At 64.2% G+C, this 57,671-nt stretch carries 47 protein-coding genes (1 of these 47 running past the window's edge); 27 read left to right on the top strand and 20 right to left on the bottom strand.

The features are described 5' to 3' along the window. Positions 1 to 71: 71 nt before the first annotated feature. The 4 genes from AC1DX6_RS30065 to aztA all read right to left on the bottom strand — a co-directional run bounded on the left by AC1DX6_RS30065 (position 72) and on the right by aztA (position 3,219). A complete protein-coding gene (locus AC1DX6_RS30065; protein ID WP_477320140.1) occupies positions 72 to 410 on the bottom strand; it encodes a protein tyrosine phosphatase family protein in 339 nt (112 codons plus the stop codon). A 146-nt stretch (positions 411 to 556) separates the two neighbouring features. Then, on the bottom strand, positions 557 to 1,492 hold the full coding sequence (gene aztC / locus AC1DX6_RS30070; protein WP_477320142.1) for a zinc ABC transporter substrate-binding protein AztC: 936 nt from the start codon (positions 1,490 to 1,492) through the stop codon (positions 557 to 559). Between the two features lie 27 nt (positions 1,493 to 1,519). Continuing rightward, entirely contained in the window at positions 1,520 to 2,395 is an 876-nt protein-coding gene (gene aztB, locus AC1DX6_RS30075; protein ID WP_477320144.1) for a zinc ABC transporter permease AztB, read from the bottom strand. Beyond that, a complete protein-coding gene (gene aztA, locus AC1DX6_RS30080; protein WP_477320146.1) occupies positions 2,395 to 3,219 on the bottom strand; it encodes a zinc ABC transporter ATP-binding protein AztA in 825 nt (274 codons plus the stop codon). The genes aztB and aztA overlap by 1 nt, the downstream gene beginning before the upstream one ends. 222 nt (positions 3,220 to 3,441) lie before the next feature. Between aztA and AC1DX6_RS30085 the strand changes: the two genes are divergently transcribed. Next, a complete protein-coding gene (locus tag AC1DX6_RS30085) occupies positions 3,442 to 3,786 on the top strand; it encodes a RidA family protein (RefSeq protein WP_112392605.1) in 345 nt (114 codons plus the stop codon). A gap of 140 nt (positions 3,787 to 3,926) precedes the next feature. Here AC1DX6_RS30085 and hutC read toward each other — a convergent pair whose 3' ends face one another. Together hutC and AC1DX6_RS30095 are read right to left on the bottom strand one after the other, a co-directional pair. Then, positions 3,927 to 4,667 (bottom strand): histidine utilization repressor, encoded by a 741-nt coding sequence (gene hutC / locus AC1DX6_RS30090; protein ID WP_477320149.1) that lies wholly within the window; start codon positions 4,665 to 4,667, stop codon positions 3,927 to 3,929. Next, positions 4,664 to 6,016 carry a formimidoylglutamate deiminase gene (locus tag AC1DX6_RS30095; RefSeq protein ID WP_477320151.1) on the bottom strand — a complete coding sequence of 451 codons (1,353 nt, stop codon included), beginning with the start codon at positions 6,014 to 6,016 and terminating at the stop codon, positions 4,664 to 4,666. The genes hutC and AC1DX6_RS30095 overlap by 4 nt, the downstream gene beginning before the upstream one ends. 98 nt (positions 6,017 to 6,114) lie before the next feature. Between AC1DX6_RS30095 and hutI the strand changes: the two genes are divergently transcribed. The 8 genes from hutI to AC1DX6_RS30135 all read left to right on the top strand — a co-directional run bounded on the left by hutI (position 6,115) and on the right by AC1DX6_RS30135 (position 24,002). After that, positions 6,115 to 7,350, top strand: a complete 1,236-nt coding sequence (gene hutI, locus AC1DX6_RS30100) for an imidazolonepropionase (protein WP_477320153.1) — start codon at positions 6,115 to 6,117, stop codon at positions 7,348 to 7,350. Further along, complete coding sequence (hutH, locus tag AC1DX6_RS30105; protein WP_477320155.1) at positions 7,347 to 8,882, top strand: histidine ammonia-lyase; 1,536 nt, start codon at positions 7,347 to 7,349, stop codon at positions 8,880 to 8,882. The genes hutI and hutH overlap by 4 nt, the downstream gene beginning before the upstream one ends. Before the next feature lie 67 nt (positions 8,883 to 8,949). Continuing rightward, positions 8,950 to 9,765: an N-formylglutamate deformylase gene (gene hutG, locus AC1DX6_RS30110; RefSeq protein WP_477320157.1), complete on the top strand. Its 816-nt coding sequence runs from the start codon at positions 8,950 to 8,952 to the stop codon at positions 9,763 to 9,765. Positions 9,766 to 9,799: 34 nt separating this feature from the next. Then, positions 9,800 to 11,470: a urocanate hydratase gene (hutU, locus tag AC1DX6_RS30115; protein ID WP_477320159.1), complete on the top strand. Its 1,671-nt coding sequence runs from the start codon at positions 9,800 to 9,802 to the stop codon at positions 11,468 to 11,470. Between the two features lie 12 nt (positions 11,471 to 11,482). Continuing rightward, complete coding sequence (locus AC1DX6_RS30120; RefSeq protein ID WP_477320161.1) at positions 11,483 to 12,070, top strand: HutD/Ves family protein; 588 nt, start codon at positions 11,483 to 11,485, stop codon at positions 12,068 to 12,070. A 268-nt stretch (positions 12,071 to 12,338) separates the two neighbouring features. Further along, complete coding sequence (locus AC1DX6_RS30125; protein ID WP_477320163.1) at positions 12,339 to 20,915, top strand: glycoside hydrolase family 94 protein; 8,577 nt, start codon at positions 12,339 to 12,341, stop codon at positions 20,913 to 20,915. Between the two features lie 458 nt (positions 20,916 to 21,373). Continuing rightward, positions 21,374 to 23,155 (top strand): glucan ABC transporter ATP-binding protein/ permease, encoded by a 1,782-nt coding sequence (locus AC1DX6_RS30130; protein ID WP_477320165.1) that lies wholly within the window; start codon positions 21,374 to 21,376, stop codon positions 23,153 to 23,155. A 94-nt stretch (positions 23,156 to 23,249) separates the two neighbouring features. Next, entirely contained in the window at positions 23,250 to 24,002 is a 753-nt protein-coding gene (locus AC1DX6_RS30135) for a heme ABC transporter permease (protein ID WP_477320167.1), read from the top strand. Positions 24,003 to 24,232: 230 nt separating this feature from the next. Here the strand turns inward: AC1DX6_RS30135 and AC1DX6_RS30140 are convergent, their stop codons facing one another. After that, a complete protein-coding gene (locus tag AC1DX6_RS30140; RefSeq protein WP_477320169.1) occupies positions 24,233 to 25,291 on the bottom strand; it encodes a D-TA family PLP-dependent enzyme in 1,059 nt (352 codons plus the stop codon). A gap of 139 nt (positions 25,292 to 25,430) precedes the next feature. Between AC1DX6_RS30140 and AC1DX6_RS30145 the strand changes: the two genes are divergently transcribed. Beyond that, on the top strand, positions 25,431 to 26,117 hold the full coding sequence (locus tag AC1DX6_RS30145) for a D-lyxose/D-mannose family sugar isomerase (protein ID WP_477320237.1): 687 nt from the start codon (positions 25,431 to 25,433) through the stop codon (positions 26,115 to 26,117). 19 nt (positions 26,118 to 26,136) lie between these two features. On the opposite strand, the gene AC1DX6_RS30150 is transcribed toward AC1DX6_RS30145, so the two are convergent. The 6 genes from AC1DX6_RS30150 to AC1DX6_RS30175 are packed head-to-tail and all read right to left on the bottom strand — an operon-like array spanning position 26,137 to position 32,090. Next, the gene (locus AC1DX6_RS30150) at positions 26,137 to 27,003 is read right to left on the bottom strand and encodes an RDD family protein (RefSeq protein WP_477320171.1); all 867 of its coding nucleotides are present in this window, start codon (positions 27,001 to 27,003) and stop codon (positions 26,137 to 26,139) included. After that, a complete protein-coding gene (locus AC1DX6_RS30155) occupies positions 26,990 to 28,009 on the bottom strand; it encodes a stage II sporulation protein M (RefSeq protein ID WP_477320173.1) in 1,020 nt (339 codons plus the stop codon). The genes AC1DX6_RS30150 and AC1DX6_RS30155 overlap by 14 nt, the downstream gene beginning before the upstream one ends. Continuing rightward, the gene (locus tag AC1DX6_RS30160) at positions 28,006 to 29,316 is read right to left on the bottom strand and encodes a DUF58 domain-containing protein (protein WP_477320175.1); all 1,311 of its coding nucleotides are present in this window, start codon (positions 29,314 to 29,316) and stop codon (positions 28,006 to 28,008) included. The genes AC1DX6_RS30155 and AC1DX6_RS30160 overlap by 4 nt, the downstream gene beginning before the upstream one ends. Next, positions 29,313 to 30,269 carry an AAA family ATPase gene (locus AC1DX6_RS30165; protein ID WP_477320177.1) on the bottom strand — a complete coding sequence of 319 codons (957 nt, stop codon included), beginning with the start codon at positions 30,267 to 30,269 and terminating at the stop codon, positions 29,313 to 29,315. The genes AC1DX6_RS30160 and AC1DX6_RS30165 overlap by 4 nt, the downstream gene beginning before the upstream one ends. Further along, a complete protein-coding gene (locus AC1DX6_RS30170) occupies positions 30,256 to 31,461 on the bottom strand; it encodes a DUF4350 domain-containing protein (protein WP_477320179.1) in 1,206 nt (401 codons plus the stop codon). The genes AC1DX6_RS30165 and AC1DX6_RS30170 overlap by 14 nt, the downstream gene beginning before the upstream one ends. Continuing rightward, complete coding sequence (locus AC1DX6_RS30175; RefSeq protein ID WP_477320181.1) at positions 31,458 to 32,090, bottom strand: DUF4129 domain-containing protein; 633 nt, start codon at positions 32,088 to 32,090, stop codon at positions 31,458 to 31,460. The genes AC1DX6_RS30170 and AC1DX6_RS30175 overlap by 4 nt, the downstream gene beginning before the upstream one ends. Before the next feature lie 128 nt (positions 32,091 to 32,218). On the opposite strand from AC1DX6_RS30175, the gene AC1DX6_RS30180 reads away from it, so the two are divergent. Continuing rightward, entirely contained in the window at positions 32,219 to 33,076 is an 858-nt protein-coding gene (locus tag AC1DX6_RS30180; protein ID WP_477320183.1) for a hypothetical protein, read from the top strand. Between the two features lie 106 nt (positions 33,077 to 33,182). Here AC1DX6_RS30180 and AC1DX6_RS30185 read toward each other — a convergent pair whose 3' ends face one another. The 6 genes from AC1DX6_RS30185 to AC1DX6_RS30210 form a co-directional block, all read right to left on the bottom strand. Beyond that, a complete protein-coding gene (locus tag AC1DX6_RS30185) occupies positions 33,183 to 34,868 on the bottom strand; it encodes a hypothetical protein (RefSeq protein ID WP_477320185.1) in 1,686 nt (561 codons plus the stop codon). 128 nt (positions 34,869 to 34,996) lie between these two features. Further along, on the bottom strand, positions 34,997 to 36,637 hold the full coding sequence (locus tag AC1DX6_RS30190; RefSeq protein ID WP_477320187.1) for an ABC transporter substrate-binding protein: 1,641 nt from the start codon (positions 36,635 to 36,637) through the stop codon (positions 34,997 to 34,999). A gap of 359 nt (positions 36,638 to 36,996) precedes the next feature. Beyond that, on the bottom strand, positions 36,997 to 37,950 hold the full coding sequence (locus AC1DX6_RS30195; RefSeq protein WP_477320189.1) for an alpha/beta hydrolase: 954 nt from the start codon (positions 37,948 to 37,950) through the stop codon (positions 36,997 to 36,999). 36 nt (positions 37,951 to 37,986) lie between these two features. After that, positions 37,987 to 38,664 carry an isochorismatase family protein gene (locus AC1DX6_RS30200; RefSeq protein WP_477320191.1) on the bottom strand — a complete coding sequence of 226 codons (678 nt, stop codon included), beginning with the start codon at positions 38,662 to 38,664 and terminating at the stop codon, positions 37,987 to 37,989. Positions 38,665 to 38,923: 259 nt separating this feature from the next. Then, positions 38,924 to 40,228 carry a M24 family metallopeptidase gene (locus tag AC1DX6_RS30205; protein WP_477320193.1) on the bottom strand — a complete coding sequence of 435 codons (1,305 nt, stop codon included), beginning with the start codon at positions 40,226 to 40,228 and terminating at the stop codon, positions 38,924 to 38,926. 319 nt (positions 40,229 to 40,547) lie between these two features. Next, entirely contained in the window at positions 40,548 to 41,444 is an 897-nt protein-coding gene (locus AC1DX6_RS30210) for a GlxA family transcriptional regulator (RefSeq protein ID WP_477320239.1), read from the bottom strand. A 292-nt stretch (positions 41,445 to 41,736) separates the two neighbouring features. Between AC1DX6_RS30210 and AC1DX6_RS30215 the strand changes: the two genes are divergently transcribed. Both AC1DX6_RS30215 and AC1DX6_RS30220 read left to right on the top strand, forming a co-directional pair. Beyond that, positions 41,737 to 42,345 carry a hypothetical protein gene (locus AC1DX6_RS30215; protein ID WP_477320194.1) on the top strand — a complete coding sequence of 203 codons (609 nt, stop codon included), beginning with the start codon at positions 41,737 to 41,739 and terminating at the stop codon, positions 42,343 to 42,345. A 148-nt stretch (positions 42,346 to 42,493) separates the two neighbouring features. Next, positions 42,494 to 42,991, top strand: a complete 498-nt coding sequence (locus tag AC1DX6_RS30220; protein ID WP_477320196.1) for a GAF domain-containing protein — start codon at positions 42,494 to 42,496, stop codon at positions 42,989 to 42,991. Positions 42,992 to 42,997: 6 nt separating this feature from the next. Here AC1DX6_RS30220 and AC1DX6_RS30225 read toward each other — a convergent pair whose 3' ends face one another. Then, positions 42,998 to 44,062 (bottom strand): YeiH family protein, encoded by a 1,065-nt coding sequence (locus tag AC1DX6_RS30225; RefSeq protein WP_477320198.1) that lies wholly within the window; start codon positions 44,060 to 44,062, stop codon positions 42,998 to 43,000. A gap of 75 nt (positions 44,063 to 44,137) precedes the next feature. Between AC1DX6_RS30225 and AC1DX6_RS30230 the strand changes: the two genes are divergently transcribed. From AC1DX6_RS30230 to AC1DX6_RS30295, 14 genes are all read left to right on the top strand, one after another. Beyond that, positions 44,138 to 44,275: a hypothetical protein gene (locus tag AC1DX6_RS30230; protein ID WP_477320200.1), complete on the top strand. Its 138-nt coding sequence runs from the start codon at positions 44,138 to 44,140 to the stop codon at positions 44,273 to 44,275. A gap of 24 nt (positions 44,276 to 44,299) precedes the next feature. Further along, on the top strand, positions 44,300 to 44,683 hold the full coding sequence (locus tag AC1DX6_RS30235) for an ACT domain-containing protein (RefSeq protein WP_477320202.1): 384 nt from the start codon (positions 44,300 to 44,302) through the stop codon (positions 44,681 to 44,683). A gap of 124 nt (positions 44,684 to 44,807) precedes the next feature. Beyond that, the gene (locus tag AC1DX6_RS30240; RefSeq protein ID WP_477320204.1) at positions 44,808 to 46,241 is read left to right on the top strand and encodes an aldehyde dehydrogenase family protein; all 1,434 of its coding nucleotides are present in this window, start codon (positions 44,808 to 44,810) and stop codon (positions 46,239 to 46,241) included. 150 nt (positions 46,242 to 46,391) lie between these two features. Next, positions 46,392 to 46,727, top strand: a complete 336-nt coding sequence (locus AC1DX6_RS30245; RefSeq protein WP_477320206.1) for a hypothetical protein — start codon at positions 46,392 to 46,394, stop codon at positions 46,725 to 46,727. 109 nt (positions 46,728 to 46,836) lie between these two features. After that, positions 46,837 to 47,439 (top strand): ANTAR domain-containing response regulator, encoded by a 603-nt coding sequence (locus AC1DX6_RS30250; RefSeq protein ID WP_477320208.1) that lies wholly within the window; start codon positions 46,837 to 46,839, stop codon positions 47,437 to 47,439. Next, complete coding sequence (locus tag AC1DX6_RS30255) at positions 47,436 to 48,674, top strand: CmpA/NrtA family ABC transporter substrate-binding protein (protein ID WP_477320210.1); 1,239 nt, start codon at positions 47,436 to 47,438, stop codon at positions 48,672 to 48,674. Before AC1DX6_RS30250 ends, AC1DX6_RS30255 begins: the two co-directional genes overlap by 4 nt. A 357-nt stretch (positions 48,675 to 49,031) precedes the next feature. Then, complete coding sequence (locus tag AC1DX6_RS30260; RefSeq protein WP_477320212.1) at positions 49,032 to 50,348, top strand: CmpA/NrtA family ABC transporter substrate-binding protein; 1,317 nt, start codon at positions 49,032 to 49,034, stop codon at positions 50,346 to 50,348. A gap of 98 nt (positions 50,349 to 50,446) precedes the next feature. Beyond that, complete coding sequence (ntrB, locus tag AC1DX6_RS30265) at positions 50,447 to 51,343, top strand: nitrate ABC transporter permease (protein WP_477320214.1); 897 nt, start codon at positions 50,447 to 50,449, stop codon at positions 51,341 to 51,343. A gap of 11 nt (positions 51,344 to 51,354) precedes the next feature. After that, positions 51,355 to 52,152: an ABC transporter ATP-binding protein gene (locus tag AC1DX6_RS30270; protein ID WP_352732537.1), complete on the top strand. Its 798-nt coding sequence runs from the start codon at positions 51,355 to 51,357 to the stop codon at positions 52,150 to 52,152. Between the two features lie 398 nt (positions 52,153 to 52,550). Further along, positions 52,551 to 52,742 (top strand): hypothetical protein, encoded by a 192-nt coding sequence (locus AC1DX6_RS30275; protein ID WP_477320217.1) that lies wholly within the window; start codon positions 52,551 to 52,553, stop codon positions 52,740 to 52,742. A 116-nt stretch (positions 52,743 to 52,858) separates the two neighbouring features. Then, positions 52,859 to 54,100 carry an MFS transporter gene (locus AC1DX6_RS30280; RefSeq protein WP_477320219.1) on the top strand — a complete coding sequence of 414 codons (1,242 nt, stop codon included), beginning with the start codon at positions 52,859 to 52,861 and terminating at the stop codon, positions 54,098 to 54,100. A gap of 19 nt (positions 54,101 to 54,119) precedes the next feature. Beyond that, positions 54,120 to 56,570, top strand: a complete 2,451-nt coding sequence (gene nirB, locus AC1DX6_RS30285) for a nitrite reductase large subunit NirB (RefSeq protein WP_477320221.1) — start codon at positions 54,120 to 54,122, stop codon at positions 56,568 to 56,570. A gap of 211 nt (positions 56,571 to 56,781) precedes the next feature. Continuing rightward, a complete protein-coding gene (gene nirD, locus AC1DX6_RS30290) occupies positions 56,782 to 57,111 on the top strand; it encodes a nitrite reductase small subunit NirD (protein ID WP_477320223.1) in 330 nt (109 codons plus the stop codon). Positions 57,112 to 57,115: 4 nt separating this feature from the next. Further along, a protein-coding gene (locus AC1DX6_RS30295) for a nitrate reductase (RefSeq protein ID WP_477320225.1) crosses the window boundary here: on the top strand, positions 57,116 to 57,671 show its start. It continues 2,114 nt past the right edge of the window; 556 of the gene's 2,670 nt are visible here — the first part of the coding sequence; its start codon is at positions 57,116 to 57,118; the stop codon falls past the right edge of the window.

A 57,671-nucleotide genomic window follows, 5' to 3' on the forward strand; every position in this document is an offset into this window, starting at 1 on the left:
CCGGCAGGACAGAGGGGGGCGCGACGGAACGCCAACTTATGGAATTGGCTCTCGCCAATCGAACTAAGCCTTCACCCCTTCGACTGCTGGATCAGCCCATAGAGATTGGTGCAGCGCGCTCCGGAGCGGCAATAGGCGAACACCGGGCCGTCGAGTTCGTCGAGCGCCTCGGCCTGGTCCTCGACATTCTCGGCGGTGATCTGGCCGCTGATGACAGGGATGTAGCGGAAGGCGAGGCCTGCGGCTTCGACCGCTGCCTTGAGCGTGTCGGCCGAGGGCTGGCCAGGCTGCTCGTTGTCGGGCCGGTTGCAGATGACGCTCTTGAAGCCGGCTTCCTTGATGGCGGCGACGTCTTCGGGCTGGATCTGGCCCGAGACAGAATAGTCCTCGCTGATCTCACGATATTCCATGGCGGCATCCTCGCAATCTGGTTTGGCGGGAGTCTTGCCACTCCCTGACGGGATCGGCAACCGCGCAGAAAGAAATCCCACCTTGCAGATAGACATTTCCGCCGGAAAATCCAGCCGGGCTGGCCCGGCTGGATGGCGAGTATTAATCAGCTGCCGAGGATGGCGCCTTTGATCTGGGCGATGTTGTTGTGCATCATGTCGATATAGGTCGCGGCCGGGCCGTCGGGCTGCGACAGCGCATCCGAATACAGCGTGCCGCCGACCTTGATGCCGGTCTCGCTGGCGATCTGCTCGATCAGCCGCGGGTTGGTGATGTTCTCGACGAAGATCGCCGCGGCCTTGTCCTGTTTGACCTGGTTGACCAGCTTGGCGACGTCGGCGGCCGAGGGCTCGGAGTCGGTCGACACGCCTTGCGGGGCAAGGAAGGTCAGGCCGTATGCGTGCTCGAAATAGCCAAAAGCGTCATGCGAGGTGATGACGACGCGCTTTTCCTCAGGGATCGAGGCGATCGCCGCTTTCACTTCGCCTTCGACCGCATCGAGCTTCTTGGTGTAGGCGGCGGCATTGGTCTGGTAGCTGACGCAGCCTGCGGAATCGGCGGCGCAAAAGGCCTCGGCGATGTTCTTCACATAGATCTTCGCATTGGCGATCGACTGGAAGGCATGCGGATCGGTGACCGTCTTGCCACCGCCGGTACCTTCGGCCGCGTCCGCGTCAGCGAATTCCGGCTTGAAGTCGATCGGCGTCACGCCCTTGGTCAAGGTGACGATCGAGGCCTTGGTGGCGCTGGCATCGACCAGGCGCTGCAGGAAGCCTTCGAAATGCAGGCCGTTGACCAGCACCAGATCGGCTCCGGCCATGGCCACCGCGTCGGCCGGGCTCGGTTCGTAGACATGGGCGTCGCCATCCGGCCCGACGATGGTGGTGATGTTGACCCGGTCGCCGCCGACATTTTTGGCGAAATCGGCAATGACGGTGAAGCTGGCGACCACCTTCAAGGGTGCCGCGAAGGCCGACGAGGCGCCAAAGGCAGTTAATGTTATAACGCTCATCGCCAAAGCAGCGCGGATCGATTTCAGCATGGACAATTCTCCTAAGGGGCGGGGGGATCAGGCCGTTCTGTGACGGTGGTGGACGATGCGGGCGCGCAAAATGCCGCGCGTGCCGAACAGGATCGAGGCGAGATAGACGACACCGGCGGACAGGATGATGGCCGGGCCGGATGGCAGCGAGGCGTGATACGACAACAGCAACCCGGCGATGCAGGAGGCAAAGCCGATCAGCACCGCCAGCACGCACATCGGCTCGACGCGCGTCGTCCAGAAGCGGGCGGCGGCGGCGGGCAGCATCATCAACCCGACCGAGAGAAGCGTACCGAGCGCCTGAAAGCCGCCGACGAGATTGAGCACGACGAGGCCGAGGAAGATGAAATGCACCGGGCTGCCGAGCCGGCTGACTGAGCGAAGGAACAGCGGGTCGAGACATTCGGCGACGAGAGCGCGCCAGAAGATGGCAAGGCTGACCAGCGTGACCAGCACAATGCCGCCGATCAGCGTCAGCGCTTCATTGTTGAGCGCCAGAACGGTGCCGAACAGCACATGCATGAGATCGACGCTGGAGCCGCGGATCGACACCATCAGCACGCCGATGGCGAGCGAAATCAGGTAGAAGGCCGCCATCGAGGCGTCTTCGCGCTGGATGGTGAAACGCGAGACGGCGCCGGCGCCGAGCGCGACGATGATGCCGGCAATCAGGCCGCCAATGGTCATCGGCAGGATTTCGAGGCCATAGAGCAGAAAACCGGCGGCGGCGCCCGGCAGGATGGCGTGGGCCATCGCATCGCCGGACAGGCTCATGCGCCGCAGCATCAGGAACACGCCAACTGGGCAGGCGCCGAGCGACAGCATCAGTGAACCGAACAGCGCCCGCTGCATGAAGCCGAAATCGGCGAAGGGCGCGATGAAAAATCCGTAGAGCATGTCCATCAGGCAGCCCTCGGCCCGGAGCCGTGATGATGGTCATGGTCGTGCCCATGGGCATGATCGTGGCCGCTGTGATCATGCGCGTGGTCATGGCCGTCCGGCTCGCACCACGGCGCGTTTTCCTCCCAGGCTTCATGGAAGCGGCGGGCGCGCAGCAGGTTTTCCGGCCGCAGCGTTTCCCTCGTTTCGCCCCAGGCGATCGGCTGGCGGGCCAAAAGCAGCGTTTCGGGGAAATTCTGCCGCACAAGATCGAGGTCGTGGACGACGACCATGATGGTGCGTTCCTCGCCATGCCAGCGCTTGATCAGCGCGATCAGGTCGCCGACGGTCTTGCTGTCGACGGCGTTGAACGGTTCGTCGAGCAGGATCAAATCGGCATCCTGCAACAGCACGCGGGCAAACAGCGTGCGCTGCAACTGGCCACCCGACAGCGTGTCGATCGGTCGCTTCTCGAATCCACCGAGCCCGACGGCCATCAGCGCCTGGCTGACGGCGTCGCGGTCTTCCCTGGTGTAGCGGCCGAGCAGGCCGCGCTTTGGCCACAGCCCGAGTGATACAAGGTCGACGACCCGGGCGGGGAAGGAGCGGTCGAGCTCCGACTGCTGCGGCAGATAGGCGGCGCGCACGCCGGGCGCGCGGATCACCGAACCGGCCATCGGCTTCAGCACCCCGACAATGCCCTTCATCAGCGTCGACTTGCCCGAGCCGTTGGCGCCGACGACGGCGGTCAGCGAACCCTTACGGATCGTGCCGTCGAGATGGTGGATCGCCGGATGGCTGCCATAGCCGAGCGTCAGGTCGCGGAAGGTCAGGCAGGCATTGGTCATCGGCGGTCCGTGGGGCGGCGGCCCATCATGCGGGCTGCGATGTCGATATGTGATGTTATTACATTAGTCAACAAGCCAATCCGGCGGAATTACGGCGCAACGGTCAACTTGCCGTGTGCCCTTTTTGAAGACGCGTTGGCTCAAAAGGATTCGCGCGGCCGATCTTGCCCCAAGCCGGCGGCGACTCTAAAGAGGCGCAACCACAAAGGAAGGAAACATCCCATGAGCATTCGTCGCATCGATGTTGGCCCGCGCATGAGCCAGATCGTCATCCACGGCAACACCGTCTATCTCGCCGGTCAGGTCGGCACCCCCGGCGCGAGCGTTGGCGAGCAGACCAAGTCGATCCTGGCTTCCATCGACGAATTGCTGGCCAAGGCCGGCACCGACAAGACCAAGATCCTGCAGGCGATCATCTGGCTGGCCGACATGGGCACCTTCGCCGAGATGAACAAGGAATGGGACAAGTGGGTGCCGCAGGGCAACACGCCCGCCCGCGCCACCGGCGAGGCCAAGCTTGCCGGCCCGGAATACACCGTCGAGATTATCGTTACAGCGGCGATCTGAGGCTTTTACCCTCCCCCTTGTGGGGAGGGTCGCTGCGAAGCAGCGGGGTGGGGGTCGGCGCCGCGCCCCCACCCCGTCTCGCAATCTCCGCTTCGCTCCGACTGCGAGCCGACCCTCCCCACAAGGGGGAGGGTAAGAAACTACCCCTGCGAAGGCGTGAACCTTGCCACCAGCGTGTGGCTCTCGGCAGCGTAGGTGAAGCGCACATGGGTCACCGGGTGCTCGGCGCTCCATGTTCTGCGCTCGACCACCAGGCACGGCGCGCCGGCTTCTATATCCAGCGCCGCCGCAATGTGCTTGTCGGCGGCAATGGCGCGGATGCGGTGTTCGGCGGCACTCCACGGCACGCGGCCGATCAGCCACGGGCCGGGTGCGGTGGCCAAAAATTCCTCGTCGGCTGCTTCAGGCACGGCGGTCAGGTTGATCAGCCGCTGTTCATGGGCGAACGGCCGCTTGCCGGCGAAATGCCGGCACTCCAGCGCCAGCACCGGCCCGGCGGCGCCGAGTTCCAGCAAGCTGCGATCATCGGTGCTGCTGCGCCGTTTCAACCGCACAACCCGCTCGTAGCGGTAGGGTAGACCGAGCGCCTCGACCTCGATCCTGATGTCGTGGATCTCCAGCACCGCGGCCTGCGACTGCGGCTGGCGGACAAAACTGCCGGAGCGCCGCCGCCGCTCGATCAGTCCGGCCTTGGCCAGTTGCGACAGCGCTTTGTTCACCGTCATGCGTGAGCAATTGTACTCGGCCGTCAGTTCGTGCTCGAACGGGATGCGGTGGCCGGGCGCCCAGGCGCCGGACAGGATTTTTTCGCTGATGTCGGACAGGATGCGCTGGTGCAGCGAGCCGCCGCCCTCCGCATCCACTGTCGCGATCATGCTCATGCCGCCAGGTCCGCCATCACCTTGCGAAAACGCGTGGCAACGGCATCGCGCCTTGCATGCCTGCCGCCGCTGACCTGCTTTTTCCCATGCACCCAGACGCAATCGACCTTGCTGCCATTGGCAAAAATCCAGGCGTCGAGCACGGCATCACCGGTCTTGCCGGTGAGGGAGGGGTGGTTGCCATCGAGTGACACGAAATCAGCTGGGGCACCGGCAGCGATCTGCGACGGACCGGCGCCAAGCGCTACACTGCCGCCATCGAGTGCCGCATCGAACAGCGCACGCCCGGTCGAGCCGCCGGCCACCGCCAGAACGTTGCGGGCGCGATGCGCGAGACGCTGCGAATATTCGAGCTGCCGCAATTCGTCGGGCAGGCCGATCAGCACGTTGGAATCCGAGCCGATACCGAAGCGGCCGCGATGCTGCGTGAACAAAGGTGCTGCAAAGGTGCCGTCGCCGAGATTGGCCTCGGTGATCGGGCAGAGGCCGGCGATGGCGCCGCTCCTGGCCATGCCAGTCGTTTCCGCGTCGGTCATATGGGTGGCGTGGATGAAGCACCAGCGCTGGTCGATTTTGGCGTTGGCGAGCAACCATTCGACCGGTCGTGCGCCGGACCAGGCCAGGCAATCCTCGACTTCTTTTACCTGCTCGGCGACGTGGATGTGGATCGGCCCATGGGGCGCCATCGCGGTCACGGCAGTGAGTTCCTCGGGCGTCGCGGCGCGCAAACTGTGAGGGGCGACACCGACGACAGCGTGATTCAACGCGCGAACGGATTCGCGGGCTTTCTCAAGCAGTCGTCCGAAGCGATTCACATCGTTGATGAATCGGCGCTGGCCTTCATTTGGGGCAGCACCGCCGAAGGACGAATGCGCGTAGAACACCGGCAGCAGCGTCAGGCCGATGCCGGTTTCGGATGCGGCAGCGGCAATGCGCTCGGCCATCTCGGCGATGTTGGCATAGGGCTTTCCATCGCGGTCGTGGTGGAGATAGTGAAATTCGCCGACGCGCGAAAAGCCGGCCTCCAGCATCTCGACATAGAGTTGGGCGGCGACCGCCTCCACCTGGTCTGGCGTCATTGACAGCGCGAAACGGTACATCACCTCGCGCCAGCTCCAGAAACTGTCGGCCGAGGGGCCGCGCAATTCGGCAAGGCCGGCCATGCCGCGCTGGAAGGCGTGGCTGTGCAGGTTCGGCATGCCGGGGAGGACAATGGCGTGCCGCTCGTCGCCCGCCTGCGGCGAGGAGCCCGGCTTGACCGCGGTGATCCCACCATCAGTGACGACGATCCGTACCTTGTCATGCCAGCCGTCAGGCAGGAGCGCCTGTTCCGCAAAGATCGCCGTCACTTTTCTCTCCGGTTCTCTGTGTCTCATGCGATGATAGCACTTGCAGTGCGTTTCAATATGTATATACATAATCGTCATCCAATCAAACGGAAAAGATGATGGCTGCAGAAATCAAAGGCCGGGCAGGGGCGATTCGCATCTGGCGCAATGCGCGCCTGGTAACCATGGCCGAAAATGCTGCCGGCCTCGGCATCGTCGAAAAGGGCGCGATCGCCGCCCGCGACGGCGTGATCGTCTATGCCGGTTCGGAAGCCGACATGCCGGCAGAACTTGGCAAGGGCGCTGCGACGGTAGATTGCGAAGGCCGCTGGATCACGCCTGGCCTGATCGATTGCCACACTCATCTCGTCCATGCCGGCAACCGCGCCAATGAATTCGAGATGCGGCTGGCCGGCGCCACCTATGAAGAGGTCGCCAGGGCCGGCGGCGGCATCGTCTCCTCGGTCAAGGCGCTGCGCGCCGCCAGCGAGGCCGAACTGGTCGCGCAATCGCTGCCGCGCCTCGATGCACTGATGGCCGAAGGCGTGACTACGGTCGAAATAAAGTCAGGCTACGGGCTCGACCTCGAAAACGAGACAAAATCGCTGCGTGCCGCGCGGCAACTGGGCAAAGCGCGCTCGGTGACGGTGCGCACGACCTTCCTCGGCGCCCATGCGCTGCCGCCGGAAGCCAAAGGCGACAAGGACGCCTTTATCGATCTGGTGGCAAAGGCGATTCTTCCGGCGGTCGCCGCTGAAGGTCTGGCCGACGCGGTCGACGGCTTCTGCGAGGGCATCGCCTTTTCGCCGGAGCAGATGGCGCGGGTCTTCGATGCGGCGAAGGCAGCGGGCCTCCCGGTCAAGCTTCACGCCGACCAACTCTCCAACCTGCACGGCGCCGAACTTGCCGCACGCTATGGCGCGCTGTCGGCCGATCATCTCGAATACACCGACGAGGCGGGTGCTGCGGCGATGGCCAAGGCCGGAACCGTGGCGACGATCCTGCCCGGCGCCTATTACTTCATCCGCGAGACCAAGAAGCCGCCTGTCGGCCTGTTCCGCCAGCACGGCGTCAAAATGGCGGTCGCCACCGACAACAACCCCGGCACCTCGCCGCTGACCTCGCTGCTTTTGACCATGAACATGGCGGCGACCCTGTTTGGCCTGACCGTCGACGAATGCCTCGCCGGCGTCACCCGCGAGGCCGCTCGTGCACTCGGTCTGCTGGGAGAAACCGGCACGCTCGAGGCTGGAAAATCCGCCGACTTGGCGATCTGGAACATCGAGCGCCCGGCCGAACTCGTCTACCGCATGGGCTTCAACCCGCTGCATGCCCGCATCTGGAGAGGACAATGACCGAACTGACGCTCAAGCCCGGCAACGCAACGCTGGCCGAATGGCGCGCCATCTATCGTGGCGCCGTACCGAAGCTGGACGACGCTTGCCGTCCCAAGATCAAGGCCAGTGCGGAGGCGGTGGCCCGCATCGTCGCCAAGGGTGAGCCGGTCTATGGCATCAACACCGGCTTCGGCAAATTGGCCAGCGTCCGCATTCCCGCCGCCGACCTCGAAACCCTGCAGCGCAACATCGTGCTGTCGCATGCCGCCGGTGTCGGCGAGCCGATGCCGGTTGCTGTTACCAGGTTGATGATGGCGCTGAAGCTTGCCAGCCTGGCGCAGGGCGCCTCTGGTGTGCGGCCCGAAACCATCGAACTCCTGGAAGCGATGCTGGCCAACGACGTCATCCCGGTGGTGCCGGCGCAAGGCTCGGTCGGTGCTTCCGGCGACCTCGCGCCGCTGTCGCACATGACGGCAGTGATGATTGGCGTTGGCGAATGCTTTACCCCGCATGGCCGCTTCCCGGCCAAAGTCGCCTTCGTCTCGCACGGGCTGGAGCCGGTGACGCTCGGCGCCAAGGAAGGCCTGGCGCTGCTCAACGGCACGCAGTTTTCGACCGCCTATGCGCTGGCTGCCCTGTTTGAGGCCGAGGTGCTCTACCAGTCAGCATTGGTCGCCGGCGCCCTGTCGACCGATGCCGCGAAAGGCTCGGACGCGCCATTCGACCCGCGCATCCATCTCCTCAGGAAACACCCCGGACAGATCGAGACGGCGGCAGCGCTGCGCAATCTGATGGCGGGCAGCGCCATCCGTGAATCGCACCGAGTCGGTGACGAGCGCGTGCAGGACCCATACTGCCTGCGCTGCCAGCCGCAGGTGATGGGTGCAGCCCTCAGCGTGCTGCGCCAGGCCGCCGACACGCTCGGCACCGAGGCCAATGGCGTCACCGACAATCCGCTGATCTTCGCCGAGGACGACACCGCGCTTTCCGGCGGCAATTTCCACGCCGAGCCGGTGGCCTTTGCCGCCGACATGATCGCGCTCGCCGTCTGTGAGATCGGCTCGTTGTCGGAGCGGCGCATCGCCATGCTGGTCGACCCGGCGCTCTCCGGCATGCCGGCTTTTTTGACCCCGAAGCCGGGTTTGAATTCCGGCTTCATGATCCCGCAAGTGACGGCGGCGGCCCTCGTCTCCGAGAACAAGCAGAAGGCCTATCCGGCTAGCGTCGATTCCATCCCGACCTCGGCCAACCAGGAGGACCATGTCTCGATGGCGGCGCACGGCGCGCGCCGGCTGATTGGCATGGTCGAGAATGCGACGGCCGTCATCGGCATCGAATTGCTGGCCGCGGCGCAAGGCTGCGATTTCCACCTGCCACTGCCGTCGAGCGAGGCGCTCGAGGCCGTGCGCAAGCTGGTTCGGGCCGAGGTGCCGCATCTCGACAATGACCGGCATTTCCATCCTGACATGGAAAAGGCCATCGCGATGGTGCGCAGCGGCGCGGCGGTGAAGGCTGCAAATGCCGTGGCGCTGCCGGGGATTGCGTCGTGATATTGAATGCAGCCATAGGTCGCGATCCTTCGCGCCGCCGTAGAGCGCCGGCGTCGGGGAAACTCTCATGACCGCGCCCTGGCTCACCGTCACCCGCGGCACCGCACCTTTGCTGGTGTCGATCCCGCACACCGGCATCGACCTCGCCGGCATTGAAAACCGGCTGGTCTCGCCCTGGCTCGGCCGTCGCGACTGCGACTGGTGGATCGACAATCTCTATGACTTCGCGGCCGACCTCGGCGCGACTGTCGTGCATACCGCCATCTCGCGCACGGTGATCGACGTCAACCGCGATCCGTCCGGCGTCTCGCTCTATCCCGGCCAGGCCACGACCGGGCTATGCCCGACCGAGACCTTCGACGGCGACCCGCTCTACCGCATGGGTGAGGAACCGACGCCGTCCGAGATCGACCGCCGTCGCGAAACATATTTCGTGCCCTACCATGCCGCCTTGCAGGCCGAGATCGATCGGCTGCGCAGCCTGCACGAAAGGATCGTTCTCTACGACTGCCACTCGATCCGCTCGGTGCTGCCTCGCCTGTTCGAGGGCACGTTGCCGGTCTTCAACCTCGGCACCAATGACGGCAAGAGCGCCGATCCGGCGCTGCAGGAAAAGGTCGCCGGGATCATGGCCGCAACCGGTCAGACATGGGTGGTCAACGGCCGGTTCAAGGGCGGTTGGATTACGCGCCATTTCGGCCAGCCGCAGAACGGCGTCCATGCGCTGCAGATGGAGCTTTCCAACCGCGGCTACATGCGCGAGCCCGACGAGAAGGGCGCGCCGGACAACTGGCCGGTGTCCTACGACGCCAGCTTCGCAGCGCCGATCCGCGCGACGCTGAAGAAAATCCTGGAAAACGCGATTTCATGGGCTGAGCGCTGACTGGCGCCACACATCTCATTCGAAAGGGAACGACATGAACGATCCTCGCCACAACATTCGTGAAGTCCGCAGCCCGCGCGGCGACAAGCTCAACGCCAAATACTGGACGACAGAAGCGCCGCTGCGCATGCTTATGAACAATCTCGACCCAGAGGTCGCCGAAAACCCCAACGAGCTCGTCGTCTATGGCGGCATCGGCCGTGCCGCGCGCACCTGGAACGATTTCGACAGCATCGTCGCCTCGCTGAAGACCCTCAATGAGGACGAGACGCTGCTGGTGCAGTCCGGCAAGCCGGTTGGCGTGTTCCGGACGCACACCGATGCGCCGCGTGTGCTGATCGCCAACTCCAACATCGTACCCCACTGGGCAACCTGGGATAAATTCAACGAGCTCGATAAGAAGGGCCTGATGATGTACGGCCAGATGACGGCCGGCTCCTGGATCTATATCGGTACGCAAGGCATCGTGCAGGGCACCTACGAGACCTTCGTCGAAGCCGGCCGCCAACACTACAACGGCAACCTCAAGGGCAAATGGATCCTGACCGGCGGTCTCGGCGGCATGGGCGGCGCCCAGCCCCTGGCCGCTGTAATGGCCGGCGCCTGCTGCCTGGCCATCGAATGCAATCCGGACTCGATCGATTTCCGCCTGCGCACCCGCTATGTCGACGAGAAGGCCGAGACGCTGGACGAAGCGATGGAAATGATCGAGCGCTGGACCAAGGCCGGCGAGGCGAAGTCGGTCGGCCTGCTCGGCAATGCTGCCGAGATCGTGCCGGAAATGTTCAGGCGCGGCATTCGCCCCGATATGGTCACCGATCAGACTTCGGCCCACGACCCCATCAACGGCTATCTGCCCAAGGGCTGGACGATGGCTGAGTGGCGCGAGAAGCGCGTCTCCGATCCAAAGGCGGTTGAAAAGGCGGCGCGTGCGTCGATGCGCGAGCATGTCGAGGCGATGGTGGCGTTCTGGAACGCCGGCGTGCCGACGCTCGACTACGGCAACAACATCCGCCAGGTGGCCAAGGACGAAGGTTTCGAAAACGCCTTTGCCTTCCCGGGCTTTGTGCCGGCCTATATCCGGCCGCTGTTTTGCCGCGGCATCGGTCCGTTCCGCTGGGCAGCACTCTCGGGCGATCCGGAAGACATCTACAAGACCGACGCCAAGGTGCGCGAACTGACGCCGGGCAACACCCATTTGCACAACTGGCTCGACATGGCGCGTGAGCGCATCGCGTTCCAGGGACTGCCGGCGCGCATCTGCTGGGTCGGCCTCGGCGACCGCCACCGGCTTGGCCTCGCCTTCAACGAAATGGTGGCCAAGGGTGAGCTCAAGGCGCCGGTGGTCATCGGCCGCGATCACCTCGATTCCGGCTCGGTCGCCTCGCCGAACCGCGAGACGGAATCGATGAAGGATGGCTCTGATGCGGTGTCCGACTGGCCGCTGCTCAACGCGCTGCTGAACACCGCATCGGGCGCCACCTGGGTGTCGCTGCACCACGGCGGCGGCGTCGGCATGGGCTTTTCGCAGCATTCTGGCATGGTCATCGTTGCCGACGGCACGCCGGATGCCGCAAGGCGCCTGGAGCGTGTGCTGTGGAACGACCCGGCGACCGGCGTCATGCGCCACGCCGATGCCGGCTACGACATCGCCATTGCCTGCGCGAAAGAGCACCAGCTCAATCTTCCCGGCATTCTCGGCTGATTGGCAGAAACGATGCGCATCCTTCGTGCCGCCTCCTACCGCGTCATGCCGTGGAAGAATGGCGGCGGCACGACCACCGAAATCACCGTTTCGCCTGATGGCTCCGGCCTCGACGATTTCGACTGGCGCGTCTCGATGGCGCGCGTCGCCAGTAGCGGTCCGTTCTCCGGTTTTGCCGGCGTCGACCGCACGCTGGCCGTGCTGGAAGGCGAGGGGATTGTCCTCGATATCGCCGGCCAGCCACCGGCTGAACTGACCAAAGCGTCCGCCCCGCTTGCCTTTCCGGCCGATGTGCAAACGTCAGCCGCGCTGATCGGAGGTCCGATCACCGATCTCAACGTCATGACCCGCCGCGGGCGGATGACCCACACGGTCGAACGCCTGATGATTTCCGCCCCAACCGGGGTTCAGCCGGCGGCCGATATCACCCTTGTCCTGTCTCTGGACAGTGACGTCACGGTGGCTGGCGCAGCACCCGCCCGCATCGAGCCGCTCGACGCGCTGCTGCTCGAGCCCGGCGCCGGGAAATTGCGCCTGGAGCCGGCGGGGGAGACGACCCTGTTCGTCATCCGCATCGAGCGTGTTTCCGGCAACGATTAACGCCTGTTGCCAAACATGATCGCGACGCTGGCAAAATATAGCGTAAGCTGTTGGCCGGATCACGAAAAAGCCTGAATCCTTCCGTCGATCAAATGCGGACGGGAGCGTGGGGCGCTCGTCCTAGAGTTGTCGAGAGATGACGCCCTGTCGCGGTGCGGAGACAAACTTTCGGCCAAGTGTTGCGATGCAACCAATTGCATTTGAAACGGTTTTAGGGACATTGCCGTGGCGGTGACGCCGCACTGCGTCCCCTCATGCGGAATTTTCAATGAATATTCAGACGAATCCGGCCCAGATCGAAAAGACGAGCGCCAAGTTCCCGGCCATCACCGAAGAGCCGATCCGCTCCAACTTCCTGCCGGAGGATCGTCTGCGCACGCTGGGCGTCAGCCTTGCCAAGGGCGACCTTACGGATCTGTTCGGCTTGACGCCGTTCGACTTCCAGGCCCGCATCCGCGACAGCGCCAAGAAGATTCTCGAAGTCTACCGCTCGACCAATGCCGCGCAGGCGCGCGGCGAAACCATCACGCCGGCGGCGCAATGGCTGCTCGACAACAATTATCTGGTCGAGGAAACCATTTTCCAGGTCAAGCGCGACCTGCCGCGCCGTTTCTACCGCCAGTTGCCGACCCTGAAACTGTCAGAAACCACCGTCGTGCCGCGCGCGCTGGCGCTGGCCTGGACCTATGTCGCGCATTCCGACAGTTCCGTCTCGGCGACCATGTTCAAGTCGATCGTCGAGGGTTTTCAGTCCATCGAGCCGCTGAAGATCGGCGAACTCTGGGCGCTGCCGTCGCTGCTGCGCTTCGTCCTCATCGAAAACCTTCGCCGCATCGCGGTGCGCGTCAATCGCACCCGGCAGATGCGCCAGATCGCCAATGAGGTCGCCGACCGCGTCCTGGCGACCGATGACAGCGCCGACCGCCAGGCGATCCTTGCGAATTACGGCGCCCATGCGCAGGACACCACCTTTGCCACCCAGTTGCTCTACCGCCTGCGCGACGGATCGCAGAATGCCGGCCGGGCGCTGGAATGGCTGGAGGGCGAGCTCGAGAAGACCGGCTCCGACGCCGAGGAAATCATCATCGGTGAGCATCACACGCTGTCCAGCGGCAATGTCACCACCGGCAACATCATCCGCGGCCTGCGGCTCATCAATGACGTCGACTGGACAGTGTGGTTCGAAGGCGTCAGCCGCATCGACACGGTCTTGCGCGAGCGCACCGATTTCGCCGCGCTCGATTTCTTCTCGCGCGACCAGTACCGGACCTCGATCGAGCAACTGGCGCGCCGCTCCGACCTGTCGGAATTTCGTGTCGCCGAACGGGCAATCGAACTCGCCGGCCACGCCGCTCCGAGCGAAACCGCGAGCACTGACGCCGCCCAGCCCGATCCAATTGCCCAGGCTGACGTCGGCTTCTTCCTCGTCGGCCCGCGCCGGTTGGAGCTGGAGAAGTCGATCGGCTACCGGCCGACCATCAGCGAGAAGATCAAGCGGGCATTCCGCAAGACCGGCTGGCTCGGCATTGTCGTGCCGGTGTTTGCATTGACGGCCCTGCTTCTCGTCCTTTCCGGCAACGCGCTGGCCAATCTCGGCCTGTCGGTGCCGTCGATCGTCCTCATGCTTGTGCTGTTTGCCGTGCCGGCGAGCGAAGGCGCGCTCGCCTTCTTCAACACCGTCGTGTCGCTGTTCCTGAAGCCGACGCGGCTCATCGGCTATGACTACAAGCATGGCGTGCCGGCCGAAGCGCGTACGATGGTGGTGGTGCCGTCGCTGATAGGCTCGCGCGACGATGTCGAGGAAAGCATCCGCAACATCGAAGTGCATCATCTCGCCAACACTGCGGACGAAATCCATTTCGCGCTGCTTTCGGACTGGCCGGACTCGAAAACCGAGATCGATGCGGCCGACGTCGAGATCCTGCAATTCGCCCGCGACGAGATCGCCCGGCTGAACGCCCGCTACCCCACAGAGGGCGCGCCGCGCTTCTACGTCCTGCACCGCCGCCGGCTCTACAATGCCGCTCAAGGGTGCTGGATGGGCTGGGAGCGCAAGCGCGGCAAGCTGCACGAACTTGACCTGCTGCTGCGCGGCGACAGCGACACGACATTCCTTCCGCCCGGCGTGCCGTTGCCGGAAAACGTCGTCCACGTCATGACGCTGGACGCCGATACCCGCACCACACGCGACGCCGTTGCCACGCTGGTCGGCAAGCTCTGCCACCCGCTCAACCGTCCGCATTTCGATGCAACCAAGCGCGTCGTGACCGCCGGCTACACCATCCTGCAGCCGCGCATTACGGCGTCACTGACCAGCGGCGACGACGCCTCGTTCTTCCAGCGTGTCTTCTCGGCCAATCGCGGTCTCGACCCTTACGTCTTTGCCGTGTCGGATCTCTACCAGGACGTCTTCGGTGACGGCTCCTTCACCGGCAAGGGCCTCTATCACATCGACGCCTTCGAGGCGGCGCTGAAAGGCCGTATCGAGGAAAACACCATCCTCAGCCACGACCTGCTCGAAGGCGCGCTGGCGCGCTCGGCTTTGGTCACCGACGTCGAACTGGTCGAGGATTATCCGACCCGCTATTCGGTCGACGCGTCGCGTCACCATCGCTGGGCACGTGGCGACTGGCAGCTTCTCGGTTTCATCCTCGACCCGCGCTCGGACGTGCCGGCACTGTCGCGCTGGAAGATGGTCGATAATCTGCGCCGCTCGCTGACGCCGATCTTCTGGGTGATGGCGGCGATCGCCGGCTGGACGCTGCTGCCGTTCACGCAGGCCGCGCAATGGCAGGCACTGCTGATCCTCAGCCTGTTCATGGCGCCGACCTTCGACATCGTCAACGCCATCCTGCCTAAGAGCGGCGACCAGACGGCGCGCGGCCATTTTTCCGCTCTGGCGCGCGATGTCGCCTTCGGCACCGCCATGGTGGCGCTGAAGATCGTGCTGATGGCGCACAACGCCTGGATGATGGGCGATGCCATCATCCGCACGCTTTACCGCCTGTTCGTCAGCCGTCAGAACCTGCTTGAATGGCGCACCGCGTCGCAGGCGCACAAGAGCGGCGACAACGATATCGGCTCCTATTACGGCATGATGTATGGCGCCGTGATCATCGGCTTCGTCGGTCTCGCCATACCGGTGCTGGCCGATTCCACCGGCGCCTTCGTCGCCTTTTTCTTCGCCCTGTTCTGGATCGGCTCGCCGGCCATCGCCGCATGGATCAGCCGTTCCGCCGAAACCGAGGACCAGCTGCGCATATCGGCGGCCGATGTTCATACGCTGCGCACCGTTGCGCGGCGCACCTGGCACTATTTCGAAACCTTCGTGACGGCAGAACATCACAATCTGCCGCCGGACAATTTCCAGGAAAGCCCGGCACCGGTGGTGGCGCCGCGCACGTCGCCGACCAATATCGGCGTCTACCTGCTGTCAGTGGTTTCGGCGCGCGATTTCGGCTGGATCAGCCTGTCCGACGCCATCACCCGAATCGATGCGACGATGACAACCATCGAGAGCATGCCGCGCAACCGCGGCCATCTCTTCAACTGGTATGACACGACGACGCTGAAGCCACTCTATCCGCTCTATATCTCGGCCGTCGACAGCGGCAATCTCGCCGGACATCTGGTGGCGGTGGCCGCCGCCTGCGCCGAATGGGCGGAAGCGCCGTCCGTGCATCTGCAAGGCGATTTCGAGGGCGTCCTCGACACGGTGACGATCCTCGACGAGAGCCTCGAGGAACTGCCCGACGACCGCCGCCAGCTCAGGCCGTTGCGCCAGCGGCTCGCCGACCGCCTCGACGGCATGCGGCGCGCGGTGATGACGATCAAGGCGCAGCCGGAAATGGCGTCGATCCGTACCATCAACCTGGCGGTGCTGGCCGGCGAGATCCGCAAGCTCGCCACCGCCATCCACACCGAGGCTGCATCGCCGCGCAGCGACGTCATCGCCGACTGGGCGGCGAGGCTGGAGGCGACCTGCGAGGCGCACGTCCACGATTCGCATAGCGACGAAAACGCGGTCGAAGCCTTGCGCGCCAAGCTGCTGGCGTTGCGCGAGCGCACGCGCCGCTTCGCCTTCGAGATGGAATTCGCCTTCCTGATGCGGCAGGAGCGCAAGCTGCTGTCGATCGGCTACCGCGTCGAGGAACACCAGCTCGACGAAAGCTGCTACGACCTGCTCGCCTCCGAGGCGCGGCTGACCAGCCTGTTTGCCATCGCCAAGGGCGACCTGCCGACGGAGCACTGGTTCCGGCTTGGCCGGCCGATCGTCGAGATCGGTTTCCAGGGCGCGCTGATGTCCTGGTCCGGCTCGATGTTCGAGTATCTGATGCCGCCGCTGGTGATGAAGGAGCCGCAAGGCTCGATCCTCAACCAGACCAGCAAGCTGATCATCAAGCGCCAGATCCAGTATGCCCGGTCGAAGAACGTGCCGTGGGGCATTTCGGAAGCCGCCTACAACGCCCGCGATCGCGAGCTGACCTACCAGTACACCAATTTCGGCGTGCCCGGCCTCGGCCTGAAGCGCGGCCTTGGCCAGAACACGGTGATCGCGCCTTACGCGACCGTGCTGGCGGCGCAGTTCACGCCGCGCGAATCCGTCCAGAACCTGGCCAGGCTGAAGGCGATCGGCGCCCTTGGCCGGCACGGCTATTACGACGCCGTCGATTTCACGCCGCAGCGCGTGCCCGAGGGCACCGACCATGCCGTCGTCTTGAACTACATGGCCCACCACTCGGGCATGTCGATCGCCGCCGTTGCCAACGCCATCTTCGAAGGCCGCCTGCGCGACCGCTTCCACAGCGATCCGGTGATCGAGTCCGCCGAATTGCTGCTGCAGGAGAGGGCGCCGCGCGACATCCCGACCGCCACGGTCAGGACCGAGGCCGACGAGCGCTCGAAGGACGAGACCGAGCTCGAGAGCCCGGATTCCCGCATCATCCTCGATCCGGCCAAGGCGCTGCGTTCGACCAGCGTCATGTCCAATGGCCGCTATTCGGTCATGGTCACCGCCACCGGCTCCGGCTACAGCCGCTTGGGCGAACTTGCCGTCACCCGCTGGCAGCCGGACCCGACCGAAGACCGGCTTGGCTCCTATATCTTCCTGCGGGACGCCGGCACCGGCGACTGGTGGTCGGCCACATCGGAGCCGAAGCGGGCAATCGACGAGAAGGTGCAGACGCTGTTCTCCGACGACAAGGCGAGTTTCGTCAAATCGGTGGGATCGCTGCGTTCCGAGGTCGAATGCATCGTCATCTCGGAAGGCAATGGCGAGGGACGGCGGGTCACGCTCTTCAACGACGGCCCGGCCGACCGGCATATCGAAGTGACCTCCTTTGCTGAGCTGGTGCTGGGCTCCGACACATCGGACAACGCGCATCCGGCCTTTTCCAAGATGTTCGTCGAAACCGAGATCGCGGCCAACAACGCGGCGATCTTCGCCACCCGGCGCAAGCGCGACAAGAACGAGCCCGATGTCACCGCGGTGCATTTCGTCACCGATCCGTCCGGGTCGGCGCGCGATGCCGAAGCGGAAACCGATCGCCGCGCCTTCATCGGCCGCGGCCGCACCATCGCCGACGCCGCTGCCTTCGACCCGGGCGCCAAGCTTGGCGGCCATTCCGGCTTCACGCTCGACCCGGTCGCTTCGCTGCGCCGGCAAGTGCGCGTTCCCGCCAACAAGAAGATCTCGCTGACCTTCTGGACCGTCGTCGGCGCCAACCGTGCCGAACTCGACGAAGCCGTCGCGCGGCTCGATCATCCGGAAAGCTTCGCCCGCCAGGCGATGCTCGCCTGGACCCGCAGCCAGGTGCAGACACGCCATCTCGGCCTCAGCCTGACCGACGCCGCCAATGTGCAGAAGCTGGCGCGCTACCTGATCTATCCGGATCCGTTCCTGCGCCTTCCCGCGGAATCCATCGCCTCGGGGCTAGGCAAGCAGTCCAGCCTGTGGCCGACCAGCATCTCCGGCGATTTTCCGATCTTCCTGGTCAGGATCGGCGACGTCGCCGATCTGGAGATCGTCGCCCAGGCGCTTCGTTTCCAGGAGTATATGCGCGCCCGCGGCATGATGATCGACTTCGTCGTCGTCAACGAGCAGGCTTCGTCCTACGTTCAGGACCTGCAGCGTGCCGTCGAGACGCTGTGCGAAAACAGCCGCCTGCGCGGCAAGGAACTCGGGCCGCGCCAGCACATCTTCGCCGTGCGCCGCGACCTGATGGACGAGGCGACCTACAAGACCTTGCTGGCCGTCGCCCGCGTCGTGCTGCACACGCGCAACGGCACCATCTTCGACCAGATCGAGCGCGCCGAGGCGGCAGCGCTGCAGGCGCGCGACGCCCTGCAGCCGCCGGCTACGGCAGCCCTTCGCGAACCGTCCTTGCCGGTGCCGAGCGCGACGGCGTTTCATGCTCCGGTCGAAAGCAGCGCCGACGGCAGTGGCCTCAGCCTGTGGAACGGGTTTGGCGGCTTCGAAGGCGACGGACGTCACTATGTCACGCGCCTTGCTGGCCGGCGCACGACGCCGCAGCCATGGATCAACGTCGTTTCCAACGCCTCGTTCGGGTTCCATGTTTCGGCCGAGGGCGCCGCCTTCACCTGGAGCCGCAACAGCCGCGACTATCAATTGACGCCGTGGTCGAACGACCCGGTCTCAAACCGGCCGGGCGAGGGCATCTACATCTACGACCACGCCAGCGGCCGGGCGTTCTCGCCGACGGCCGCCGTGGTGCGCGATCCGGCCATGACCTATGAAACATGGCACGGCCAGGGCTTTTCGACCTTCCGCTCCAGGCGCGGGCCGCTGTCGATGGACCTGACCCATGTCGTGGATCCACTCGATCCGGTGAAAATCACGCGGCTGCGCATCCAGAATGCCGGTTCGGTGCCGGCGCGGCTGCGCATCTATGCCTATGCCGAATGGGTGCTTGGCGGCCATCGGTCGCGAACGGCGGCCACCATCGTTTCGTCAAGGGATGCCGCCACCGGCGCGCTGCTGGCGCAAAATCCCTACGGGCTCGATTTTGCCGAACGGGTGGCCTTCCTGGCCGCCGACGGCGCCGTGCAGTCGGTGACATCCGACCGTGGCGAGTTCATCGGCAGGCAAGGCACCGCCGAACTTCCGCACGCCGTGCTAAGCGGCGCTGCCCTGTCGGGCCGGGTCGAGGCTGGCGACGATCCTTGTGCCGCCATCGCACGTGACGTCGACATCCCCGCCGGCGGCGACGTGACATTGCTTTGGCTGCTCGGCGACGCTGCGTCCCCCGACGAGGCCAGTGCCCTGGTGCAGACCCATCGCGGCAAGGATTTCGATCAACGGCTGGCCGACAACGAGCGCGAGTGGCGCGGCTTCCTCGACACCATCCAGGTCGAGACGCCGGACAGGGCACTCGATGCCATGGTCAACCACTGGCTGCCCTATCAGAGCCTTGCCTGCCGCATCCGCGCCCGCTCCGCCTTCTACCAGGCAAGTGGCGCCTTCGGCTTCCGCGACCAGCTGCAGGACACGCTGGCCCTGCTGGCGCATGATCCGAAACTGGCGCGCGACCAAATCCTCAACGCGGCGCGCCGGCAATTCCCCGAGGGCGACGTGCAGCATTGGTGGCTGCCGCGCACCGACGCTGGCGTCCGCACCATGATCTCGGACGATGTGGTCTGGCTGGCGCATGCCACCGCACGCTATCTGCTGGTGACCGGCGACACCGCGATCCTGAAGGAGCAATTGCCCTTCATCGACGGGCAGGTGCTGGGTGAGGGCGAGCACGATGCCTTCTTCACGCCGGAAATCTCCAAGACCACCGCCTCGCTCTATGACCATTGCGCGCGCGCGCTCGACCTTGCCGTCAAGCGCAGCAGCCCTGCCGGGCTGCCGCTGATCCTTGGCGGCGACTGGAACGACGGCATGAACCGCGTAGGCGAACAGGGCAAGGGCGAGAGCGTCTGGCTGGGCTGGTTCCTGTTGAAGACGCTGGGCGACTTTGCCGCTGTCGCCAAAACGCAAGGCGACAGCAAGCGGGGGCAGGCCTGGACCAGGCATGCCGACGTGCTGAAGCGGGCGCTGGAAAGCACCGCGTGGGACGGGCAATGGTATCGCCGCGGCAGCTTCGACGACGGCACGCCGCTTGGGTCGCACGATTCCGACGAGTGCAAGATCGACTCGATCGCCCAGTCGTGGAGCGTGCTTTCGGGCGAGGGCGATCCGGCGCGCTCGACCACGGCCATGCAGCAGGCGACCAAGATGCTCGTCGACGACGAGCTCAAGATCGTCAAGCTGTTCACACCGCCATTCTCCAAAACGGAGAAGGATCCGGGCTACATCAAGAGCTATCCGCCGGGCGTCCGCGAGAATGGCGGCCAGTACACCCACGCGGCGACTTGGTTCGTCATCGCGCTCGCCGAAATGGGGCGCACCGACGACGCCTATCGCTGTTTCTCGATGCTCAACCCGGTCAACCACGCCCTGGATGAGGGCGCGGCAGAGCATTATCGGGTCGAGCCCTATGTCGTCGCCGCCGACATCTATGCCGGCGAAGGCAAGGGCGGCCGTGGCGGCTGGACCTGGTACACCGGCTCTGCCGGCTGGCTGTACCGGGCTGCGGTCGAAAGCATCCTCGGCATCGAACGGCGCGGTCAGAGCATCCAGTTCAGGCCGAAACTGCCGGGACATTGGGATGGCTATTCGGCGACGCTGAAGATGTTGGGCGCCGAAATCAAGCTTCGCGTCGTCCGCGACAAAAAAGCCAAGGCTATCTCGCTCGAAGTGAACGGGGTGAAGACAAAAACCTCGTCTTTCGAGCCCAAGGCCGGTGACAAGGCCGAGGTGGTCGTCAGGATTCCGGCCTAAAGCGCCGCATTCCAGAGCGCCGCGCGCCCCTTTTTGGGGCGCGCCATAGTATCCATTCGAAATCGGCACCGACTTTTCCCCATCTGACCTTCGTCGGGGAAGCCATGGCGTGTAGTTTCAATGGCTTGGAGTATCCCGGGGCGGTGCGGCATTCATCGCTTTTACTTGGCCCACGACAATCCTCGGCAAGCCGCCCGAGGCCTTCGGGGACCCGCGCAATCGCTTGCTGATTAAAATTGTGGCAGGGCCAGTCCGCTGCCATGATTTTGCCGCAAGGCTGGCATTTCACCTTTTATCTCAAACCGTTAGGTGATCACGCGAGATTTCGCACCGTAGCCATCTTTTGTTCGCGAATTGGGAACGGAAGGGGTAGAGGGGCATTGTTTTGCGACGCGTTAACCGATACGTGTCAAGAAATGGTGCAGTGCACAATGAATGTTTGGGCGGAGTAAGCTGAAGTGTCCCTTCTGCAAATCTACTGGAGAGCGCTGGGTTATCTCGCTGCCGACAGGAAGCGCGTCGCGCTGATCTGCGGCGCGAATGTCGCTCTCGCAGCCATCGCCATCCTTGAGCCGATCATGTTCGGACGGGTGATCGGTGCCATCTCGGAACGCGGCTCCGTCTTCCAGACGCTGGCGATGTGGGCCGGCCTCGGCGCCTTCAACATCGTCGCCTTCGTGCTGGTGGCGCGTGGCGCCGACCGCTTTGCCCACAAGCGCCGCAGCGAGGTGCTTTGCCAGTCGTTCGAGCGCGTGATCACCATGCCGCTTGCCTGGCATCATCAGCGCGGCACCTCCAACGCGCTGCACACGCTGCTGCGCGCCGTCGAGACCCTGTTCAGCCTGTGGCTCGAATTCATGCGCCAGCACCTGTCCACCGCCGTCGCCCTGGTTCTGCTGGTGCCGACCGCGATCAGCATGGATCTGCGCATGTCGCTGGTGCTCCTGGGCCTCGGCGTACTCTATGTCGGCATCGGCCGGCTGGTGATGCGCCGCACCAAGGAAGGCCAGGCGGCCGTCGAGCGGCACTATCACCAGGTGTTCGCGCATGTCACCGATTCGGTCAGCAACGTCGCCGTGCTGCAGAGCTACAACCGCATCGGCCACGAGACCGAAGCGCTGAAGCTTTATGTCAAGAACCTGCTCGATGCGCAGAATCCGGTGCTCGACTGGTGGGCGATGGCCAATGCGCTGCATCGCCTGTCGTCGACCATTTCGATGATGATCGTGCTGTTGATCGGCTCCTATCTGGTGATGAATGGCCAGTTGCGCATCGGCGACGTCATCGCCTTTACCGGCTTTGCCACGCTGCTGATCGCCCGCCTCGACCAGATGTCGGCATTCGCCAACCAGATTTCCGAAGCCAGGGCCAAGCTGGAGGAGTTCTATCAGCTCGAGGACTCCGCCGCCGAATCCGCCGAGCCCGATGGCTTGCGTGATCTCGCCAATGTCACCGGTCATGTCCGCTTTGAAGCTGTCGGTTTCGAATTCGCGAATTCGGGGCAGGGCGTCGTGGACGTGTCGTTCGAGGTCCAGGCCGGACAGACGGTCGCCATCGTCGGCCCGACCGGCGCCGGCAAGACCACGCTCATCAATCTTTTGCAGCGCGTCTTCACGCCGTCCAGCGGCCGTATCCTGATCGACGGCGTCGACACCCGCACGGTGACCCGCAAGTCGCTGCGCCATTCGATCGCCACCGTGTTCCAGGACGCCGGCCTGCTCAACCGCTCGATCGAGGACAACATCCGCGTCGGCCGCGCCGAGGCGACCTATGACGAGGTGCACGCCGCCGCCAACGCCGCAGCCGCGCAGGATTTCATCCTGTCGAAAAGCGCCGGCTACGACACGGTCGTCGGCGAACGCGGCGGGCAGCTTTCGGGCGGCGAGCGCCAGCGCATCGCCATTGCCCGCGCCGTGCTCAAGGACGCGCCGATCCTGGTGCTCGACGAAGCCACCAGCGCGCTCGACGTCGAGACCGAAGACCGCGTCAAGGAAGCGATCGACGAACTGCGCCGCGGCCGCACCACCTTCATCATCGCCCACCGCCTGACCACTGTTCGCGACGCTGATCTGGTCGTGTTCATGGACAAGGGCCTGGTGATCGAGATGGGCGGTTTCGCCGAACTGTCGATCCGCAACGGCCGCTTTGCCAGCCTGCTGCGCGCCGGCGGCCTGCTCAACGACGAGGAGGTTCGCCGCCTCAGCCGCACCGTGCAGCAGCAGCAGGGCGAGGCCGCCTGAGGGCGCTTCTTCCTTCTCCCCTTGTGGGAGAAGGAAAGCCTGCGACACCGACTCCAGATTGCCCCAATCTCAGCAGCGGTCTATGTAGAGCCGCATGAGCGACACGACTTCACGCCTTGCAGGCTGGATGGATCTTGCCAACCCGACGCGCTTCGTCGGACTGGCCGACAGGATCGTGCCGTGGCTGGCGTCCATCGCCGCCATTGTCCTGGCGGTCGGGCTCTATATGAGCTTCACGGCGCCGGAAGATTTCCAGCAGGGCATCACCGTGCGCATCATGTACATCCACGTGCCTTTCGCCTGGCTCGCCATGATGTGCTACACCGTGATGGCGATCTCCGCTCTTGGCACGCTGGTCTGGCGCCACCCGCTGGCTGATGTCGCGCTCAAATCCGCCGCACCCATCGGCGCCGTCTTCACCGCACTGGCGCTGATCACCGGCTCGATCTGGGGCAAGCCGATGTGGGGCACCTGGTGGGTGTGGGACGCGCGGCTGACCTCGGTCTTCATCCTCTTTTTGATGTATCTCGGCATCATCGCGCTGACCCGCGCGCTCGACGACGCCAGCCGCGCCGCCTGGGCCGCCGCCATCATCACCCTGGTCGGCTTCATCAACATTCCGATCATCAAATTCTCGGTCGACTGGTGGAACACGCTGCATCAGCCGGCATCGGTGTTCCGCCTCGGCGGGCCGACCATCGACCCCAGCCTGCTGTGGCCATTGCTGGTGATGGCTGTCGGCTTCACCGTGCTGTTCTTCGCCCTGCACCTGATGGCGATGCGCACGGAAATACGCCGCCGGCGGGTGATTGCGATGCGTCGGGTTGCGGCACGGCAGGCTAGCTGACCTCGGTCGCGTTCCGTCGCGCCCCCCTGTCCTGCCGGACATCTCCCCCTCAAGGGGGGAGATTGGCTTTCACGTATTGCTTCGCTAATCGCGAACGTTGAAGAGAAGGCGCCGTTGGCGAAACTGCCGATCTCCCCCCTTGAGGGGGAGATGGCCGGCAGGCCAGAGGGGGGCGCTGTCCCGCCAGCGTTCAAAGAATTTTCCCTGAAGCGCATGCGCTCCAGCTTGGTTCACCCCGTGCGTCCCCGCGCCGCCACCGGCAGCGTTTCCAGCACCTGTTCGCCCGCAATCAGATGCACCTGGTCGAACAGATTGGTCACCACGCAGCAATGGTCGGGCACGACGCGCACGCGCTCGCCGATGCGCAGCCTGGCGTCGCCCGAAAGCGTGACGTTGCCGTGCTCCTCGCTGAGCCCGGTCACCCGTGCCCCCGCAACGCCAAGCAATTCGCCGAAATCGGCAAGACCCAGCGTGTCGCTGGACAGCGCCTTGCTGCCGGCATCGAGGATGGCGCGCGTCGGCGTCGGGTGGCTGACCACCGTCGACAGCACCGTCAGCGCGCAATCGTCAAGGCTGCCGACGCCTTTGGCGACCTGGTAGCGGTCGAGATAGATGTAGGTGCCGGGGCGGTATTCGGTGACGACGCTGTCGTCGCCGGAGCGCCACATATCCGGTGTGCCGCCGCTGGAGATGCGTTCACAGGTGAGGCCCGACGCGGCCAGCGCCTGCTTGGCCTGAGCAAGCCAGGCCTCGGCCTCCGCGGCGCGGCCCGCTGCCGGGTAGGTCATCAGCCCGCCGAAGCTAAGCCCCTTGGCCTTGTCGATCTCTCTCGCCAGCGCAACAGCCTCGCTGGCCGACTGGACGCCGCAGCGGCCCATGCCGGTGTCGCATTCCACCAGCACCGGCAGCTTGTGGCCGGCATCAGTGAAGGTGGCGGCCAGCCCCTCCAGCGTCTCCCTGCTGTCGGCGGTCACCGAAAGCGTCACACGACCATGCAGCGCCAGCAAGCGCTCCAGCTTGGCTCGCCCGAGGATGTTGTAGGGCAGAAAAATATCGGCAAGCCCGGCATCGGCCATCACTTCGGCCTCGCCGATCTTCTGGCAGGTGATGCCAACGGCGCCGGCGGCGACCTGCTTCCTGGCCCAGTAAGGCAGCTTGTGGGTCTTGATGTGCGGCCTGAGTTTCAGCCCATGGCGGTCGGCATGGGCCTGCGCCCGCGCAATGTTGGCTTCGGCGCGGCCGGCATCGATCAGGATCGCCGGCGTATCGAGGTCGTCTATGCTGAGCATGAATGTCACCCTGGGAATTTGCCCAGACTTATGGCCTCGATCGCAGCCGATGTCATGGGGCCAGCATGCAGTTTACGTCGACACCGGATCGGTGTTCGGTTATGCGCTACAGGCACCGCCTGAAGAAGGGATCATGATCATGAAGCGCTCCACCATCAACGACATCATCCGCGACGCCGACGCCTTCATCCGCTCGTTCGGCTACATCATGCCGCCCTTCGCCTACTGGAGCCCGGAAGAGATGAAGGCGCGCAAGGTGGACTCCGCGGCCGTCTTCAGCTCGCGGCTCGGCTGGGACATCACCGACTACGGCCAGGAGAAGTTCGACGAGCTCGGCCTGTTCCTGTTCACTGTGCGCAACGGCGTCTACGCCGACATGAAAAAGGGCATGGGCATGCTCTATGCCGAAAAGATCATGATCTCGCGCAAGGACCAGCTGTCGCCGATGCACCGCCACAACATCAAGGCCGAGGACATCATCAACCGCGGCGGCGGCAAGCTGGTGCTCGAACTGTTCATGCACGATCGCGACGGCGGTATCGATCCGAAGGCCGAGGTGTCGGTGCCTGTCGACGGCACCATCCACAGACTGCCGGCGGGCGGGCTTTTGAAGCTCGATCCGGGCCAGAGCGTCACCTTGATGCCCGGCGTCTGGCATGCCTTCTGGGCCGAAGGCAAGGACGTGCTGATCGGCGAGGTCTCGACCGTCAATGACGATCTCACCGACAACGTGTTTCGCGAACCGATCGGCCGCTTCTCCAACATCGACGAGGATGTCGCGCCGCTGCACCTGCTGGTGTCGGACTATGAGAAATGGGTGGGGTAGGGCGCGCCCAAAAGACCACTTAGCGCTGGTGCTTGTCGGCCTTGCGGTTGCCGAGCAGCAGCTTTCGTTCGAGATGCGCGCGTAGCTCTACGTAATATGCCGTCAGGAACGCACGGGCATCATGCGCTTGCGGAGCGGCTCCGATCTTGCGTCCGATCGTCTCGGCCACCGTCTTCAGCGCGAAATAATCGTCGCGGCGCAGCACCTCCTCCAGCTTGTGCAGTTCGGCTATGCCATAGGCGTCGAGCTGAGCCTGGCTGAAGCGGAAGGTTCCGGCGCCGGGATCCTTTCTTGCCGACAGGTCCTCGACCAGCGCCACCTTCGGCGCCTCGACCACCCAGGTTCCAGCCAAAAGGTCGCCAATGCGCATGCGGTCGCGGTTGAAGAGCGGGAACAGCGCAAACAGCAGCGCCCAGACCAGTCCGAAGATCGTCGACAGCGTGTCGGCCAGCCCCATCTCGCTGCGGCCGAGGATGATCGACAGCGGCAGGAAGATCTCGATCTCGCGCATCAGATTGCGGGCGATGACCTGATCGATCGACAGGCCGGCGCCGCTGCGTGACGCCACCCGGATGCCGACCATCCGTTTGCCGGGCGTGGCCGCGCGCCGGCCGGCTTCGAAGGCGATGAAATAAGCGTTGCGCAGGAAGAAGATCAGGATGATCCAGACGATGAACAGCGGTTGAGCGCCTTCGCCGTTGAGGCCGGCCAGCCCGAACAGCGCGACGATCGAGATCACGATTGCGGTGATGATGATGATCACAAAGTCGAGCAGGAAGGCGGCGCCGCGTGTGCCGGCATCAGCGAGCTTGATCCTGAGATCGACGCCTTCGGGCGTGATCAGCGGCCGTATCGTCGAGACGGCAGCGCGCCTAGCTGTCGCCATGCCGCACCACCCTGAACAAATAGAAATAGCAAAACCATAGCGTCAGCATGCCGCCGCCAATGGCGTAGCGTGTACCGTCGCTGGTGATCACCTGCCTGCCGATGCCTTCGAGCAGCCCGGCAAACAAAAGCATGATCGTCACCCCGACCATGGTGGTGGCGGCCACGCGCCCGGCATCGGCCGCAGCCGACATCCGGGTCAGTTCGCCGGGGAAGGCGATGCGCGTGCCGATGCGCATGCCGGCAGCGCCCGCCAGCGCGATCGCGAACATCTCGGTGGTGCCGTGGATAGACAGCCATCCGCCGAGCTCCAGCCCGAGCCCCTTGGCGACATAGATCTGGAACATCGCGCCGAGCAGGCAGCCATTCATCAGGATCAACAGCACGCTCGGCACCGCGAAGGCAAAGCCGAGCGCGAAGGCTAGGATCGCCACCTGGACATTGTGCGTGAACAGATAGGCGGCGAAGCCCGACAGGAAGTTGCTGTCGGCGCCATCGTAGAGCACCTGCCGCAGCACTTCGACTGAGGCGTCCGGGTTGCGCCCGCCGGCGAGACTCGGCGGAATGATGGCATCGAACCAGCCCTTGTCTTTCGTCACCAGCCAGTAGCCGGCGGCGAAGCCGACAAAGGTCAGGACGACCGACAGCACGGTTTCGCGCCACAAATCGCGAATGGCATGCGGCCAGTCATGCAGGAAGAAATCGCCGATGCGCTGCCTGAGGCTCCGACGTGCGCCATAGAGGTAAAAATAGCCGCGCAGGCAAAGTGCCTCGAGATAGCTGACCAGCGCGTTGTCGAGCGAGGTCGCCCGCGCCACCGAAAGCGACGACAGCGCCGAGCGGTAGAGCAGGGGCAGCGACAAAAGCTCGTCTTCCGACAGCGTGCGCGGCGCGCGTTTCTCGACCCGGGCGAGCAGCGCCTCGAATGCTTTCCAGTCGGCCTCGCGCTCCGAACGGAAGCTCGCCAGCGATTGGCGCACGGCATCCTTGCCGACCAGCGCGTTCACAACAGATCCTCCCGCTTGAGCTCGAGATAGCGCTCGACCAGCGCCGGCCCGAGTCTCTGGTGGTCGGCCTCGATGACATGGGCGCCGAGCAGCCGCAGCCGCCCGATGACGACCTGCCTTTCGCGCAGCAATCCGCCGGCGACGACCGAGCGCGCCACGTCCTCCGGAGTGTCCGGCGGCATGTCGGCCAGCGTTTCCAGCTCGACGTCCTTCATCATCATGAACAGCACCAGATGCCGCTCGGTAAGCCGCCCCACGGTGCGCAGCATCAGCTCGGCGCTGATCGGATCGACGAAGTCGGTGAAGATGATCACCAGTGAGCGCCGGTCGAGCCGCGCTGCCAGCGTCGTCAGCGCCAGGGTGAAGTTGGTCTCTTCGGTGGAATAGTCGATCTCCGCCGCCCGCTTCTGGATCATGGCGAAGCTAGCCGAGCCGCGTACCGCGCCGCTGGAAACGCGAGGGCGCGCATCGAAGCCGAACAGGCTGACCATGTCGCCGCCCTTCAGCGCAATGAACGCCGATAGCAAGGCGGCGGTGACGGCGCGGTCGACCTTCGGCACGCCGTCGACGGGCTCGCACATCAACCGGCCGCTATCGATGGCCAGCACGATGTTGTTGTTCTCTTCGATGCGGAACTCGCGCGCCAGAAGCCTGCCGTGGCGGGCGGTGCGCTTCCAGTCGATCATGCGCCGGCCCATGCCGGGCTGGTAGTCCTTCAGCGCCTCGAATTCGCGGCCCTGGCCGGCGCGGCGTTGCGCATGGCCGTCGGGCAGCGCCTGGCGCTGCAAAAGCGTGATCGCCTCATCACGGGCGCTGCTGACGTCGGGCAGCACCGCCACCTTGCTGTCCATCGGCAGCACGACCTGGTTCCAGACCAGCCCGAACGGCCCGCGCCAGCGCACCCACAAGCGGTCGAACCTGGCCATGCCGCGCCGCAGCGCCTGAAATTTGAGGTCGAGCGAGGCGCTGCCGGCCTCAGCTGTCAACGCGCCGCCGGTGCCGCCGAGCGGCGCCAGCCGCTCATCATGGCCGAGACGCGCCTGCACCGCGCGCGGGCGTCCGCCAAGCCTGGCGGTGACATGGACGGTGAACTGGCCGCCGACGCTGACCTGCGGCGGGGCATGGATGCTGGCCTCCAGCGACGAGCGCCCGCGCCCCGCGGCCGCGTCCACCGCCAGGAAGGCGAGCAGCGCGCAGATCCACAGCAGACCGAGATACCACAGCGACGGCAGTGCAAGCGCGATCAGGAAGGCCGGTATTGCACCTGCCGCACCTGCCCAGATTGCCCGGCCGCTCGGATAGATCAACGTGGCGCTTCCGTCTGGTCGACAAGGTCGGTGACGATCTGCTCGACCAGGCGGCCGTCGATCTGCGCCGCCGGCGACAGGATCACCCGATGGCGCAACGCCGGCACCGCAAGCGCCTTAACGTCGTCGGGGATGACATAGGCGCGCCCGTCGAGCGCTGCCCGGGCACGTGCGGCCCTCGCCAGCATGGCGCCGGCACGTGGGCTGGCGCCAACCTCCAGATCGGGGCTGGCGCGCGTCGCCCGCACCAGCCTTGCGATATAGTCGACGACATCGTCGACAAGCGTGACCTCGCCGACCGTCGCCAGCGCCTTTTCCAGCGTCTTGCGGTCGGTTTGGGCGGTGATGCCGTATTGCTTGATATCGTGCGAGGCGGTGCCGCCGCCATGGTGGATGATGATCGCCTTTTCCTCTTCGGGGCCGGGGTAGCTCACCCGGTGCTTGAACAGGAAGCGGTCGAGCTGGGCCTCGGGCAGGGGATAGACGCCCTGGTGTTCGATCGGGTTCTGCGTCGCCACCACCATAAAATTCTGGCCGAGCGAATGGGTGGTGCCGTCAAAGGTGACGGCATGCTCCTGCATCGCCTCCAACAGAGCGGCCTGGGTCTTGGGCGGCGTGCGGTTGATTTCATCGGCGAGCAACAGATCGCAGAAGATCGGGCCGCGCGTCAGCGTGAATTGCCCGGTCTGGAAATTGTAGATGTTGGAGCCGACGATATCGCCAGGCATCAGATCGGGCGTGAACTGGATGCGGCCATAGGCGACGCCCAGCGCCTGGGCGAAGCAGCGCGCCGTCATCGTCTTGGCCGTGCCCGGTGGTCCCTCGAGCAATATATGCCCGCCGGCGAACAAGGCCGTCAGCATCAGATCGACCGTATCGTGTTGCCCGGTGATGGCCTTGGCCACCTCTTCCCTGATCTGTGTCGCCAGGGCCTTTACATCATCGACGTTCACCGAGCCTCCTTGCCGTCCAGTCGTGCAGCTGTTCGGCTGCCTCATGCATTTGTGTCAGGGTCTTTGCCGCGTCGGCGGCCTGCAGGCGGGTCGTGAATCCGCCGGGTTCGCCCTTATCGCGGGAATCGAGCCAGCGGTCGAGCGCTTCGCCCTGCAAACCGTGCGGTGCGCCGAGCAGCGCGCCGGCGCGCACCCGCGCCAGCGCGCCATAGCGATCCCCCAGTTCCTCCAGCCGGCCGGCACGGCGCAGCAGCGTCGCCGTGGTGTCGACCAGTGCCCGCTTGCCGAAGGCGATGGCGCGCTGATCGGCCCGCGGCGGTCCGAACCGGCCAAGGCCATGCAGGAACGCAAGTGCCGCCGCCGCCAGGATCGTCAGCGTCAGCGCCAGGAATGGCGGCTCGACCAGAAGCTTGGCCAGATCGTATTTCCGTCCCATGCCATGCAGCGTCAGGTCAAACATCACCGGACCTTCTTCGGGCTGCAGGAATTCGATCAGCTTGAGCGCCGCCGCCGCCTTATCAGGATACTTGAGCCCGGCATTGTTGATCAGGTCGGGGTCGGTCAGAACATAGAATCGCTCATCCTCGACTTCGGTCAGCACGGCCTTGCCGTCGCCGGCTGCAATGAGGGGATGTTTGTCGGCCACCCATTGCAGTTGATCGGGAACGCTGACCGTCTGTCCCGCAATGTTGAGCTGCGAGGCAGCGGTTCCACCTTCGCCGACTTTCGCCTTGGCGATGCGGCCGAGCCAGTCGTCCACCATGACATTGGGCAGCCGCAGGATCTTCATCTCCCAGCCTTCGTGGCCGGCCAGCGGCATGGTTGCCCATTTGGGCAGCACGAACAGCGTATCGAGGCCCTTGCGGAGTTTGATGATGTTGGCAAGCGCATCGGGGTCGCTGTCGGGCGAAATGGTGACGATGAGGAGCATCTCGGTGCCGAGATCGCTGTCGGAACGCGCCATATCGGGCGCTTCGCCGGTCAGCTTCAGCCATTCCGCGAGGCCCGCATAGCCGATGCCGCTCTTCGACAGCGGCGTCGCGCCACCGACATTCGGCTGGCGGAAGTCGGGGGCATAGGTGGACAACAGGAAAAACCCTGCCGCGGCGAGCAGGCTGGCAAGGATGCCCCAGAACAGCGTCCTTCGGCTGAACGGTTCCTGTTGGGCGATGTCGTCTGTCGCAGCGCTCACACCCAGGCATCCCTGAAGACGAATCGCTCATAGGCGCCGCGCGCTTCCTGCCAGCCTTCCGGGCCGACCGGCCGGCGCGCGAACAGCGCCGCCTCGACGATGCGCGCGATCTGGGTGAAGGCACTGCGCGCCCGCGCCGGGAGCGAAGCAGCATTGGCGATGTCGCGCGCGGTCAGCGACGGGCGCAGGAAGTCGGGCAGGCGGCCGGCAATGTCGGCGACACTGCGGCGCAGCAGAAGATGCACCGCCTCTTCGTAATTGCCCTGCGCCGCCAGCTCATCGGCTTCCGACAACAGGATCTGCGCCGCAACGGTGTCCGGACGCCAGGTTGCTTCCGCCTCGGCCACACTCTTTTTGCGGCCCCAGGGCAGGCGCCAGGCGACGCCCTTTACTTCAAGGATAATCAGCAGCAGGACGATGGCGGCTGCTATGATCACCGCGCCCCAGAACAGGTAGATCATGTAGGGGCCAAGCTTGCCCAGGAACTCGACCAGCGGTTTCAGCCAGTCGGGTGTCTTGGGCGGGACATAGGCGGGCAGGCCGAACTGGATCGAATCGTCCGACAGCAACTGCTTGTGCAGCTTGGCCAGCCATTCGGCTTGCGCAGCGTCCGGCTGTGCAGCTGTCACCTCTTCGCCCCCCATGCAACCTGCGGTCGACACTGGCAATACGCCAAGACAATTGCAAGCACCTCCAACCGCAAGTATCAATATCCGACAGTTTGGGATTTTGTTCCATAAGCAGGGGGGAATATAGCATGGCGTCGATTGCCGAAGTCCGACCGGAAAAATTCCGCATCGGCAGCGCTTTCAGCAATACGTTTTCGGTTATCGGGCGTAGCTTCGTCCCACTTGCCGCCATCGTCGGCCTTTTTTCGACGCTGCCTGCGCTGCTGTACAACATCTGGAGCTTTGGACGGATTGCCAGGATGGTAGTACCCGGCGAGGGGTTCGAGCAATCGGCGATGGCAGGCTACGGTGCCGTTTCGATGATTGCCGGCCTGGTGCTTCTGATGTTGGCCTTTCTGGCGCAGGCGGCGCTTGTGCGAGCGACAATAGAAGATTTGAACGGCAAGCGCCCATCGATTGGCGATTGCATTCAAATAGCCCTGCGCAGCTTCCTCTCCACGCTCGGAATTGGCCTTGTGATCATCGTGGCAATTTTTCTGGTGGCGATGATTTTAACGATCATCACCATGGCTATCCCCATTGTCGGCGGCGTGATTGCACTTCTGTCGCTCATCCCCATAGCCATGTGGTTGATCAGCATATCGGTGGCCGTGCCCGTCGCCGTTCAGGAAAGGCCTGGCGTCTTCGCCTCGATTTCGCGAAGCAGAGCACTAACGAAGGGAAGCCGCTGGCGGATATTCGCGCTGTTTCTGGTCCTCGGCATTGTTGCGATAGGGCTACAAGTGGTTTTCACCTTGCTGTTTCAGGCTGCAATAGTAAGCGGCGGTATCAGCACCACCGGACTCATTGCCGCCGCCATCGGAAGCAGCTTGCTGTCGACAATCGTTTCGGCAGTGATTTCCGTGGCGATCGCCGTCACCTACGTCGAACTGCGTCAGGTCAAGGAAGGCACCAGTGTCGAAGAGCTGGCGGAAGTCTTCTCGTAGGAAAGACGCCGCGGCGTGTAAGACCGGCCTGAGACATCAGGCCGGTCCCGGCCGGGCGTAGCCATGGCACCAGGCATCCCCGGCACAGGGCGGGCTGCGCACGGCTTCAATGACAGCAGCTGTGCCCTGCCTGCACGCTCGTCCGGCACAGGCACGATGAGGTGATAGCCATATCCGCCTTGGCCAGCGCGGCGGTCAGCCTGGCCTGCAACCCCGGGAGCTCCACGCTCTCGCCGCGCCGCTTCAAGCACTCCACCAGCCCGTGCAGCCCCCACACATTGTTCGGATGCTGGGCGCAACGCTGCACCTTGCCGCTCAGGCCGAGATCGTCGCGGTAGACCTGCTCGGCCTCCTCAGTGTGGCCCTGGTCGAGAAGCAGTGCAGCCAGCGCATGGCGCGGTGGGTGCATCCAGGCCCACGGCTCGGTGTAGGACAGATTGTCGTCGAGCTCGACTGCCTGTCGCAGATGGCGGTAGGCCTCATCGTGCCGTCCCTGATGATAGGCAAGCTCGCCATCGAGCAGAGCAGCGCCGACGGCGAGCGAGGCCCGCGTTGGATTGCTGAGGAAACGCCGTTCCGGCGGGATGCGCGACAGGTGCTGATGGAACCGCTCGCGCTCCTGTTCAGCTTCAGGGAAGTTTCGTAGCGTCGCATGCGCGACGCCCTTGGCGTAGTGCTGCATGGCAGCCGTCAGCACATAGAGTTCCGGCTCCGCCACCATTGGCTCGTTGATGATTTCCTGCCAGCGGCCGAACCGCACCTGCACATGCGCGCGCATGGCGTGATAGCCCTCCACGGTCTGCGTCAGCTTCGGCCGGTCGGGGATGCTGACGACATCGCCGGTGACTAGGCCGCGCACCTTGTCGGCGGCCCATAGTGCCGGCTGGTATTGGCCAAGGAACATGCAGGTGAACATCATCAGATGCAGGTCGTGGCAGCAGCCGAGCAAATAGTAGGTCGGCTCATCCGCATAGGCGAGATAGAGGTCGTTGGCGCGCACCGCCTTTTCGCTGGCCAGCTTCGCCTTCTCATAGTCGCCGCACAGCACATAGATGTGGCCCGGCATATGGTTCATGTGCCCGGCATCGGGGCACATTTCACCGAGCAGATCCGCCGAGCGCATGCCGCGTTCCGGCATGGTCGACATTTCCAGCAGATGGATGTGCAGGTGCACGATCGCCGGATGCTGCGCCACGCCGGCCTCGTCGGCGAGCCGGATTGAGCGCTCGCAAACCTCAAGCGCCTCGACGACATCGGAATTCGGCGCCGGCTTGCCGGCCTTGAGATCCCACAGACGCCGCACGGTGCGCATCATCAGCGCCTCGACAAACAGCGCCATCACATCGTGGTCGTCGGGAAAGCTTTGGTAGACGCGCCGCATCTCGGCGGCATAGGCATTGTCCCATTGCTCGAATTCCGGTGGCGTTACCGCGTGCGGTTTCTGGAAGCGCGAGGCCAGCGCCTCGATCAACCGCTTCTCCACCGCGCTGGCCGTTGCCGCGTTGGCGCGTGCTAGCTGGATATGTTCGAAACAGCGTTTGGTCGCCGCATTGGCTTCCGCTTCGCCGTGTTCCTTCCAGGTCAGATTGTAGAACGGGCCGGCGGCATAGGCGATGCCCCAATGCACGAAGGCGCAATCGGGGTCGGTCTCCAGCGCCTTCTCAAAGCATTTGATGCCTTCCTCGTGGTTGAAGCCGTAGCACCAGTTCAGCCCGATATCGAACCAGCGCTGGGTCTCGGCCGAGGCGGTGGAGATGGGGCGGCGATAGGTGCCGAGGTCGAAGTGATCCATGCCTGATTCGCTCTGAGCCGAAGGTCGGTCAGGCGCAATCTGTGCCAAAATTCACCCACATGGCAAATGGCATTCGGCCGGCGCTGCTTGAGAGTTGCAGCGCCGGCCAGGTCGCCATCCCGGGAGGATCAGGCGTCCAGCCAGACCTTCTCAAAGTGCTGCTCGAGTGACTGGTGCTGTTCGCAGCCATGCACGCCTTTGCGATAGGTCCGGTAGACCGAGCGCCAGTAGGGCTGGATGATGATGCCGCTATCGCGCAGATTCTGCTCGATCTTGGCCATGATCTCCTTGCGCGCCTTGGCGTCCGGCATCGCCAGTGCCTTGTCGAGAAGTTCATCGAACTCCTTGTTTGCGTAGGCGCTCTCGTTCCAAGCAGCGCCCGATTTGTAGGCAAGCGCCAGCACCTGGACGCCGAGCGGGCGTCCCAGCCATTCGGTGGTGGAGAAGGGATATTTGCTCCAGTCGTTCCAGAAGGTGGCAGCCGGCAGCACGGTGCGTTTGATCTTCAGCCCGGCCTCGCGCATCTGCGCGGCGATGGCGTCGCCGGTGCTCTTCTGCCATTCGACATCGACGGAGATGAGGTCGAATTCGTGGTCGGCCTTGCCGGCCTCGGCGAGCAGTTTTTTCGCTGCATCCATGTCACGCTTGGCCGGGCCGATATCGGCATATTCGGGGTGCATCGGGCCGACATGGTGGTTGTCGGCGGGCTTGCCGCGACCGCCGAGACCGAGCGCCAGCACGGCGGAATTGTCGACGGCAAGCTGGGCGGCGCGGCGTACCTTGACGTCGTCATAGGGCGCATTGCCGACATTGAAGCGCGCCACGATGGTTGAGCCGGTGGCGATCTCGGAATTTTGCAGGCCCATCTGCTCGGTCTGCGAGACGGCGTCGGAGGCGGTTTCATGATCGGTGTCGATCTCGCCGGATTCGAAGGCTGACAGCATGGCGTTGGGATCGGAGCCGTAATCGACCCATTTGATGCCGTCGAGATGGAACTCGCCCTTCCACCATGGCTTGTCCTTGCGCTTCACCTCGGCGCCGGTCTCGGCATCCCACTTCACCAGCTCGCAAGGGCCGGTGGTGATCGCCAGCGCCTTCATCGGATCGCCGTCGCCCTCATAGGAGCGGTGCATGATCAGCGCTGGATAGTCGGCCATGCCGGCGATCAGCGAAATATCGGGCTTCGGCAAATTGAGTTTGACGGTGAAGTCGTCGACCCTCTCGATGCCGCCATCGACCAGTTTCTTGGTTTCGGCATTCACCAGCGCGCCCATGCGCGCGGCGACCGAATTGCCTGCTACCGAGGCATCGCACCAGCGGGTGAGATTGTGGATGACGTCGTCGGCGTTGAAGGCGTCGCCGTTCGACCAGGAAATGCCCTTGCGCACATGCAGCGTCAGCGTCTTGGCGTCGTCGCTCGCCTCCCAGCTTTCGAGCAGCCAGGGTTCAAAAGTGAAGTCGGTGTTCCAGCGCACCAGATACTCGTTGCAATGGCGCGCGACGTTGGACATTTCGACACCGTCGAAGGTGCGCGGATCCTTGAATCCCTTGACGTTCATGGCGACGCGCAAGGTGCCGCCGCGCTTGGGTTCCTCGGCTTTGGCCCGGGAGGCGCTGAGTCCACCCAGCGCCAGCGCGCCGGCAGCGCTGACGCCGAAGGCGGCCATCGTGGCGAGATACCCGCGCCGGTTCAGGGAGCCCTTCCTGAAATCGTCGGCGACGGGCTTGGCCTGCGGGTGCAATTTTCGGTCGGTCAGCATGAACTTCATCGTCGTTCCCTCTTGTTGGGCGCCTCGCCGCAACGCCGATGCGGGGGCGGATGCGTTTCGCCGGGACGCCATTGCCTTGAGGATGATAGGGCGGGGTGATGCGGGGGAGTGTTCGCGTTTCCGCAGTTCTTGTGCGTTGTTCCGCAGTGAGGATGACAGCCGATCTCCCCCCATGTGGGGGAGATGTCCGGCAGGACAGAGGGGGGCGCTGTCCCGCCGACCTCTCAGCCAAGTTCAACTGAGCCCTCAAAGGATTTCGGATAGTCAGAGGATCGAAGGCTGCCGATCCTTCGCGCCCCCCTCTGGCCTGCCGGCCATCTCCCCCACGAGGGGGGAGATTGGCGCTCCGCCGTTGGCTCTCAATAAGGCCACTCGCCTTTACCCAGCGCCGCAACCGCCGCGATGATGCGCACAAAGGCCTCGGCGGCACGCGGCACGGTCGTGCGGGCGCGCAGAAAGCTGTGCACCAGTCGCGGTTCCTCATGCCACCATGCCTTGCCGCCAGCGGTAACAATCCGGTCGCGATAGGCCTCGCCATCCGAGGACAGCGGATCGCACTCAGCGGTGATGATGACCGTCGGCGGCAGGCCGGAGAAATCGCTGTCGCGCAGTGGCGAGAATGTCGGATCATCCGGCGACTGGGCCGGGCCTGAGCGGATGGTGCGGTAGAATGCGATGTCGCATGTGGTCAGCAGCGGCGCCTCGCTGTGCTCGATGTAGGAGCCGGTGTTCTCGTCGCCGCCAAGGACGGGGTAGATCAGCACCTGACCGGCCACGGGGCGGCGGGCGTGCCCGCGCGTGGCATGAGCGACCGCGGCGGCGAGATTGCCCCCGGCGCTCTCGCCACAAAGCACGATCGGCAGATCGCTCGTTGCCGCGGCCCATTCGAACACGGCCAGTGCATCGTCAAAGGCGGCGGGATGCAGATGCTCGGGCGCCAGCCGGTAGTCGGCGGAATGCACGGCAAAGCCGGTGCCGGCTGAGATTTCGGCGCAGATGTCATCATGGCTATCGAGCCCGCCCAGCACGAAGCCGCCGCCGCGGTAGCAGACCACCATCGCACGCGGCGCCTTGCCGGCAGGCTGGTAGTGCCGGACTGGAATGCTGTGATCGCCGGCGACGATCAGGCCGTCACTGACGGATACTCCTGGCGGAGTGCCCTGGTGGAAGGCCCGGCACATCGCGTCATAGACATCGCGTTGCCTGTCGATAGGCAGTTCGGCAATCTCGGGTGGGTACCAGTCGTTGACCCGATCGATATAGGCCCACAAAGCCGGGTCGAGCCGCCGGGTATACTTCCCGCGCTTCGTCATCTGGTGGATCGTGCCCATCGCAATCCGCTTCCGGCGTCAGAGCTCGTCGTAGAGCCGCGCCGCGTTCTCATAGGTGAAGCGCAAAGGCACCGAGCCCTCGACCTGCCACGTGGTGACCGTGTCGCCTGCCATCAACCTGCAGGCATCAAGCGTATTGGTGACGGCGCCGCCATAGAGCCGGTTGGCGAGGTTGAGGATGGCGGTCTGGTGCATGGCGGCACTGGCACTGCCGCAGGCGTCCTTGACCAAAAGCACACGAAAGCCCGATGCCACCGCATCCCTGACGGTGGCGTCGATGCAGGCCTCGGTCCATACGCCGGCGACGACCAGCCACTCTATCCCCACGGATTTGAGGTCGCGCGCCGCCGGTCCCGAACGGAAGGCGCTGGCCTCCGCCTTGATCAGCAGCGCCTCGCCATTGGCGGGCGCCACCTCGTGGCAGATTTCCGTCAGGGGATCGCTCTTGTCGGAAAAGGCTGACTTGCCGTCGGCATCGAGCGGATGGAACGGCCGCGCCTTGGCGGTATCGACGATATAGGCCCAGTGATAGAGTGGCACGAAGTTGCGCCGCGCCGCCGCCTGCAGGCGCTGGACGTTGGCGAGGATGTCGTCAAAACCTTCGACCAGATAGCGCTTGTCCTGCCGATGCTCCTCCTGGAGATCGATGAACACCGCCGCCACCGTGCCACGCTTGATCGAGATGGGGTTTTTCATACTGCGCCTTCGTCATCCACGGGCGGAGCGGGAGCGAAGCGGACGCGCAGACCCGAGGATCCATGCCGCGAGCTTAGCCGAGGAATGCAGCGGCGCAGATTCCCAACCGCTGCGGCGCGCTGAAGTCGCGGCATGGATCCTAGGGCCTGCGCCGCGTCGCTTCGCTCCTTGCTTCGCCCTAGGATGACGAAAGCGCGGTTGCCGTGGCTAGTCTCGAAGCTTTGCGACATCGCACCGAACTCAATGCTGCATACCCGCTTCAAACCTGCTTCTCCAAAAACTCATCCTCATAAGGAAAGCGCGACAAAAGCTCGGTGCCGGTCTCGGTGATCAGGATCTCGTCCTCCAGCTTGACGCCCTCGCGGCCGCCTTTCTCGCCGATATAGCTTTCCACGCTCACCACCATGCCGGGCACGACGAAACCATCGCGGCCATAGGTCTCGTAATCCATGGCATGCGCGATGAACGGCGTCTCGCCATGCATGCCGACGCCGTGCATGACCGAGGTATAGCGCTGGTCAACGAAACGATCCGGAATCTTCCAGGCCTTTTCCGCGATCTCTCGAAACGCCATGCCCGGCCTGACGACCCCGATGTTGTGTTGAACCTGGTCGTGCGCCATGCGGTAGAGCGATTTCTGATAGTCGGTCGGCTTGCCAGGCCCGCAGCGAAAGGTGCGGGAGAAATCGGAATAATAGCCGTAGCAGCCGATCGTGTCGGTATCGAGCGCCAAAAGTTCGCCCGGCCGGATCTTGCGGCCGCTCGCCTCGTTGAACCATGGATTGGTGCGCTGGCCCGAGGTCAGCAGCCGCGTCTCGATGAACTCGCCGCCTTGGCGGATCACCTCGCCATACATGATGGCGAACAGCTCGTTTTCGGAGACGCCGGGCTTGATCGCCTCGCGCACGGCGTAAACGGCGGCTTCCGCGCCGGCCATCGACACCTGCAGGCATTTGACCTCCTCAGGCGTCTTGACCGCGCGCACCGCCAGGATCTCGCCCTGGCAATCCCGGACCTCGCAGCCGCGTTTTTCCAGGGCCAGAGCCTGCAGATGGCTGCAGCGGTCGAGGCCGAGCTTCATCGAGCCGCCGCCCTGCTTCTTCAGCAGCTCGGCAATCTCGTCGGCGAAGGGTCCGGCGGTCTCGTCGTCGCGTCCCGATACGGAAGACCAGACGAGCTTGGAAGGCCGCGCCTCGTCGATCGTGTCGAGCACCATCGAGACATGGTAGCTCTGCGGATATTCGAACAGCACGATCGGCCCGACGGTGGGGATAAAGAAATAACGGGTCGAATTGCGCAGGAAATAGCCGAACATGTTGCGCGAGCCGGTGGCGTAGCGCTGGTTGTAAGGGTCGAACAGCACAACGCCGCCATAGCCGGCCTCGCGCATCCAGCCGCGCAGTTTGGCGAGCCGGCCTTTGCGCAACGCATCCGCATCGATGAAGGACGGCTCGGTGTCGGACAGCCACATGCCGCCGGCCGGGTCCGCGGTGGCGGGGTGGCGCATGCGGTCCTTGAAGTCCACATCCTCGGTGCTGTCGGGGTCGAATACGACGATGCTCATGAGTGCCTCCTGAAGCCTCGACCATAGCGGGGCAGGGCGTCAATCTTGTGCGGCATTCCGCAAATGTCGTGCTGGATGCCGCAGGGTGGCTTAGCTAGAAGCGAGCAACGACGCGATCCTTCACGCCCCCCTCTGTCCTGCCGGACATCTCCCCCACGAGGGGGGAGATTGGCAGCTTCGCTTGCCGCGCTCTCCCTTCAACGTTGCCGATTTGGCGAAGGCCGGCGGGACATCCGATCTCCCCCCAAGTGGGGGAGATGTCCGGCAGGACAGAGGGGGCGCTGTCCCGCCAACGTTGTGCTGCGTCAGCCCGCACCACCTAATGCCGTCGCATCGCCTTCGGCGCATGCCCATGCTCTTCGCGAAACGCCCGCGCAAAACTCGACATCGAGGCGAAGCCGCAGGCAAGCGCCACGTCGCGCACCATCAGCGTTGAATGCGCCAAAAGGTCGGCGGCGCGCTTCAGCCTGAGCCGCCGGTAATAGCCGTTGGGCGAGATGCTGAGTTCCGAGCGAAAATTGCGCTCCAGCTTGTCGGAGGAGACGCCGAGCCGTTCCGCCAGTTCCGTCATGGCGAGCCGCTCCTCCACCGCGTCCTCCATGATGGCGATGGCCGACAGCACCAGTTCGTTCTGGACGCCGGTGCGCAGCCTGAGCGGCATCAGCTTGCGATCGACGCTGGAGCGCAAAGGGCTGTGCACGAACCATTCGGCGACGCCGGCCGCAAGCTCGGCGCCATAGTCGTTGGTGATGATCTCGAGCATCATGTCGAGGCTGCCGACGCCACCGGCCGAAGTGAAGCGCTTGCGGTCGATGACATAGAGATCGCGCCTGAGCTCGATATCAGGAAACGCCTCGGTGAAGGCCGCCTGGCTGGTCCAGTGCAAGGTGCAGGCATGGCCGTCGAGCAGGCCGGCTCGCGCCAGGAAGAAGGCGGCATCCGCCACCGCGCCGATATGGGCGCCACCCCGCAGGCTCTTGCGGATCCAGTGCATCGCGTCATCAGCCACGACATGGTCGGCATTGCCGCCCGAGCAGACGACGATGCGATCGACCTTCGGCGCATCGCCGGCGAAAAAGCCCGGCTGGATGACGACGCCGTTCGAGGCTTCGACCGGTCCTTCGGCGGCGCCGACGATCACCCAGCGGTAGCAGTCTTTCTTCGCCAGCACGTTGGCGGCGCGCAGCGGCTCGATGACCGAACTGAAGGCCATCATCGGAAAGCCGGGAAACACCAGCACGGCGAAGGTGGGGGGGTCTGCGTTTGCCGTCGGCTGCGCATGGTCGCGTTTTCCGCTGGTGGCATTCACGATGGCGATTTTCCCGGACGCGTCATGGCTGGCTGTCGCAAACTGTAGCGGGCAGTTGGGCGCGCTGGCAACGGAGACGACAAGCGATACCTGCGCCCGCCCGCTCGGCCAGCGAACCAACCGTTCACCAAACGGGATAGGAAAACCTTAAGCGGAAACAGCGAGACTGACAGCGGGTCATGGCGATGGAACGCTGGCGGTGGAACTCAACTACGACTTCGAACTGCAATCGATTTTTCCGAAGGCCGTCTGGCTCGTCCCCGAATGCAAGGATCTGCTGGTCCAGGTCGGCATCGTCCACAACATGAAGGGCAATTACGTCGCGGCCTTTGTCGATCCTGCAACTTCCGTTGCGCTGTGGCGAGGGCCGGCCGAACTCAGGTCGACATTGATAAAGTCTGGCTGGAGCACGCTGCCATACGAAGGCGAGGCAGCGCCCGATAAGGCGCAATTCCTGATCCCGCAATTGATGGACATGCATGCCAAGCACAAAAGCGGCGCCTATGACGCACAGGCCGTCAAATATGCCGTTTGGGATATTTACCGCTTCACCAACCAGCTGACCGTCGGAGAGATTCTGGGCGCCGACGGCCAACCGACCTGTTCGCCGCTGACCCAGCAGAGAATGAAAGACGCCCGGCCAACCTCCGCCTTCGACGCCAGCAAAGCGGTCATGACAATGGCGTCCGACGCGCGAAATCATCGTCCAGCCGACAATGCTGCGCCACCGGCACCAGCCCCATCAGCCGGTGCCAGTTCCGGCCTGCTTGGGCGCGCCGCTCGCGTCTTTGGCCGCCGGCCGAACTGAGCGCCGATACCCAGTTCAGGGCGAGTGAACGGCTGAGCGCAGCCGCGCTTTCGGCCGGCAGCATCTCAATTGTGTATTTCCCAACCGCTGCATTGGTGGCAGACAGGCAGCGGGCGTTTCGGCACGCCGGCAACGGAGACGAGGCATCATGTTTGCGGCCAAGGCCATCGACAGCACCGACAAGGCAGCTTTCTACCGCGACCTCGCCGCTCAGTTGAAAGCGCTGCTCGATGACGAGCGCGACTCAATCGCCAACGCCGCCAACACTGCCGCGCTGATTTTCCAGATGGTGCCCGATCTCAACTGGGCCGGCTTTTATTTCATGGCATCAGAGGAAGAATTGGTGCTCGGGCCCTTCCAGGGCAAGCCGGCCTGCGTGCGCATCGCCGTCGGCCAGGGCGTGTGCGGCACCGCGATCGATCTCGAAATGTCGATGCTGGTCAAGGATGTGCACGACTTTGCCGGCCATATCGCCTGCGACGCCGCCTCGCGCTCTGAGCTGGTCGTGCTGCTCAGGGACAATGACGGCGTCTTCGGCCTGATCGACCTCGACAGCCCGACACCCGGCCGTTTCGACAAGGCCGACCAGGCCGGCATCGAGGCGCTTGCCGCGATCTATGTCGCGGCAAGCTCGTTCGAGGATTGAACGGCTTTAAGCGAACTTCACCAGCATCAGGCTGAAGCAGCCGATGAAGAGAAACGCCGAGAAGGCGAGTGCCAGGGGCCGCAGGCCGCGCGAGCGCAGCTGCGAAATGTCAGCCTGCAGGCCCATGGCGGCGAGCCCCATGGTCAGCATGATGGTGGTGCCGAGCGCCATGGCCGACTTCACTTCGGCCGGCACGGTGACCAGGCTGTTCAGCGCCACGACAGCGATGAAGGCGGCAACGAACCACGGCATCGGCGGCCGGGCAGCCGAGCGATCGCCGCTCGACTTGCGGCGCGCCATCAGGCCAAGCGCGATGACCATCGGCGCCAGCATGGCAACGCGCGTTAGTTTGGCCACCGTGGCGATCTCACCGGATTGGGCGCCGTTCTGGAAACCGGCGCCGATGACCTGCGCCACCTCATGGATGGAGGCGCCAGCCCACAGGCCGAACGCATGCTGGTCGAGGCCCAGCACAGGCGCCAGCAGCGGGAAGCCAAGCATGGCGACGGTGCCGAACAGCGTGATCGAGGCGACGGCATAGGTGACGTCCTCGTCGCGCGCATCGGTGACGATGTTGGTGGCGACGATGGCCGAGGCGCCGCAGATCGAAGTGCCGGCGGCAATCAGCTGCGCCAGCTTGCGGTCGACGCCGAGCAGCCGGCCAAGCGTGGTGGTGAAGACGAAGGTCGCGCCAAGCGTGGCCGCAACAATCCCGACGCCGCTGGCGCCGATGGAGACGACCTGGCCGAGCGTCAGCTGGAAGCCGAGCAGCACGATGGCAAAGCGCAGCAGGCGCTTCTGAGAGAAGGCGATGCCGGCCTTGGCGTGGGCGGGCGTGCCGAGCACATTGGAATAGATCATGCCGGCGACGACGGCGAGGATCATCGGGCTGAACAGCGCGAAGCCGGAGACATTGTGGGCCGAGAAGGCCACAGCGGTGATCATCGCCACCAGCACGATGCCCGGGATGACGCCGTTCCACGCCGAATCGAGCCGCTTGCGGCCCGCCACCAGATCGGCAGAAATCGTGCTTTTCGGAATATCGTTCGCAATGTGGGTGGCGGCAGACAATGCAATTCTCCAGTCGACTACGCCGGAGGAATGCCATTCCCGAACCGATCTTTCCAACGAATTGTTTTGGTTAGAATGATCGATTTTTACGAACGATCGAACGGCGCCTTCGAGGCCAATGTGTCGCTCTACAAGAAGCATGGCTATACGATCGACCGGGAGGAGCCGTTCATGGGCGGCATGACGGTCTATATGAGCAAGAAGCTGGCGTGATCGCCAACAGACAGGGAGGATCGGATGGCAGTCAGGGTGCGGTTGAAGCCACTCTCGGGGCGGTATGCGGTTTCGCGCCTCGAAGCAAAAGCGAGCATTCCCGGCTGGGCAGACGGGCCAGGCTTCGTCAGCATCACCAGGACCGAGGACGAGCTCTCGATCGTCTGCCTTCAGGAGCGGGTGCCAGACGGGGTGAAGCACGACAGGGACTGGGTCGCCCTGAAACTCCAGGGTCCCTTTGCCTTCGACGAGACAGGCATCGTGCTGTCGGTGATAAAGCCATTGTCGGAAAACGAGCTCGGCATTTTCCTGGTGTCCACTTTCGATGGCGACCATCTGCTCGTCAAAGCCAAGGATGAAGCCGCGGCAAGGGGGCTTCTGGCCACGGCGGGACACACGCTTCTGTAGCCGTCTGGCTCAATTGCCAGCCCTTGCGTTTGACATCGCTCTTGCCGCATCGTTATCTCTGAATCGATACGACGATCCGCCGATCGCTCCCCAATCAGATCACAAATCCCCCGAGGAGAAATCCATGTCTCACAATCTGCAGTTCTATATCGATGGTGCCTGGGTGGATCCGGTCGTGCCCAATAGTTTCGACGTCATCGACCCCTCGAACGAGGATGCTTTCGCGCAGATCTCGATCGGCTCCAAGGCCGATGTCGACAAGGCGGTGGCTGCCGCCAAGCGCGCCTTCAACACCTTTGGCTTCACCGAGGTCGCCGAGCGGCTCGACCTCTTGAACCGTATCATCGAAGTCTACAAGAAGCGCAGCGCCGATCTGGCGGTCGCCGTGTCGCGCGAAATGGGCGCGCCGCGCCAGATGGCGCTCGACAGCCAGGTGGGCATCGGCCTCGCCCATCTGCAGAAGATGGCCGAGACGCTGAAGACTTTCCAGTTCCGCCACGTCAAGGGCAACCATCTCGTGGTCAAGGAGCCGATCGGCGTCGTCGGCCTGATCACGCCGTGGAACTGGCCGCTGAACCAGATCACCTGCAAGGTCGGTCCCGCGCTTGCCGCCGGCTGCACCATGGTGCTGAAGCCGAGCGAGATCGCCCCGCTCGACGCCATCATTTTTGCCGAAATCCTCGACGAGGCCGGCGTTCCCAAGGGCGTCTTCAACCTCGTCAATGGCGACGGGCCGGGCGTTGGCCAAGCGCTGTCCAGCCATCCCGATGTCGACATGATGTCGTTCACCGGCTCGACCCGCGCCGGCATAATGGTGGCCAAGGCGGCGGCCGACACGGTCAAGCGCGTGCATCAGGAGCTGGGCGGCAAGTCGGCCAACATTCTGTTTCCCGATGTCGACCTGGAAAAGGCCGTCAGCAAGGGCGTCGCCGGTTGCTTCAGCAACTCAGGCCAGTCCTGCAACGCGCCGACCCGTATGTTCGTGCCGCGCGACCGCCATGACGAGGCGGCCTCCTATGCCAAGGTGGCGGCGGAAAAGTTCACCGTCGGCCCCGCCGATGCGCCCGGCACCAAACTCGGGCCTGTGGTCAGCCAGATCCAGTACGACAAGATCCAGGACCTGATCCAGAGCGGCATCGACGAGGGTGCTACGCTGGTGGCCGGCGGCCCCGGCCGTCCGGCCGAACTCAACCGCGGCTACTATGTCAGGCCGACCGTGTTCGCCGACGTGACCTCGGACATGCGCATCGCCCGCGAAGAGATCTTTGGACCGGTGCTGACGATCCTGCCCTATGACAGCGTCGAAGAGGCGATCGGCACCGCCAACGACACCGTCTATGGGCTGGCCTCCTACATCCAGGCCAAGGACATGAACAAGGCCCGCGAAGTCGCCGCCCGCATGCGCACCGGCAACGTCTACATCAACTACCCCACCTGGGACGCCGGCCTGCCGTTCGGTGGCTACAAGCAGTCCGGCAACGGCCGCGAGTATGCCGAATACGGGCTCGAGGATTTCCTCGAGATCAAGGGCATCGCGGGCTATGAGGCGGCGGAGTAGGGTTTGACCTGCCCGGGGGCCGGCGATTGGTGCCGGCCTCCGGCAAGGGCGGCGGCCGGCGGACCACTATCGCTGCCAAAAACCCACCTCCTTGTCTCAGCCACAACGGACGAGCTAAGGTCCCAGGGGATTTTGCCGGGGGGCAGTTGGTTGTCGCAAATCGTTCAATACCAGGTCTTTGTCGATGACCATTTTCATTACCGGGATGAGAGTGAACGCTACCTGGACGCAACATTTCCGACCTACGATGAGGCCGTGACGCGATGTCGAGCCATAGTCGACGCTGATCTCGAGCACGCACTCAAACCGGGCATGACCGCCGAGAAACTGTTTGAACTCTACAGCCTGTTTGGCCCGGATCCGTTCGTCTTGGCAGAACCTCGGCAGAAGATTGATCCACCGTTCTCCGCCTGGGAATATGCGCAGGCGCGAAGCAAGATCTTGACGAGCGCCTCAGCCGCCTCGCCGGGCTTGCCCTTCAGCTAGGCTTGGGAGTCGACTGCGTTTGTGCAGTGCTCATGCGCCTGTCGCTTAGACTCCGGTCCCAGCCCTCCATGCCGCATTGCACAATCTGCCCGCTTGTACATATTGAGGCATGGTCCGCTCCTCACTCGCCGTTCTGGTGATCGACGAAAACCGCATCCGTGCCTCGATCATCGAGGCCGGTTTGCGTGAGGCCGGCCATGAGCGGGTCACCGTCATCCATGATGTGTCGGGCATTGCGCGGCGGATCGCCGAGATCGAGCCCGACGTCATCGTCATCGATCTGGAAAATCCGAACCGTGACATGCTGGAAAACATGTTCCAGCTGTCGCGTGCGGTAAAACGGCCGATCGCCATGTTCGTCGACCGCTCCGACCAGGCTTCTATTGAGGCGGCGGTCGATGCCGGCGTGTCCGCCTATGTCGTCGACGGCCTGCGGCAGGAGCGCGTCAAGCCGATCCTCGACATGGCGGTCAGCCGCTTCAACGCTTTTTCACGCATGGCGCGCGAACTGGAAGAGGTTCGCGGCGAGCTCGAGAGCCGCAAGGTCATCGACCGCGCCAAGGGCATTCTGATGAAGTCGCGCGGCCTCTCCGAGGAGGCCGCCTACACGCTGCTGCGCAAGACGGCGATGAACCAGAACCGCAAGATCAGCGACATCGCCCAGAGCCTGGTGACCGCCGCCGGGCTGCTCGGGCCGTCGGAGGACGAATGAGCGCGACACATCAGATCACCGCCGGTTTCATGCCGCTCTTCGACAGCGCCGTGCTGGTCGCGGCGAGCGAACTGGGGTTTGCCGCGCGCGAAGGCGTTGATCTCACGCTGCACCGCGAGACCTCATGGGCCAACATTCGTGACCGCATCGCCATCGGCCACTTCCATCTCGCCCATATGCTGGGGCCGATGCCGCTCGCCTGCAATCTCGGGCTGACGCCGCTCGCTTCCGAGACCATCGTGCCGTTCTCGCTGGGGTTGGGCGGCAATTGCGTCACCATCTCCAACGCCGTCTGGGAAGGCATGGCGGCGCATGGTGCTGTGCCCGATCTCCAGCCCGCGCGGGCCGGTGCAGCCCTCGGCGCCTTCATCCGCGAGCGCGCCGCTGCCGGCCGCGATCCGCTGCGCTTTGCCGTCGTGCACCCGCATTCCGGGCACAATTACGAACTGCGCTACTGGCTTGCCGCCTGCGGCATCGATCCATCTCACGAGATCGAGATCGTCATCGTGCCGCCGCCCTTCATGGCTGACGCACTGGCCGCCGGCCGCATCGATGGCTATTGCGTCGGCGAGCCCTGGAACAGTGCCGCGGTCGCCGCCGGCATCGGCCACATCGTCACCGTCAAGGCGCTGCTGTGGAAGAACAGCCCGGAAAAGGTGATCGGCGTGCGCAAGGCGTGGGCCGACGAAAACCCGGAGGCGCTGGCGGCATTGCTGCGCGCGCTGCATCATTCCGCCCGCTGGTGCCAGGACCCTGCCAACCATGGCGAACTGGCCGCGGTGATGGCCCAGCCTGGATTCCTCGGCCTGCCGCCAGCGGTGCAGATGCCGATCCTGACCGGGCACCTCAGGCTGGGCGAGGGCGCGGAACTTGATATCGCCGACTTCTTCCTGCCCTTCGACAAGGCGGCGAACTTTCCCTGGAAGAGCCATGCGCTATGGTTCTACACGCAGATGGTGCGCTGGGGGCATGTCGCGCACACGCCGGAAAAGCTCGCCATTGCCCGCGACTGCTACCGTCCCGACCTCTACCGCTCGGCGCTGAAGCCGCTTGGCGTCGCGCTGCCCGGCGCCAATGCCAAGGTCGAGGGCGCGCTGAAGGCCGCGACCCCGGTCGGTTCGGCAGGGGCAAGCCTCGTGCTCGGTCCCGACGGCTTCTTCGACGGCCAGATCTTCGATCCCGATGAGATCGACGCCTACATTGCCGGCCAGACATTGGCCCGCTCGCAGGCCTGATCATTTTCGCGCCATTCTTGTGCATTGCACAAGAATTGTGCGTGCAACTGCGCTAATGAACAATCTTTGGCTTGCTTGCCCAGCGAGCCGGCGCACCGAAGATTGTATCATATCATTGATTTAATTGACATTTGTCATCCGCCACGAAACTGGCACGGTTCCTGCTTTGCAATAGGCAGGCCCTTCTCGGGGTCACGCAACAGGCGTCCAATGGCGGGCGCTACAGGCAAAGCTGCCGCTCAGGTCAACACGCGATCCCGGATGGACGGACGCGCGCGGCCTGGCCGGCGGCTTTTTTGTTTTGATCGAAACGCAATCGATGGCGCGGACCCAAGCTGCGCCCAACCGGAGACGACGATGACGAAACGCATCAAGACCGAAGCCCCTCTCGAGGGCATGACTCGCCGCAATTTCCTGATGGCAAGTGCTGCCACCGCTGCAACCCTGGCGGCAGCGCGTGCGCTGCTGCCGTCTGGAGCCTATGCAGCGACCGCCGCTCCGGAAGTCACCGGCGCCAAGCTCGGCTTCATCGCGCTGACCGATGCGGCACCGCTGATGATCGCCAAGGAGAAGGGGTTTTTCGAGAAATTCGGCATGCCCGATGTCGAGGTGCTGAAGCAGGCCTCCTGGGGCGCGACGCGCGACAATCTGATGCTCGGCGGCGAAGCCAACGGCATTGACGGCGCCCATATACTGACGCCGCTGCCTTACCTCATGCACACCGGCAAGGTGACGCAGAACAACCAGCCGATGCCGATGGCGATCGTGGCGCGGCTCAACTACGACTGCCAGGGCATTTCGGTCGCGCAGGAATATGCCGCCACCGGCGTCGGCCTCGACGCCTCCAAGCTGAAGGATGCCTTCGCCGCCAAGAAGGCCGAGGGCAAGGAGGTCAAGGCCGCCATGACCTTCCCGGGCGGCACGCATGATCTCTGGCTGCGCTACTGGCTGGCTGCCGGTGGCATCGATCCCGACAAGGACGTTTCCACCATCGTCGTGCCGCCACCGCAGATGGTCGCCAACATGAAGGTCGGCAACATGGACGTGTTCTGCGTCGGCGAGCCGTGGAACGAACAGCTCGTCCATCAAGGCGTTGGCTTCACCGCCGCCACGACAGGCGAGCTTTGGAAGGGTCACCCCGAAAAGGCGCTCGGCCTGCGCGCCGAATTCATCGACAAGTACCCGAACGCCACCAAGGCGATCGTCATGGCCGTCATGGCGGCCCAGCAATGGTGCGAAGCCAAGGAAAACAAGGACGAGATGGCCGCCATCATCGGCAAGCGGCAATGGATGAACGTGCCCGTCGCCGACATCATCGGCCGCCTCAAGGGCGACATCAACTACGGCAATGGCCGCGTCGCCAACGGCACCGATCTCTACATGAAGTTCTGGAACGGCGGCGTGTCCTATCCCTTCAAGAGCCACGATACGTGGTTCCTCGCCGAAAACATCCGCTGGGGCAAATTCGCACCGACCACCGACATCAAGGCGCTGGTCGACCAGGTCAACCGCGAGGATATCTGGCGCGAGGCGGCCAAGGACCTCGGCGTCGCGGCAAGCGACATACCGGCGTCGTCGTCGCGCGGTGTCGAGACCTTCTTCGACGGCAAGACTTTCGATCCGGCCAACCCGTCGGCCTATCTCGACAGCCTGAAGATCAAGGCATCGGCTTAGGCGCAACCGCGCTTGCGCGGTTGTCGCCCAGCGCGACCAAAGCACAAACGGCGCAAAGCGCCGTTTGTCGCCCAACGACCCAGGAGTGTTTCGAAAACATGTCCATCCAAACCATCGAGGACACCAAGGTGAAGACGTTCCCCGCGCCGGCAAAGCCCGCCGAGGTGATCACCTTCACCGCCAAGGCGAGACGCCGCTTCGACCTGGCGGCGATCGCCGGCAGACTGGCGAGCGCGCTGGTGCCACCGGTCATCGTCATCGCCCTGATGCTGGTCGTCTGGCAGATTGCCTGTTCGTCGCCCACCGCAAGCCTGCCGCCGCCGAGCCAGGTGTGGAACGAGGCCTACGATCTGATCGCGCATCCGTTCTTCAACAACGGTCCGCAGGATATCGGGCTGGCTTGGCGGGTGCTGGTCTCGCTGCAGCGCGTCGCCATCGGCTTTGGCCTGGCGGCCATCGTCGGCGTTGCGCTCGGCGCGCTGGTCGGCCAGTCGATCTGGGCGATGCGTGGCCTTGATCCGGTGTTCCAGATCCTGCGCACCGTGCCGCCGCTGGCCTGGCTGCCGCTGTCGCTGGCGGCGTTCCGCGATTCCAGCCCGTCGGCGATCTTCGTTATCTTCATCACCTCGATCTGGCCGATCATCATCAACACTGCCGTCGGCGTGCGCAACATCCCCGAGGACTACCGCAACGTCTCGCGCATCCTCAGGCTCAACCAGCTCGAATTCTTCGTGAAGATCATGGTACCGGCGGCGGCGCCTTACATCTTCACCGGCCTGCGCATCGGCATCGGCCTGTCCTGGCTCGCCATCGTCGCCGCCGAAATGCTGACCGGCGGCGTCGGCATCGGCTTCTTCATTTGGGACGCCTGGAACTCGTCGCGGCTGCCCGACATCATCGTCGCGCTCGCCTATATCGGCGTCACCGGTTTTTGCCTCGACCGCCTGGTCGCTGGCGTCGGCGCCTTCGTCACCCGCGGCACAACGGCAAAGTGAGGAGAGGGGCGATGACGGCCTATCTGAAACTCGACCATATCGACAAATCCTTTGCCCGCGGCAATCAGGTCAGCGAGGTGCTGAAAGACATCAGGCTGACCATCGACAAGGGCGAATTCGTCTCGATCATCGGCCATTCCGGCTGCGGCAAGTCGACCTTGCTCAACCTGATCGCCGGACTGACCAAGGTCTCCGCCGGCGCCGTGCTGCTCGAAGACAAGGAAGTCGACAGCCCCGGACCGGAACGCGCCGTGGTGTTCCAGAACCACAGCCTTTTGCCGTGGCTCACCGTCTACGAAAACATCAATCTGGCGGTGTCCAAGGTTTTTGGCCGCAGCAAAAGCCGGGCCGAGCGGCATGACTGGATCATGCGCAATCTCGACCTCGTGCAGATGGCGCATGCCAAGGACAAGCGCCCGGCCGAGATTTCGGGCGGCATGAAGCAGCGCGTCGGCATTGCCCGGGCGCTCGCCATGGAGCCGAAGATTCTGCTGCTCGACGAACCGTTCGGCGCGCTCGACGCGCTGACCCGCGCCCATCTGCAGGATGCGGTGATGGACATCCATTCCAGGCTCGGCTCGACGACGATCATGATCACCCACGATGTCGACGAGGCGGTGCTGCTCTCCGACCGCATCGTCATGATGACCAATGGTCCGGCGGCGACCATCGGCGAAGTGCTTGCCGTGCCGCTCGCCCGACCGCGCCGGCGCGTCGAACTCTCTTCCGACCGCACCTTCCTGCGCTGTCGCGAGGCGGTGTTGAAGTTCCTCTACGAACGCCACCGCTTCGTCGAAGCCGCGGAGTAAGGCCATGACCGAAAAGCGTATCATCATCGGCAATTGGCAATCTGCATCGACAATGGGCAATATACCGCATTGCACAAATATTATGCTGCTGTGCAGGGCATTCTGACTAATCTTTGATCCGCTGCCGGGCTTGGTCAAAAGTCGCGCGGCTGCGGTTCACATTGATTTCATTCGATAATCTGGAGCGCTGTCGAATTGGCACGCTTCCTGCTTTTCGGAATGCAGGTCCGCAAGGGCCAAGTGACACGGCGTCCAATGGCGGGCGCCACAGGCAAAGCTGCCGCTCAGGTCAACACGCGATCCCGGATGGGCGGACGCGCGAAGACCTGGCCGGCGGCTTTTTTGTTTTGATGCAATCGACGGCGCTGGTCCCAAGCGGCGCCCAACCGGAGACGACGATGACGAAACGGATCGGAACTGGCGCGTCCCTCGCGGACTTCACGCGCCGCGACTTTCTGGCCAGCAGCGCGCTGACGGCGGCGCTGTTCATCGCGGCACTCCTGCTGTTTCCCGTCGGCGCAAAGACCGAAAGCAAGGACCTGACCGTCGCGGGCACGGTCTCGTCGCAAGCACCGATGCCGCGTCGCTGATCATTCACCCACAAAACATCCGCGGTGCCTCTCACACCGCAAACCGGAGCCAGACATTGACCGCAAATCTCCCAGCCGCGCCCAGCCAGGACAGTGCTCCCCGGCAGGCGCTTGTGATGTCCACCATCGCTTTCACCGTCTGCTTCGCGGTGTGGACGATCTTTTCAATCATCGGCGTACGCATAAAGCAGGAGCTGGGGCTGAACGAGACGGAGTTCGGCCTGCTGGTCGGCACCCCGATCCTCACCGGTTCGCTCGTGCGCATGGTGCTCGGTGTCTGGACCGACCGTTTTGGCGGACGGCTGGTCTACACCGCGACCATGCTTGCGGCGGCGGTCGCGACTTTCCTGCTGGCTTTTGCGCATACCTACGGGCAGATGCTGGTCGCTGCGCTCGGCGTTGGGCTCGCCGGCGGCTCCTTCGCCGTCGGTGTCGCCTATGTCTCGCGCTTCTTCCCGTCCGGCAAGCAGGGCACGGCGCTTGGCATTTTCGGTGTCGGCAATGTCGGCGCCGCGGTCACCAAGTTCCTGGCACCGTTCGTGCTTCTCTCCTGGGGCTGGCAGTCGGTCGCGCTGATCTGGGCCGCAGCACTCGTCGTCATGGCCGCCATCTTCTGGTTCACGACCGGCGACGATCCGGTCATCCGCGAGCGCCGCGCAGGCAAGGCAGCACCGACCAGAAGCTTCTGGCAGGAATTCGCGCCGCTCAAGAACCTGCAGGTCTGGCGCTTCGCCTTCTATTATTTCTTCGCCTTTGGCGCGTTCGTGGCGCTGTCGCTGTGGCTGCCCCGCTACCTGATCGGCGTCTACGGCTTCGGGCTTGCGACCGCCGGTATGATCGGCGCGGCCTATTCAATTCCCGCGAGCATCTTTCGCGCCTATGGCGGCGTGCTTTCCGACCGGATCGGCGCCCGCACCGTGCTCTACTCGACCTTCTCTGTCAGTGCCGTTGCGACTCTCGTTCTGTCTCTCCCCTCGGCAGACTACGTCGTGCGCGGCATTAGCGGGCCGATCGCCTTCCATTTCGAGATCGGCCCGCTCGCCTTCATCGCCGTCGCCTGCGTGCTTGGCTTCTTCATGAGCCTTGGCAAGGCCGCCGTCTACAAGCACATCCCGGCCTACTATCCGCAGAGTGTCGGCGCCGTCGGCGGCGTGGTCGGCATGATTGGCGGGCTGGGCGGCTTCATCCTGCCGATCGCCTTCGGCGCCCTCAACGACCTCACCGGCGTCTGGTCGAGCTGCTTCATGCTGCTCTTCGTCATCGTCGTCACCTGCTTTGCCTGGATGCATTTTTCCATCCGGCGGATGGAGCGCACGGCGTCTGCCGAAACCTCAGGCCTTTCCTACGCGGCTGAGTGAGACCGGAGTGAATCAAGACATGACCGAGAAACTCGTCATCATCGGCAACGGCATGGCCCCAGGGCGCATGCTGGAGCATCTCCTGGAAAAGGCGCCTGGGCGCTACCAGGTCACCATCTTCAACGCCGAGCCGCGCGTGAACTACGACCGCATCATGCTGTCGCCGGTTCTGTCGGGCGAAAAGGCCTATGAAGAGATCATCATCCATGGCGACGGCTGGTACATCAAGCACGACATCACCCTCTACAAGGGCCACAAGATCGTCGCCATCGACCGGCAGGCAAAGACCGTCACCTCCGATCATGGCGTGACCGAGCCCTACGACAAGTTGGTCATCGCCACCGGCTCGGTGCCGTTCATCATCCCGGTGCCGGGCCACAACCTGCCGGGCGTGCTGACCTATCGCGATCTGGACGACGTCCGCGCAATGATGCTTGCTGCCCAGTCCAGGGCCAAGGCGGTGGTCATCGGCGGCGGCCTGCTCGGACTGGAGGCCGCGGCCGGCCTCAACGCGCAAGGCATGGACGTCACCGTGCTGCATGTCATGCCGACGCTGATGGAGCGCCAGCTCGATCCCGCCGCCGGCTACCTCCTGCAGCGCGCCGTTGAAGAACGCGGCATCAAGGTCATCACCAAAGCCAACACCCAGGCGATCACGGGCAACGGCAAGGTCGAGCAGGTGGAACTTGCCGACGGAACCATCATCCCGGCGACGCTGGTGGTCATGGCGGTCGGCATCCGGCCGAACGCCGCAATCGCCAAGGAGGCCGGCATTGCTGTCAATCGCGGCATCGTTGTCGATGCCGGCATGCGCAGCAACGATCCTGATATCTTCGCACTCGGCGAATGCGCCGAGGTCAACGGTATGGTCTACGGCCTTGTCGCGCCGCTCTATGAGATGGCGCGCGTCACTGCCAGCCAACTGGCCGGCGACGAGGCTGCCGCCTTCGTCCATTCGGACACGCCGACCAAGCTCAAGGTCACCGGCATCGAGCTGTTCTCGCTCGGCGATTTCGCCGATGGCGACGACCGCCAGGAAATCGTGCTGCGCGACGCTTCGGCCGGTGTCTACAAGCGGTTGGTGCTGAAGGACGACCGCATCATCGGCACCGTGCTCTACGGCGAGACGGCCGACGGCGCTTGGTTCAACGACCTCAAGAAAAAGCAGACCGACATATCGGAGATGCGCGACACGCTTATCTTCGGCCAGTCATACCAGGGGGGTGCCCCCCTGGACCCTATGGCGGCCGTTGCAGCCTTGCCGGATGATGCGGAAATCTGCGGCTGTAACGGCGTTTGTAAGGGAAAGATCACTGGCACGATTACCGGGAAGGGCCTGACGTCGCTGGACGATGTGCGCGCCCACACCAAGGCGTCCGCCTCTTGTGGCTCCTGCACAGGGCTGGTCGAGAAGCTGATGGTGCTGACCCTCGGCGACACGTACAACCCCGCCGCCGTGCAACCGATGTGCTCCTGCACCACGCTCGGCCATGACGAGGTGCGCCGGCTGATCAAGGCCAAGGGGCTGAAGACCATTCCGGCCGTCATGCAGGAGCTGGAATGGAAGACCTCCTGCGGCTGCGCCAAATGCCGGCCGGCGCTCAACTACTACCTCGTCTGCGACTGGCCGGACGACTATGCCGACGACTACCAGTCGCGCTTCATCAACGAGCGCGTCCACGCCAACATCCAGAAGGACGGCACCTATTCGGTGGTGCCCAGGATGTGGGGTGGCGTCACCAACGCCGCCGAATTGCGCGCCATCGCCGACGTCGTCGACAAGTTCGAGATCCCGATGGTCAAGGTCACCGGGGGACAGCGCATCGACATGTTGGGCATCCGCAAGGAGGATTTGCCGGCGGTTTGGGCCGATCTCGGCCAGGCCGGCTTCGTCTCCGGCCATGCCTATGCCAAGGGCCTGCGCACGGTGAAGACCTGCGTCGGCTCCGACTGGTGCCGCTTCGGCACGCAGGATTCGACCGGCTTTGGCGTCCGCATCGAGAAATTCATGTGGGGCTCGTGGACGCCGGCCAAGGTCAAGATGGCGGTGTCGGGCTGCCCGCGCAACTGCGCCGAGGCGACCTGCAAGGATGTCGGCGTCATCTGCGTCGACAGTGGATACGAGATCCACTTCGCCGGGGCCGCCGGCCTCGACATCAAGGGCACCGAAGTGCTCGGCCTGGTCAAGACCGAGGACGAGGCGCTGGAGCATATCGTGGCGCTGACGCAGATGTACCGCGAGCAGGGCCGCTATCTCGAGCGCATCTACAAATGGGCCAAGCGCATCGGCATCCCGGAGATCAAGCGCCAGATCATGGACGATGCCGACAAGCGCAAAGCCTATTACGAGCGCTTCGTCTTTTCCCAGAAATTCGCCCAGGTCGATCCATGGTCGGAGCGCGTTTCAGGCAAGGACAAGCACGAATTCCGGCCGATGGCTTCGGTCGGGTTTGCGCAGGCGGCGGAGTGATGGAGATGTCAGCGCGAGCCGCCCCCCTCTGGCCTGCCGGCCATCTCCCCCTCAAGGGGGGAGATCAGATGTCACAACGGCCTTCGCCAATCGTCAACGCTGCAGAACTGGCGTTGAGCCCGAAGCTGCCAATCTCCCCCCTTGAGGGGGAGATGTCCGGCAGGACAGAGGGGGGTGCCTTGGCGCATTCCTATCAAGCAAAGGCACGTCAATGACCTGGATCGCTATCGGCACTCTCTCCGACATCCCCAGCCGCGGCGCGCGCTGCGTCGCCACGCCGCAAGGCAAGATCGCTGTCTTCCGCACCGCGGACGACGAGGTCTTCGCCATCGAAGACCATTGCCCGCACAAGGGCGGGCCGCTGAGCCAGGGCATCGTCCATGGCGCGGCGGTGACCTGTCCGCTGCACAATTGGGTGATTTCGCTGGAAACGGGCAAGGCGCTCGGCGCCGACGAGGGCGCGGTGCGCACCATCCCGGTGAAGCGGGAAGGCGAGCGCCTGTTCCTGGCGCTGGAAGCGCTTGCCAGCCGCGCGGCCTGAACTCATGGAAATCGACGCAGCACGCGAGGTGAGGACCACCTGCCCCTATTGCGGGGTGGGCTGCGGCGTGCTGGCGAAGGTCGCCGCGGACGGCGAAGTATCCGTCCGCGGCGATCCCGACCATCCGGCGAACTTCGGCCGGCTCTGCTCCAAGGGGTCCGCACTTGCCGAGACCATCGACCTCGACGGCCGGCTACTCTATCCCGAAATCCATGGACGCCGCGCCGGTTGGGACGAGGCGCTCGACCGCGTCGCCTCGACCTTCTCGCAAACCATCGCCGAGCACGGTCCGGACGCGGTCGCCTTCTACGTTTCGGGACAGCTGCTGACCGAGGATTATTACGTCGCCAACAAGCTGATGAAGGGTTTTATCGGCTCGGGCAACATCGATACCAATTCGCGGCTCTGCATGGCTTCGTCGGTCGCCGGCCACCGCCGCGCCTTTGGCTCGGACACCGTGCCGGGAAATTACGAGGATCTAGAGCTTGCCGACCTGATCGTGCTGGTCGGCTCCAATCTCGCGTGGTGCCATCCCGTGCTCTACCAGCGCATTGCCGCGG

Source organism: Mesorhizobium sp. P2_C4, from assembly GCF_056404575.1.

Bases quoted from the DNA above. Each gene is read 5' to 3' on its own strand.
- AC1DX6_RS30065 (WP_477320140.1), bottom strand. From the start codon at position 410: ATGGAATATCGTGAGATCAGCGAGGACTATTCTGTCTCGGGCCAGATC.
- aztC (WP_477320142.1), bottom strand. From the start codon at position 1,492: ATGCTGAAATCGATCCGCGCTGCTTTGGCGATGAGCGTTATAACATTA.
- aztB (WP_477320144.1), bottom strand. From the start codon at position 2,395: ATGGACATGCTCTACGGATTTTTCATCGCGCCCTTCGCCGATTTCGGC.
- aztA (WP_477320146.1), bottom strand. From the start codon at position 3,219: ATGACCAATGCCTGCCTGACCTTCCGCGACCTGACGCTCGGCTATGGC.
- AC1DX6_RS30085 (WP_112392605.1), top strand. From the start codon at position 3,442: ATGAGCATTCGTCGCATCGATGTTGGCCCGCGCATGAGCCAGATCGTC.
- hutC (WP_477320149.1), bottom strand. From the start codon at position 4,667: ATGAGCATGATCGCGACAGTGGATGCGGAGGGCGGCGGCTCGCTGCAC.
- hutI (WP_477320153.1), top strand. From the start codon at position 6,115: ATGGCTGCAGAAATCAAAGGCCGGGCAGGGGCGATTCGCATCTGGCGC.
- hutH (WP_477320155.1), top strand. From the start codon at position 7,347: ATGACCGAACTGACGCTCAAGCCCGGCAACGCAACGCTGGCCGAATGG.
- hutG (WP_477320157.1), top strand. From the start codon at position 8,950: ATGACCGCGCCCTGGCTCACCGTCACCCGCGGCACCGCACCTTTGCTG.
- hutU (WP_477320159.1), top strand. From the start codon at position 9,800: ATGAACGATCCTCGCCACAACATTCGTGAAGTCCGCAGCCCGCGCGGC.
- AC1DX6_RS30120 (WP_477320161.1), top strand. From the start codon at position 11,483: ATGCGCATCCTTCGTGCCGCCTCCTACCGCGTCATGCCGTGGAAGAAT.
- AC1DX6_RS30125 (WP_477320163.1), top strand. From the start codon at position 12,339: ATGAATATTCAGACGAATCCGGCCCAGATCGAAAAGACGAGCGCCAAG.
- AC1DX6_RS30135 (WP_477320167.1), top strand. From the start codon at position 23,250: ATGAGCGACACGACTTCACGCCTTGCAGGCTGGATGGATCTTGCCAAC.
- AC1DX6_RS30140 (WP_477320169.1), bottom strand. From the start codon at position 25,291: ATGCTCAGCATAGACGACCTCGATACGCCGGCGATCCTGATCGATGCC.
- AC1DX6_RS30145 (WP_477320237.1), top strand. From the start codon at position 25,431: ATGAAGCGCTCCACCATCAACGACATCATCCGCGACGCCGACGCCTTC.
- AC1DX6_RS30150 (WP_477320171.1), bottom strand. From the start codon at position 27,003: ATGGCGACAGCTAGGCGCGCTGCCGTCTCGACGATACGGCCGCTGATC.
- AC1DX6_RS30180 (WP_477320183.1), top strand. From the start codon at position 32,219: ATGGCGTCGATTGCCGAAGTCCGACCGGAAAAATTCCGCATCGGCAGC.
- AC1DX6_RS30185 (WP_477320185.1), bottom strand. From the start codon at position 34,868: ATGGATCACTTCGACCTCGGCACCTATCGCCGCCCCATCTCCACCGCC.
- AC1DX6_RS30190 (WP_477320187.1), bottom strand. From the start codon at position 36,637: ATGAAGTTCATGCTGACCGACCGAAAATTGCACCCGCAGGCCAAGCCC.
- AC1DX6_RS30195 (WP_477320189.1), bottom strand. From the start codon at position 37,950: ATGACGAAGCGCGGGAAGTATACCCGGCGGCTCGACCCGGCTTTGTGG.
- AC1DX6_RS30200 (WP_477320191.1), bottom strand. From the start codon at position 38,664: ATGAAAAACCCCATCTCGATCAAGCGTGGCACGGTGGCGGCGGTGTTC.
- AC1DX6_RS30205 (WP_477320193.1), bottom strand. From the start codon at position 40,228: ATGAGCATCGTCGTATTCGACCCCGACAGCACCGAGGATGTGGACTTC.
- AC1DX6_RS30210 (WP_477320239.1), bottom strand. From the start codon at position 41,444: ATGATGGCCTTCAGTTCGGTCATCGAGCCGCTGCGCGCCGCCAACGTG.
- AC1DX6_RS30220 (WP_477320196.1), top strand. From the start codon at position 42,494: ATGTTTGCGGCCAAGGCCATCGACAGCACCGACAAGGCAGCTTTCTAC.
- AC1DX6_RS30230 (WP_477320200.1), top strand. From the start codon at position 44,138: ATGATCGATTTTTACGAACGATCGAACGGCGCCTTCGAGGCCAATGTG.
- AC1DX6_RS30235 (WP_477320202.1), top strand. From the start codon at position 44,300: ATGGCAGTCAGGGTGCGGTTGAAGCCACTCTCGGGGCGGTATGCGGTT.
- AC1DX6_RS30240 (WP_477320204.1), top strand. From the start codon at position 44,808: ATGTCTCACAATCTGCAGTTCTATATCGATGGTGCCTGGGTGGATCCG.
- AC1DX6_RS30250 (WP_477320208.1), top strand. From the start codon at position 46,837: ATGGTCCGCTCCTCACTCGCCGTTCTGGTGATCGACGAAAACCGCATC.
- AC1DX6_RS30255 (WP_477320210.1), top strand. From the start codon at position 47,436: ATGAGCGCGACACATCAGATCACCGCCGGTTTCATGCCGCTCTTCGAC.
- AC1DX6_RS30260 (WP_477320212.1), top strand. From the start codon at position 49,032: ATGACGAAACGCATCAAGACCGAAGCCCCTCTCGAGGGCATGACTCGC.
- ntrB (WP_477320214.1), top strand. From the start codon at position 50,447: ATGTCCATCCAAACCATCGAGGACACCAAGGTGAAGACGTTCCCCGCG.
- AC1DX6_RS30270 (WP_352732537.1), top strand. From the start codon at position 51,355: ATGACGGCCTATCTGAAACTCGACCATATCGACAAATCCTTTGCCCGC.
- AC1DX6_RS30275 (WP_477320217.1), top strand. From the start codon at position 52,551: ATGACGAAACGGATCGGAACTGGCGCGTCCCTCGCGGACTTCACGCGC.
- AC1DX6_RS30280 (WP_477320219.1), top strand. From the start codon at position 52,859: ATGTCCACCATCGCTTTCACCGTCTGCTTCGCGGTGTGGACGATCTTT.
- nirB (WP_477320221.1), top strand. From the start codon at position 54,120: ATGACCGAGAAACTCGTCATCATCGGCAACGGCATGGCCCCAGGGCGC.
- nirD (WP_477320223.1), top strand. From the start codon at position 56,782: ATGACCTGGATCGCTATCGGCACTCTCTCCGACATCCCCAGCCGCGGC.